Annotated in this window: 53 protein-coding genes and 2 pseudogenes (1 of these 55 cut by a window edge); 28 read left to right on the top strand and 27 right to left on the bottom strand. The window is 71.6% G+C overall.

What is annotated here, in order from left to right; genetic code table 11:
* The 3 genes from ACIQBL_RS18145 to ACIQBL_RS18135 form a co-directional block, all read right to left on the bottom strand.
* Nucleotides 1-929, bottom strand: the 5' portion of a protein-coding gene (locus tag ACIQBL_RS18145) for an MFS transporter (protein WP_401942675.1). It extends 601 nt beyond the left edge of the window; the window shows 929 of its 1530 coding nt (coding positions 1-929); it begins with the start codon at nucleotides 927-929; its stop codon lies beyond the left edge, outside the window.
* A 288-nt stretch (nucleotides 930-1217) separates the two neighbouring features.
* Nucleotides 1218-2363, bottom strand: coding sequence for an RNA polymerase sigma factor (locus ACIQBL_RS18140; protein WP_401942672.1), 1146 nt, complete (start codon nucleotides 2361-2363; stop codon nucleotides 1218-1220).
* Nucleotides 2360-2779, bottom strand: a complete 420-nt coding sequence (locus ACIQBL_RS18135; protein WP_317881836.1) for a YciI family protein — start codon at nucleotides 2777-2779, stop codon at nucleotides 2360-2362. Before ACIQBL_RS18135 ends, ACIQBL_RS18140 begins: the two co-directional genes overlap by 4 nt.
* A gap of 261 nt (nucleotides 2780-3040) precedes the next feature.
* On the opposite strand from ACIQBL_RS18135, the gene ACIQBL_RS18130 reads away from it, so the two are divergent.
* Nucleotides 3041-4270: a glycosyltransferase gene (locus ACIQBL_RS18130; RefSeq protein ID WP_401942670.1), complete on the top strand. Its 1230-nt coding sequence runs from the start codon at nucleotides 3041-3043 to the stop codon at nucleotides 4268-4270.
* Between the two features lie 95 nt (nucleotides 4271-4365).
* A complete protein-coding gene (gene helR, locus ACIQBL_RS18125) occupies nucleotides 4366-6540 on the top strand; it encodes an RNA polymerase recycling motor ATPase HelR (RefSeq protein ID WP_401942668.1) in 2175 nt (724 codons plus the stop codon).
* Between the two features lie 62 nt (nucleotides 6541-6602).
* Here the strand turns inward: helR and ACIQBL_RS18120 are convergent.
* The 4 genes and pseudogenes from ACIQBL_RS18120 to ACIQBL_RS18105 all read right to left on the bottom strand — a co-directional run.
* Nucleotides 6603-6842: pseudogene (locus ACIQBL_RS18120) on the bottom strand (GntR family transcriptional regulator); the annotation flags it as partial.
* Between the two features lie 174 nt (nucleotides 6843-7016).
* Nucleotides 7017-8183, bottom strand: coding sequence for a serine hydrolase domain-containing protein (locus ACIQBL_RS18115; protein WP_401942666.1), 1167 nt, complete (start codon nucleotides 8181-8183; stop codon nucleotides 7017-7019).
* Nucleotides 8184-8282: 99 nt separating this feature from the next.
* A complete protein-coding gene (locus ACIQBL_RS18110; protein ID WP_401942663.1) occupies nucleotides 8283-8687 on the bottom strand; it encodes a nuclear transport factor 2 family protein in 405 nt (134 codons plus the stop codon).
* An 18-nt stretch (nucleotides 8688-8705) separates the two neighbouring features.
* The gene (locus ACIQBL_RS18105) at nucleotides 8706-9674 is read right to left on the bottom strand and encodes an acetylxylan esterase (protein WP_401942661.1); all 969 of its coding nucleotides are present in this window, start codon (nucleotides 9672-9674) and stop codon (nucleotides 8706-8708) included.
* A gap of 103 nt (nucleotides 9675-9777) precedes the next feature.
* Between ACIQBL_RS18105 and ACIQBL_RS18100 the strand changes: the two genes are divergently transcribed.
* A complete protein-coding gene (locus ACIQBL_RS18100) occupies nucleotides 9778-11136 on the top strand; it encodes an 8-oxoguanine deaminase (protein WP_401942658.1) in 1359 nt (452 codons plus the stop codon).
* 195 nt (nucleotides 11137-11331) lie between these two features.
* Here ACIQBL_RS18100 and ACIQBL_RS18095 read toward each other — a convergent pair whose 3' ends face one another.
* The 3 genes from ACIQBL_RS18095 to ACIQBL_RS18085 form a co-directional block, all read right to left on the bottom strand.
* Nucleotides 11332-12003: a hypothetical protein gene (locus ACIQBL_RS18095; RefSeq protein ID WP_401942655.1), complete on the bottom strand. Its 672-nt coding sequence runs from the start codon at nucleotides 12001-12003 to the stop codon at nucleotides 11332-11334.
* A gap of 103 nt (nucleotides 12004-12106) precedes the next feature.
* A complete protein-coding gene (locus ACIQBL_RS18090) occupies nucleotides 12107-12862 on the bottom strand; it encodes a ferredoxin reductase (protein ID WP_401942652.1) in 756 nt (251 codons plus the stop codon).
* Nucleotides 12855-13460, bottom strand: coding sequence for a sulfite oxidase-like oxidoreductase (locus ACIQBL_RS18085; RefSeq protein ID WP_401942650.1), 606 nt, complete (start codon nucleotides 13458-13460; stop codon nucleotides 12855-12857). Before ACIQBL_RS18085 ends, ACIQBL_RS18090 begins: the two co-directional genes overlap by 8 nt.
* Nucleotides 13461-13742: 282 nt before the next feature.
* On the opposite strand from ACIQBL_RS18085, the gene ACIQBL_RS18080 reads away from it, so the two are divergent.
* The gene (locus ACIQBL_RS18080) at nucleotides 13743-14669 is read left to right on the top strand and encodes an NADP-dependent oxidoreductase (RefSeq protein ID WP_401942648.1); all 927 of its coding nucleotides are present in this window, start codon (nucleotides 13743-13745) and stop codon (nucleotides 14667-14669) included.
* Entirely contained in the window at nucleotides 14666-15388 is a 723-nt protein-coding gene (locus tag ACIQBL_RS18075) for a GNAT family N-acetyltransferase (protein WP_401942646.1), read from the top strand. Before ACIQBL_RS18080 ends, ACIQBL_RS18075 begins: the two co-directional genes overlap by 4 nt.
* An 11-nt stretch (nucleotides 15389-15399) precedes the next feature.
* Here ACIQBL_RS18075 and ACIQBL_RS18070 read toward each other — a convergent pair whose 3' ends face one another.
* Nucleotides 15400-15804, bottom strand: a complete 405-nt coding sequence (locus tag ACIQBL_RS18070) for a MarR family winged helix-turn-helix transcriptional regulator (protein WP_401944017.1) — start codon at nucleotides 15802-15804, stop codon at nucleotides 15400-15402.
* 285 nt (nucleotides 15805-16089) lie between these two features.
* On the opposite strand from ACIQBL_RS18070, the gene ACIQBL_RS18065 reads away from it, so the two are divergent.
* Entirely contained in the window at nucleotides 16090-16884 is a 795-nt protein-coding gene (locus ACIQBL_RS18065) for a putative protein N(5)-glutamine methyltransferase (RefSeq protein WP_401942643.1), read from the top strand.
* Here the strand turns inward: ACIQBL_RS18065 and ACIQBL_RS18060 are convergent.
* Nucleotides 16874-17611, bottom strand: coding sequence for a hypothetical protein (locus tag ACIQBL_RS18060; RefSeq protein WP_401942641.1), 738 nt, complete (start codon nucleotides 17609-17611; stop codon nucleotides 16874-16876). The two genes, ACIQBL_RS18065 and ACIQBL_RS18060, sit on opposite strands and share 11 nt — an antisense overlap.
* A 196-nt stretch (nucleotides 17612-17807) precedes the next feature.
* On the opposite strand from ACIQBL_RS18060, the gene ACIQBL_RS18055 reads away from it, so the two are divergent.
* Both ACIQBL_RS18055 and ACIQBL_RS18050 read left to right on the top strand, forming a co-directional pair.
* Nucleotides 17808-19823 carry an FAD-dependent oxidoreductase gene (locus ACIQBL_RS18055; RefSeq protein WP_401942639.1) on the top strand — a complete coding sequence of 672 codons (2016 nt, stop codon included), beginning with the start codon at nucleotides 17808-17810 and terminating at the stop codon, nucleotides 19821-19823.
* Nucleotides 19824-19845: 22 nt separating this feature from the next.
* Nucleotides 19846-20382 (top strand): PadR family transcriptional regulator, encoded by a 537-nt coding sequence (locus ACIQBL_RS18050; RefSeq protein ID WP_401942636.1) that lies wholly within the window; start codon nucleotides 19846-19848, stop codon nucleotides 20380-20382.
* 89 nt (nucleotides 20383-20471) lie between these two features.
* On the opposite strand, the gene ACIQBL_RS18045 is transcribed toward ACIQBL_RS18050, so the two are convergent.
* The 4 genes from ACIQBL_RS18045 to ACIQBL_RS18030 form a co-directional block, all read right to left on the bottom strand.
* Complete coding sequence (locus ACIQBL_RS18045; protein ID WP_401942633.1) at nucleotides 20472-21011, bottom strand: hypothetical protein; 540 nt, start codon at nucleotides 21009-21011, stop codon at nucleotides 20472-20474.
* A 186-nt stretch (nucleotides 21012-21197) separates the two neighbouring features.
* Nucleotides 21198-21374 (bottom strand): hypothetical protein, encoded by a 177-nt coding sequence (locus ACIQBL_RS18040; RefSeq protein WP_401942631.1) that lies wholly within the window; start codon nucleotides 21372-21374, stop codon nucleotides 21198-21200.
* Nucleotides 21375-21489: 115 nt separating this feature from the next.
* Nucleotides 21490-21615 (bottom strand): hypothetical protein, encoded by a 126-nt coding sequence (locus ACIQBL_RS18035; protein ID WP_401942628.1) that lies wholly within the window; start codon nucleotides 21613-21615, stop codon nucleotides 21490-21492.
* Nucleotides 21616-21730: 115 nt separating this feature from the next.
* Entirely contained in the window at nucleotides 21731-22726 is a 996-nt protein-coding gene (locus ACIQBL_RS18030) for a fibronectin type III domain-containing protein (RefSeq protein WP_401942626.1), read from the bottom strand.
* 541 nt (nucleotides 22727-23267) lie between these two features.
* Between ACIQBL_RS18030 and ACIQBL_RS18025 the strand changes: the two genes are divergently transcribed.
* Nucleotides 23268-24011 carry a glycoside hydrolase family 75 protein gene (locus tag ACIQBL_RS18025; protein WP_401942623.1) on the top strand — a complete coding sequence of 248 codons (744 nt, stop codon included), beginning with the start codon at nucleotides 23268-23270 and terminating at the stop codon, nucleotides 24009-24011.
* Between the two features lie 34 nt (nucleotides 24012-24045).
* Here ACIQBL_RS18025 and ACIQBL_RS18020 read toward each other — a convergent pair whose 3' ends face one another.
* Nucleotides 24046-24807 carry an SDR family NAD(P)-dependent oxidoreductase gene (locus ACIQBL_RS18020; RefSeq protein ID WP_401942620.1) on the bottom strand — a complete coding sequence of 254 codons (762 nt, stop codon included), beginning with the start codon at nucleotides 24805-24807 and terminating at the stop codon, nucleotides 24046-24048.
* Between the two features lie 143 nt (nucleotides 24808-24950).
* Here ACIQBL_RS18020 and ACIQBL_RS18015 point away from each other — a divergent pair, with 143 nt between their 5' ends.
* Entirely contained in the window at nucleotides 24951-25589 is a 639-nt protein-coding gene (locus ACIQBL_RS18015) for a TetR/AcrR family transcriptional regulator (protein ID WP_401942617.1), read from the top strand.
* A gap of 358 nt (nucleotides 25590-25947) precedes the next feature.
* Here the strand turns inward: ACIQBL_RS18015 and ACIQBL_RS18010 are convergent, their stop codons facing one another.
* The 4 genes from ACIQBL_RS18010 to ACIQBL_RS17995 form a co-directional block, all read right to left on the bottom strand.
* Nucleotides 25948-26367 carry a PTS-dependent dihydroxyacetone kinase phosphotransferase subunit DhaM gene (locus tag ACIQBL_RS18010; RefSeq protein WP_401942615.1) on the bottom strand — a complete coding sequence of 140 codons (420 nt, stop codon included), beginning with the start codon at nucleotides 26365-26367 and terminating at the stop codon, nucleotides 25948-25950.
* Nucleotides 26360-26968 (bottom strand): dihydroxyacetone kinase subunit DhaL, encoded by a 609-nt coding sequence (gene dhaL, locus ACIQBL_RS18005; RefSeq protein WP_401942612.1) that lies wholly within the window; start codon nucleotides 26966-26968, stop codon nucleotides 26360-26362. The genes ACIQBL_RS18010 and dhaL overlap by 8 nt, the downstream gene beginning before the upstream one ends.
* A 46-nt stretch (nucleotides 26969-27014) precedes the next feature.
* Nucleotides 27015-28007, bottom strand: coding sequence for a dihydroxyacetone kinase subunit DhaK (dhaK, locus tag ACIQBL_RS18000; protein WP_401942609.1), 993 nt, complete (start codon nucleotides 28005-28007; stop codon nucleotides 27015-27017).
* A 252-nt stretch (nucleotides 28008-28259) separates the two neighbouring features.
* The gene (locus ACIQBL_RS17995) at nucleotides 28260-29330 is read right to left on the bottom strand and encodes a hypothetical protein (RefSeq protein WP_401942606.1); all 1071 of its coding nucleotides are present in this window, start codon (nucleotides 29328-29330) and stop codon (nucleotides 28260-28262) included.
* 424 nt (nucleotides 29331-29754) lie between these two features.
* On the opposite strand from ACIQBL_RS17995, the pseudogene ACIQBL_RS17990 reads away from it, so the two are divergent.
* From ACIQBL_RS17990 to ACIQBL_RS17970, 5 genes and pseudogenes are all read left to right on the top strand, one after another.
* Nucleotides 29755-31363: pseudogene (locus ACIQBL_RS17990) on the top strand (acyl-CoA carboxylase subunit beta).
* 66 nt (nucleotides 31364-31429) lie between these two features.
* Nucleotides 31430-33232, top strand: a complete 1803-nt coding sequence (locus ACIQBL_RS17985; RefSeq protein WP_401942603.1) for a fatty acyl-AMP ligase — start codon at nucleotides 31430-31432, stop codon at nucleotides 33230-33232.
* A complete protein-coding gene (locus tag ACIQBL_RS17980; protein ID WP_401942600.1) occupies nucleotides 33229-37296 on the top strand; it encodes a beta-ketoacyl synthase N-terminal-like domain-containing protein in 4068 nt (1355 codons plus the stop codon). The genes ACIQBL_RS17985 and ACIQBL_RS17980 overlap by 4 nt, the downstream gene beginning before the upstream one ends.
* Before the next feature lie 42 nt (nucleotides 37297-37338).
* Entirely contained in the window at nucleotides 37339-38340 is a 1002-nt protein-coding gene (locus ACIQBL_RS17975; protein WP_401942597.1) for an alpha/beta hydrolase, read from the top strand.
* Between the two features lie 131 nt (nucleotides 38341-38471).
* Complete coding sequence (locus ACIQBL_RS17970; protein ID WP_401942595.1) at nucleotides 38472-39731, top strand: PucR family transcriptional regulator; 1260 nt, start codon at nucleotides 38472-38474, stop codon at nucleotides 39729-39731.
* A gap of 87 nt (nucleotides 39732-39818) precedes the next feature.
* Here the strand turns inward: ACIQBL_RS17970 and ACIQBL_RS17965 are convergent, their stop codons facing one another.
* Nucleotides 39819-40520, bottom strand: a complete 702-nt coding sequence (locus ACIQBL_RS17965) for a TetR/AcrR family transcriptional regulator (protein WP_401942592.1) — start codon at nucleotides 40518-40520, stop codon at nucleotides 39819-39821.
* Between the two features lie 304 nt (nucleotides 40521-40824).
* On the opposite strand from ACIQBL_RS17965, the gene ACIQBL_RS17960 reads away from it, so the two are divergent.
* The 9 genes from ACIQBL_RS17960 to ACIQBL_RS17920 all read left to right on the top strand — a co-directional run bounded on the left by ACIQBL_RS17960 (nucleotide 40825) and on the right by ACIQBL_RS17920 (nucleotide 51579).
* The gene (locus tag ACIQBL_RS17960; protein WP_401942589.1) at nucleotides 40825-41490 is read left to right on the top strand and encodes a Tat pathway signal sequence domain protein; all 666 of its coding nucleotides are present in this window, start codon (nucleotides 40825-40827) and stop codon (nucleotides 41488-41490) included.
* Between the two features lie 22 nt (nucleotides 41491-41512).
* Complete coding sequence (locus tag ACIQBL_RS17955) at nucleotides 41513-42376, top strand: dienelactone hydrolase family protein (RefSeq protein WP_401942586.1); 864 nt, start codon at nucleotides 41513-41515, stop codon at nucleotides 42374-42376.
* 210 nt (nucleotides 42377-42586) lie between these two features.
* Nucleotides 42587-43024 (top strand): hypothetical protein, encoded by a 438-nt coding sequence (locus ACIQBL_RS17950; protein ID WP_401942584.1) that lies wholly within the window; start codon nucleotides 42587-42589, stop codon nucleotides 43022-43024.
* A 365-nt stretch (nucleotides 43025-43389) separates the two neighbouring features.
* Entirely contained in the window at nucleotides 43390-44421 is a 1032-nt protein-coding gene (locus ACIQBL_RS17945; RefSeq protein WP_401942582.1) for a LacI family DNA-binding transcriptional regulator, read from the top strand.
* A gap of 314 nt (nucleotides 44422-44735) precedes the next feature.
* A complete protein-coding gene (locus tag ACIQBL_RS17940; RefSeq protein WP_401942579.1) occupies nucleotides 44736-45983 on the top strand; it encodes an extracellular solute-binding protein in 1248 nt (415 codons plus the stop codon).
* A gap of 20 nt (nucleotides 45984-46003) precedes the next feature.
* On the top strand, nucleotides 46004-46981 hold the full coding sequence (locus ACIQBL_RS17935) for a carbohydrate ABC transporter permease (RefSeq protein ID WP_401942576.1): 978 nt from the start codon (nucleotides 46004-46006) through the stop codon (nucleotides 46979-46981).
* Between the two features lie 41 nt (nucleotides 46982-47022).
* Nucleotides 47023-47847, top strand: coding sequence for a carbohydrate ABC transporter permease (locus ACIQBL_RS17930; protein ID WP_401944016.1), 825 nt, complete (start codon nucleotides 47023-47025; stop codon nucleotides 47845-47847).
* A 54-nt stretch (nucleotides 47848-47901) separates the two neighbouring features.
* Nucleotides 47902-49656 (top strand): amylo-alpha-1,6-glucosidase, encoded by a 1755-nt coding sequence (locus ACIQBL_RS17925; protein WP_401942574.1) that lies wholly within the window; start codon nucleotides 47902-47904, stop codon nucleotides 49654-49656.
* Between the two features lie 129 nt (nucleotides 49657-49785).
* Nucleotides 49786-51579 carry an RICIN domain-containing protein gene (locus ACIQBL_RS17920; protein ID WP_401942571.1) on the top strand — a complete coding sequence of 598 codons (1794 nt, stop codon included), beginning with the start codon at nucleotides 49786-49788 and terminating at the stop codon, nucleotides 51577-51579.
* A 63-nt stretch (nucleotides 51580-51642) separates the two neighbouring features.
* On the opposite strand, the gene ACIQBL_RS17915 is transcribed toward ACIQBL_RS17920, so the two are convergent.
* The 4 genes from ACIQBL_RS17915 to ACIQBL_RS17900 all read right to left on the bottom strand — a co-directional run bounded on the left by ACIQBL_RS17915 (nucleotide 51643) and on the right by ACIQBL_RS17900 (nucleotide 54337).
* Complete coding sequence (locus ACIQBL_RS17915; RefSeq protein ID WP_401944015.1) at nucleotides 51643-52002, bottom strand: CocE/NonD family hydrolase C-terminal non-catalytic domain-containing protein; 360 nt, start codon at nucleotides 52000-52002, stop codon at nucleotides 51643-51645.
* 38 nt (nucleotides 52003-52040) lie between these two features.
* Complete coding sequence (locus ACIQBL_RS17910; protein ID WP_401942570.1) at nucleotides 52041-52169, bottom strand: hypothetical protein; 129 nt, start codon at nucleotides 52167-52169, stop codon at nucleotides 52041-52043.
* 733 nt (nucleotides 52170-52902) lie between these two features.
* On the bottom strand, nucleotides 52903-53913 hold the full coding sequence (locus ACIQBL_RS17905; protein ID WP_401942567.1) for a zinc-binding dehydrogenase: 1011 nt from the start codon (nucleotides 53911-53913) through the stop codon (nucleotides 52903-52905).
* Entirely contained in the window at nucleotides 53906-54337 is a 432-nt protein-coding gene (locus ACIQBL_RS17900) for a 4-oxalocrotonate tautomerase family protein (RefSeq protein ID WP_401942565.1), read from the bottom strand. The genes ACIQBL_RS17905 and ACIQBL_RS17900 overlap by 8 nt, the downstream gene beginning before the upstream one ends.
* 104 nt (nucleotides 54338-54441) lie before the next feature.
* On the opposite strand from ACIQBL_RS17900, the gene ACIQBL_RS17895 reads away from it, so the two are divergent.
* Nucleotides 54442-55032 carry a TetR/AcrR family transcriptional regulator gene (locus ACIQBL_RS17895; protein WP_401942563.1) on the top strand — a complete coding sequence of 197 codons (591 nt, stop codon included), beginning with the start codon at nucleotides 54442-54444 and terminating at the stop codon, nucleotides 55030-55032.
* Between the two features lie 22 nt (nucleotides 55033-55054).
* On the opposite strand, the gene ACIQBL_RS17890 is transcribed toward ACIQBL_RS17895, so the two are convergent.
* On the bottom strand, nucleotides 55055-55378 hold the full coding sequence (locus ACIQBL_RS17890) for a hypothetical protein (RefSeq protein WP_401942561.1): 324 nt from the start codon (nucleotides 55376-55378) through the stop codon (nucleotides 55055-55057).
* Nucleotides 55379-55404: 26 nt separating this feature from the next.
* On the opposite strand from ACIQBL_RS17890, the gene ACIQBL_RS17885 reads away from it, so the two are divergent.
* The 3 genes from ACIQBL_RS17885 to ACIQBL_RS17875 all read left to right on the top strand — a co-directional run.
* Nucleotides 55405-55746 (top strand): ArsR/SmtB family transcription factor, encoded by a 342-nt coding sequence (locus ACIQBL_RS17885; protein WP_401942558.1) that lies wholly within the window; start codon nucleotides 55405-55407, stop codon nucleotides 55744-55746.
* A 3-nt stretch (nucleotides 55747-55749) separates the two neighbouring features.
* Nucleotides 55750-56274, top strand: coding sequence for an SRPBCC family protein (locus tag ACIQBL_RS17880; RefSeq protein WP_401942555.1), 525 nt, complete (start codon nucleotides 55750-55752; stop codon nucleotides 56272-56274).
* Nucleotides 56274-56812 (top strand): dihydrofolate reductase family protein (locus ACIQBL_RS17875; RefSeq protein WP_401942552.1); only part of this gene is annotated, 539 nt, incomplete at its 3' end. The genes ACIQBL_RS17880 and ACIQBL_RS17875, both read left to right, overlap by 1 nt.

The raw sequence follows: 56812 nt of genomic DNA, 5'->3' as shown, positions 1-56812 counted from the left end.
AGGATCAGCTGCATATAGAGCGTGAGGAAGTAGAAGAAGGCGAACATGCCGGAGCCGATGAACAGCATGGTGGCGTAACTGCCCCACCGATTACGGTCCTTGAAGAGGCGCAACGGCATCATCGGGTCCGGCGTACGGGCCTGGAGGAACAGGAACGTCGCCAACAGGACGGCCGCGACCGCGAAGCAGCCCAGCGTGAGGCCGTTGGTCCACCCGTGCTCGCCGCCGCGCGTGATGCCGTAGACCAGGGCGATCAGACCGCCGGTCCCGGTGACGGCACCCGGCACGTCCAGGCGGCCGGGGTGGCGCTCCGCCTCGACGAGGCTGCGGGTGCCGGCGAGGACGGCGAGGCCGATGGGGATGTTGACGAAGAACACCCAGCGCCAGTCCAGGACATCGGTGAGCAGACCGCCGAGCAGCAGGCCGACCGTGGCACCGAGACCGCCCATCGCGGCGTACACACCCATCGCCCGGTTGCGGGGCCTGCCCGCCGGGAACGTCGTGGTGACCAGCGCCAGCGCGCTGGGCGCGGCGAGTGCCGCGCCGACGCCCTGGAGGATGCGCGCGCCGATCAACAGGCCCTCGTTCGGGGCGAGTCCACCGAGCAGCGAGGCGAGGGTGAAGACGGCGATACCGACCTGGAACACCCGGCGGCGGCCGAACAGGTCGCCCGCCTTGCCGCCGAGCAGGAGCAGACCGCCGAAGGCCAGCGCGTACGAGTTGACGATCCACGCCAGATCGGCGTCCGAGACGCCCAGGTCGGTCTGGATGGCGGGCAGCGCGATATTCGTGATGGTGGCATCGAGGATGACCATCAACTGGGCCGCCGCGATGACGAACAGGGCGAGACCGAGATGCCGGTCTCCGGGGGCGGAACCGGAATGCTCCGGTGCCGTGGACGTGGCGGTGGCCACGCTCTCAGCAGACATGGTTCAAGAACTCCAGGGAGTGCCGCGAACAGGGAAAGGCGAGAGTGAACGGAATCCGGCGAGAAGCGGAACACTCGCTGTGCAATCCGAGGTCAGGGTGCTGATACGGCACATCGCTCGACCTCGGGACGAGTGCTCACCGTAGCAGCGAATCGCCGTCGGCCGTGACCAGACAACTCCCTTTCCGGTGTTGCCAATATCGCCCTTGACGAACTCTCCCATGGTGTGGGCAAAGGGAATTCGAGACGCCCGGAAATTGCCCATACTTTCCAGGGAAAAGCAAATGGCTCAAGCCGACCGGAGGGTGTTGAGCCGGGCCGCCTGGCGGGTCAGATGGTCGCGCTCGGCGAGATTGGGAGCCTTGTGCGCCGCCTCGGCGTAGAGCCGTGCCGCTGTCGTCAGATCGCCGTCGCGCTCGTGCAGGTACGCCGCCACGGCCGTATGGCGGGGGAGCGAATCGTCCACGGCCGCGAGCGCCGCCAGACCGGCGCGCGGGCCGTCGGCCTCGCCGACCGCCACCGCGCGGTTGAGGCGGACCACCGGACTGTCGGTCAGGCCGGCGAGTTCGTCGTACCACTCGACGATCTGTACCCAGTCCGTCTCCTCGGCGGTGGGCGCGTCCGCGTGCAGCGCCGCGATCGCGGCCTGCGCCTGGAACTCCCCCAACTGGTCCCGTGCGAGAGCGAGTTGGAGGATCGTGACGCCCTCGGCGATCAAGGTGGTGTCCCACCGGCCCCGGTCCTGCTCGGCCAGCGGCACCAGGCTGCCGTCCGGCGCGGTCCTGGCGGCGCGTCGGGCATGGTGGAGCAGCATGAGCGCGAGCAGCCCCGCCACCTCGGGGTGGTCGATCGCGGCGGCGAGCTGCCGGGTGAGCCGGATGGCCTCGGCGGCGAGGTCGACATCGCCGGAGTAGCCCTCGTTGAACACCAGGTAGAGCACGCGCAGCACGGTCGCGACATCGCCGGGCCGGTCGAACCGCACCCCGGAGACGGTGCGCTTGGCCCGGCTGATCCGCTGCGCCATCGTCGCCTCGGGCACCAGATACGCCTGCGCGATCTGGCGCGTGGTGAGCCCGCCCACGGCGCGCAGCGTGAGCGCGACCGCCGACGACGGCGTCAACGACGGGTGGGCACACAGGAAGTAGAGCTGGAGGGTGTCGTCCGTCGCCGACGCGGGCCCGGGAGCCGGCTCCTCGTCCACGAGGTCCTCACGCCTACGGCGGGCGGTCTCCGCCCGTGTCGCGTCGAGGAACCGCCGCCAGGCCACCGTGACCAGCCACCCCTTCGGGTCGCGCGGCGGATCGTCCGGCCAGACCCGCACCGCCTCGACCAGCGCGTCCTGCACGGCGTCCTCGGCCGCCGCGAAGTCCGCTCCGCGGCGGACGAGGATTCCGAGCACACCCGGCGTGAGGCTCCTCAGCAGAACCTCGTTCACTTGAAAGTGCACTCCGTGGTGGTCGAGTGCACACCCAGGAACGGGCGCAGCTCCAGCCACTCGTGGATCGGCCTGCCCCCGGCCCCGGGCGCGGCCGACAGCTCACCGGCCAGCTCCACGGCACGCTCGTAACTGTCGACGTCGATGATCATCCAGCCGGCGATGACGTCCTTGGTCTCGGCGAACGGGCCGTCGGTGACCGGCGGGCGCCCCTCGCCGTCGTAGCGGACGAACGTCCCCTCGGGGGAGAGAGCCTGGCTGTCGACGTACTCGCCGGTCTTCTCCAGCCGGGCCGCGAAATCGTTCATGTACTGCACGTGGGCCGTGATCTCCTCGGGCGCCCACTGGTCCATGGGGACATCGTTCACGGCGGCGGGGGCGCCGCGGTAGTGCTTCAGCAGCAGGTACTTGGCCATGGTCGTTCTCCTCGGTGCCGGCGCGACCCATTGTGGTCGCGTTCACCTCGGGGACGGAGCCGGACGCGGGTTCTCGACATCGGCGGAGGATTTCTTTCGCCACGAGTTCCACGAGCTCTGCGAGGGAGGGCGGAAAGGGAGGCGTACCCACTCCCCTTCCCTTCTTAACGTATAGCGCACCGGGGGGCTTGCGGCAAGGCCCCCGTCGTGCCGCAGAATGTCCGGCCTGAGGGCATGACCTGCGGAAACGGGAGTCGCGGAATGCGTGTGTTGTTGTCGACGTGGGGGTCGCGCGGGGATGTCGAACCGCTGGCGGGACTCGCGGCGCGGTTGCTGGAACTCGGCGCGGAGGTCCGGGTGTGCGCGCCGGCGGACGAGGAGTTCGTGGAGCTGCTGGCCCGGATCGGCGTGCCGCTGGTACCGCTCGGCCCGACGGTGCACTCGGTGGTCACCGGGGCGAGGCCGCCCGGGGCCGCGTTCCGGCTCGCGCCCGAGCTGGTCGCCGCCCGGTACGAGACACTGACGGCGGCGGCCGAGGGGTGCGACGTGCTGCTGGCGACCGGCCTGATGCCGGCGGGCGCCCGCTCTGTGGCCGAGAAACTGGGCATCCGCTACGTGTTCGCGTGCTTCCACACGGTCGGCCTGCCGTCGCGGCACCGCCGTCCGCCGTCACGGCCGGGCACACCGTCCCCGGCGGAGGAGACCGACAACAAGGTGCTGTGGGAGCAGGACGCCCAGCGCGTGAACGCCCTGTACGGCGAGGCCGAGAACACGCACCGGGCGGCGATCGGCCTGCCGCCGGTGGAGAACGTCCGTGACCACGTCTTCACCGAGCGGCCGTGGCTGGCGGCGGACCCGACCCTCGTACCGTGGCAGGACCTGACGGATCTCGACGTCGTGACCACCGGACCGTGGATCCTGCCCGACGAGCGCCCGCTCCCCGACGAGCTGGAGACGTTCCTGAAGGCCGGCGAACCGCCGGTGTACGTCGGCTTCGGCAGCATGGCCCTGCACACCTCACCGGACCTCGCCCGGACCGCCACCGAGGCGATCCGCGCACAGGGCCGCCGGGTCCTCCTCGCCCGGGGCTGGGCGAACCTGGCCGCGATCGACGACCGGGACGACTGCCTCGTCGTCGGCGAGGTCAACCATCAGGCACTCTTCGGCCGGGTCGCCGCCGTCGTGCACCACGGCGGCGCGGGCACCACGACGACCGCCGCACTGGCCGGCGCGCCTCAGCTGGTGGTGCCGCAGATCGTGGACCAGCCATACTGGGCCGCAGGGGTGGCCGAGCTGGGCATCGGCACGGCCCACGACGGTCCGACGCCGACCTACGACTCCCTGTCGGCCGCGCTCACGGTCGTCCTGGCTCCGGAGACCCGGGCACGGGCGCGGGCCGTGGCCGGCACGATCCGCACCGACGGGACGACAGTGGCCGCGAAGATGCTCCTCGACCCGGTCAGCGGGGAAAGGCGGCCCACGCGCGCGTGAACCCGCCGGACCCCGAACACGAGAACCCGTACGCACCGGTCCACACGGCCTGCCGCCCGCACGGCCGTGAGCGACCTCAGATCGGAATTGATGCCGTGAACCCCCTCACCACCAGCGCCTTCGACCTCCCCGACCGCCTCTCCGCCAAGGCCGACCCGACGCTGATCGGGGGCGACGAGCGGCACTTCGCGGCCATCGCGGAGAGCCTCGACCGGTCGATCGCGGAACTGACCGAGCAGCTCGACGCCGAGCGCAGGGCGCCCGGGGGCATCGGCAGGGCGGCGATGGACCGGGACACGGAGATCCACCGGCTGACCACACGGCTGCGCGCACTACGTCGCTTCGGCCTGGACCTGTGTCTGGGCCACATGGTCGGCACCGACACCTCCGAGCCCGTGTACATCGGGCGGCTCGGCCTCACCGACAGCACGGGCCGGCGTCTGCTGCTCGACTGGCGCTCACCGGCGGCCGAGCCGTTCTTCGGGGCCACCCACGCCAACCCGATGGGCCTGGCGAGCCGCCGCAGGTACCGCTGGACCCGGGGCCGGATCAGCGACTACTGGGACGAGGTGTTCACGGCGGACGGGTTCGTCGGCCACGCCGCGCTCGACGACCAGTCCGCCTTCATCGCCAGCCTCGGCGGCAACCGGTCGGGCCGGATGCGCGACGTGCTCGGCACCATCCAGGCCGACCAGGACGCCATCATCCGCGCGGGATCACGCGGCGCCCTCGTCGTCGACGGCGGGCCCGGCACCGGCAAGACCGTCGTCGCCCTGCACCGCTCCGCCTACCTCCTCTACTCCGACCCGCGCCTCGGCCACCGCAGGGGCGGTGTCCTTTTCGTGGGCCCGCACCGGCCCTACCTGGACTACGTCGCCGACGTCCTCCCCAGCCTCGGCGAGGAGGGCGTGCAGACCTGCATCCTGCGGGACCTCGTCACCGAGGGCGCCGCAGCGACCGTCGAGGCCGACCCGGAGGTGGCCCGCCTCAAGTCGTCCGTGGAGCTGGTGCGGGCGATCGAGCCCGCCGTCCGCTTCTACGAGGAGCCGCCCACCCAGGGCATGAACGTCACCACGCACTGGTCCGACATCCGGCTCAGCGCCGAGGACTGGGCCGTCGCGTTCGAGGCGGCCGAACCCGGCACCCCGCACAACGAGGGACGTGAGCAGGTCTGGCAGGAACTGCTCACGATCCTGGTCGACAAGCACGAGGACAGCGCCTCCGCCCCGGACGGCGCGGTCACCCCCGCCCTGCTCCGCAAGTCGCTGCGGCAGAACAGGGAACTGCTCACGGCCTTCAACCGCGCGTGGCCGCTGCTCGAAGCGGCCGACCTCGTCGGCGACCTGTGGACGGTACCGGCCTACCTGCGCAAGTGCGCCCCCTCGCTGAGCCGTGACGACGTCCAGCGGTTGCAGCGCGCGGACGCCCAGGCCTGGACGGTGTCCGACCTGCCGCTGCTCGACGCGGCCAGGCAGCGCCTCGGCGACCCGGAGGCGGCGCGCCGCAAGCGCCGGCAGGAGGCCGCCGTCGCCGCCGAACACGCCCGCAGGACCGACGTCATCGACAGCCTGCTCCAGAACGTCGAGATCGACGAGAGCGAAGGCGCGATGGGCATGCTGCACGGACAGGACGTGCGCGACGCCCTCATCGACGAGGCCGCCCAGCCCGGCATCGAACCCGACCTGCTCGCCGGGCCGTTCGCGCACATCGTCGTGGACGAGGCCCAGGAACTGACCGACGCGGAATGGCAGATGCTGCTCCTGCGCTGCCCGTCCCGCAGCTTCACCATCGTCGGCGACCGCGCCCAGGCCCGGCACGGGTTCACGGAGTCGTGGCAGGAACGGCTGAAGCGGATCGGGCTCGACCGGATCAACCTGGCGTCCCTGACCGTCAATTACCGCACTCCGGAAGAGATCATGGCGGAGGCCGAGCCGGTCATCCGTGCCGTGCTCCCGGACGCCAACGTGCCGACCTCGATCCGCAGCAGCGGCATCCCCGTCGTCCACGGACCCGCCTCGGACCTGGAGTCGGTCCTCGACACCTGGCTCGGCGCGCACGCCGACGGGATCGCCTGCGTCATCGGCGACCCGACGTTCCGGGCGACTTCACGCGTCCGGTCGCTGACTCCCGAGCTGTCCAAGGGACTTGAGTTCGACCTGGTCGTCCTCGTCGACCCGGAGACGTTCGGTGAGGGCATCGAAGGAGCGGTCGACCACTATGTGGCGATGACCCGGGCGACGCAGCGGCTCGTCGTCCTCACGAGCGCGTAACGCCGTTCGGCGCGTGGCGAGTTCGGCATCCGGCCCGCCGCGCGCCGTCGTCCGGCCCGGGTTCAGCCCGCCGAGGGCACCGTGAACTCGTAGATCAGGGCGTCCTGTTGAGCCTCCACGACCAGGTCGGTGATCTCCAGTGGGCGCGCGTACTGGTCGTGGACGCGCCGGGTCACCCGGACCGAGGGCGCGTTCGCGACCTGCGTGATGGCGTCCCGGTGGTGCAGGGTCAGACCGGCCCGGCGCATCCAGTCGTAGGCGCGCCGGAGTTGGGCGGAGGCGGAGCCGTCCGCGCGGTAGCGGATGGGGTGGTGCGGGCCATGCCGCGCCTCCTGTTGGTGACAAGACCGAGGGCGGAACCGGTGACGAAACGTAGCCGTGCGGGCTCGTCGCGCGACCAGATCTGGCATTGGTCTAAACCGCCAGGGAAGGGCGGCAGGGCAGTCAGGCCGAAATCGGCCCGTGGTGATCACCCGTCACAGTGCGCCGTACAGGGCGTCGATGAGCGCCATCTTCCGTGGGTCGTCGGCGATATGGGGCCCCATCCGGTTCATCACATAGCCCAGCGACACACCCGCGTCCGGGTCGGCCAGACCGCAGGAGCCGCCGAAGCCGTCGTGTCCGAAAGCCCTCGGGTCGGGACCGTACGATCCGTTCGCGCCGCTGAGCCACAGGCCGAGAGCGACCTCCGTCTCGTGCGCGAAGCCCGCGCCGAGTACGAGGTCCCGGCAGCTGCCCTGCCCCTCGCGCACCCGCTCGGCCGCCTCGGGGGAGAGGAACCGGTGGCCGTCGTAGGACCCGCGTCCGGCGAACACGCCGTAGAGCGCGGCGATCGCGCGAGCCGTGCCGTGGCCGTTCGCGGCCGGGATCTCCGCGGCGCGCCACTCCGGGGTGTTGGCCTCGGCCGCGCCCGCGATCGGGTTGGTCAGCGCGGCGATGGCCGCCGGCGCCAACTGGCTGAAGATCGCGGCCTGTTCACTGGTCGACGCGGCGGGCGGATGCACCAACTCGGCTGCCCGGTCGGCCTCCTTCTCCGGCAGCCCGACGGTGAAGTCGATGCCGAGCGGGCCGGTGACCTCCCGCTCCAGGAACGCCCCCGGGAGCAACCCCGAGACCCGGCGCACGACTTCGCCGACCAGGAAGCCGTAGGTGAGCGCGTGGTACCCGGACCGCGTCCCCGGCTCCCACCACGGCTCCATCGCCGCGAGCCGCCGGGTGGTCAACTCCCAGTCGTAGAGCTGCGCGAGGGAGTGCGGCTCGCGCAGACCGGCCAGCCCGGCGCGGTGCGACAGCAGGTGTCGTACGAGAACGTTCTCCTTGCCGGCGGCGGCGAACTCCGGCCAGTACGCGGCCACCGGGGCGTCGAGGTCGAGCAGGCCCCGGTCGGCGAGGATGTGGGCGCACAGGGCCACGGGGCCCTTCGTGGTGGACCAGACATTGACCAGCGTGTCCCGTTCCCAGGGGCGGGTCCGGGCCGCGTCGGCCCAGCCGCCCCACAGGTCGACCACGGTCTCGCCGTCCACCGTGACGGTCACCGCGGCGCCCAGCTCGTCGCGGTCCCGGAAGTTCTCCTCGAACGCCGTGCGCACCGCCGTGAAGCGGGGGTCGCAGTGGCCGTCGATGGCTGGCTGGTGCTCGGACATGGTGCCTCCGTGGTCCGCCGTGGGTCCGGGACGCGACGCTGCGACCCGGACCCTCCTGAACATACCGACTGGTCGGACTGGGTGGAAGGTGTCGTATGTTCAATTGAGGAACAGCGTGCCCGAGGGCTCCCGGTGGCCCGGTTCCATGTGCCAGTAGTCGCGGGTCTCCACGGCCGGTCCGGCGCCGTCGAAGCGCGCGAAGACACAGCCGGCGAGTGTCATCGGTTCGCCGTCCTCGACCGACCGCACGCTGAACTCCGCGACGGCGACGCCTTGTTGGCCGACGACCGGCGCCGAGAACCGCACGTCGCTCACCCGCTCCGCCGCGAACGACCACCGCAGATACGCGGCCAACTCGGCCCGCCCCCGGTGCGGTTCGCGGAACGGCATCGAGCGGTGGACGCGGTCCTCGGCGTACAACTCCAGCAGCGCGTCCACATCGCGCTCGGCCCAGGCCCGCGCCCAGACGCGCACGAACCGCTCGGCGGCTTCACCGGTGGCCATGTCCATGAGGGGCGCCTCTCAGACGTACGCCCGCAGCCAGTCCAGCTTGACCGCCTCCTGGTAAGGGCCGCCGCCCTCATGGTCGTTGAAGTCGTACACCTCGATCTTCTTGTCCTCGTGCGCCCAGGCGTTGAACGCGGCGAACACCGTGGAGGGCGGGCAGGTCTGGTCCTCCAGGGCCGTCGAGAAGAGGGCGGGCGCGCGGCCCCGGGACGCGAAGTGGACGCCGTCGAAGTACGAGAGCGTGCGCAGGGCGTCCTCGGTGCGACCGCGGTGGGTCTTGAGGTAGCTGCCGATCTCGCGGTACGGGTGGCGGTCCGTGAGGGTCGCGGCGCGCGGGTAGTCGCACAGGAACGGCACGTCCGGCGCGATCCCGGCCAGGTCGCCGACCAGCCCGCCCACGGCGAGGGTGATGCCGCCGCCCTGGCTCGCGCCGACCGCCACCGTGCGCGCGGGATCGACCAGCGGGTGCGAACGGGCCGCCTCGACGGCCCGCACGCCGTCCGTGAACACCCGGCGGTAGTAGTAGTTCTCGGGGGCGTCGATGCCCCGGGTCATGAAGCCGGGGTACGCGGGCGCGCCGCCCACCGGGTCCGGGGTGCCACCGCCGCCGCCCCACGCGCTGCCCTGACCGCGTGTGTCCATCATGAAGTGCGCGCGGCCCGTCGACGCCCACAGCAGGTTCTCGTGCGGGAGACCCCGCCCGCCGCCGTAACCGACGAACTCCACGACCAGTGGCAGCGGTTGGGCCGCGTCGGCAGGCAGCCGCAGCCAGCCCTTCACCGAGTGACCGCCGAATCCTGCGAACGTCACGTCGTAGACCCGCACCGTGGACAGTCCCGTGTCGACCGGTTCGAAGCGGGCGGCCAGATCGTGCTCGCGGGTCTCCTGGAGGGTCTTGGACCAGAAGGCGTCGAAGTCCTCGGGCTCGGTGGACGCGCTGCGGTACTCGCGGAGTTCGTCGAGCGGAAGGTCGAACAGGGCCATCGGTGACCGCCTTTGCGACGTGTGAGTGCGGATGATCACACCGTACGTGTGACATCGGAGCACTCGCCAGGCTCGTGCGGCACCTCGCGCCTACCATGTCGGCATGTCGTCTGCCGTGGATCTGCTGGTCAAGGACGCCGAACTGCTCGTCGTGGACGGCGGGCGGGAGATCCCGGGCGGCTGGGTCGCCGTCACGGGTGGTCGGGTCACCGCCGTCGGCGCGGGAGGGGCCGAGCCCGAGGCGCGGAGGACCCTCTCCGCAGCCGGGCGGCTCGTCACCCCCGGCCTGATCAACACACATCACCACATCTACCAGAACCTCACCCGCTCCTACGCCCCCGCCGTCAACGGCACCCTCTTCGACTGGCTGACCACGCTCTACCCGCTGTGGGCGAGCCTCGACGAGGAGGCCGCGTACGTGTCCGCGTACGTCGGTATGGCGGAACTCCTCATGGGTGGCTGCACCACATCCTCCGACCACCTCTATGTGCATCCACGCCCCTACCTGGTCGACGCCGAGATCCGTGCCGCCCGCGACATCGGCTTCCGCTTCCACGCGACGCGCGGTTCGATGACCCGCTCCGTCGAGGACGGGGGGCTGCCGCCGAGGAGCGTCACCCAGAGCACCGACGAGGTGCTCGCCGACAGCGAGCGGCTGATCAAGGCCCACCACGACCCGGAACCGGGCGCGCTGATCCGGGTGGCGCTCGCACCCTGCTCGCCGTTCTCGGTCACCAAGGACGTGATGACGGCGACCGCGGAACTCGCCGAGCGGTACGACGTACGGCTGCACACCCACCTCGCCGAGGACCGCGACGAGGACACCTACTGCCTGGAGACCTACGGCTGCCGGCCCGTCGAGTACTTCGAGGACACCGGCTGGATGAGCGACCGCACCTGGGTCGCGCACTGCATTTACCCCAACGACGACGAACTGCGCCGGCTCGCCGCCGCGGGCGTCGGCGTGGCGCACTGCCCCAGCTCCAACATGCTCATCGGGGGCGGCACGGCCCGGGTGAAGGAGATGCGCGAACTCGGCCTGCCCGTCGGCATCGGCTGCGACGGCTCCGCCTCCACCGACCACGCCTCGCTCTGGATGGAGACCCGGGGCGCGTTGCTGCTCGGCCGTTACCGGGGAGGCCCCGGTGCGATGACCGCGCGGGACGCCCTCGACATCGCGACCCGGGGCTCGGCCCGCTGCCTGGGCCGTGCCGACGAACTGGGCCACCTGCGCCCGGGCGCGTGTGCCGACCTGGTCGTCTGGGACCTGCACGAGGTCGCGCTGGCCGGGGCGCTCAGCGATCCCGTCGAGGCGTGGCTGCGGTGCGGGCCCGCGCGGGCGTGGACGACGGTCGTCGGCGGGCGGGTCCTTGTCGAGCGTGGCGAGCCGGTGCTGGCGGCGTTGGGGGATGTGCTGCGGGACCATGGGCGGATTGCCCGGCGGATGCAGCGAGGGGTGTGACGGCCAGGGGGGCTGTGCGGCGTTCGCGGTGGGGGTGTGACGGGGGAGGGTCGGTTATGGGACGTGCCCGGTGGCGGATGCAGGTGTCCGGTACCGGGTGCGCCAGGGTATGGGGCGCTCAACTCCCTTGTGCGGGCCGGGCATGGGGGCATCCGGGTGCGACGATGAGTTCCGGCGCCGGTCGTGGCTCCCGCGTCACGCCCGCCGCCGGGTCCACTCCGGTTCCGTCAGTGCCCAGTCCCGTTCCCACTCGGCCAACCGGTGGCGCAGCGCCACCCGCCGGGTCACCGCGGACGCGAGGAGGGCTAGGCCGACCACGCCGCCCGCGACCCACACGCCGACCGTCAACGTGTGCTGCCAGACGGCCACTTCACCCGCCGGAGGGGGCACGGTGTGCCCCTTCGCGTCGAGCCAGACGTCCACCACGTCACCCCGTGCCGTACCCGCCGGGACCGCGGCCGTGGCCGTACGCGGCCCGTCGCCCGGCTGCGTCCAGCGCACCGTCACCCACACGGAGCGCCGACGGGCGTCCTCCACCGCGGGGAGTCCGGCGGGCGGGTTTCCGACGACCTGGGCGTGGACGCGATGGCGGTCGGCGCGCTGGGTCGCGGTGATCGTGCGGGCCTGGGCGTGGGCCCACAGGCCCGCGGCGGCGCCGGCCAGGGGTGCGCCGACGAACAGGAGGACGGTGACGGCCAGTGCCGTCCACATCTCCACGACGTCCGACCGGCGCCGCAGCGGGTTGTGCCGGCGTCGACTCCGTGCCCGGGTCCGCATACCGACCTCCTCGCCGTCACCGGAGCCGAGGAACCGGAAGACCGGAAGCCCCGGGTGGGGCCGGTCCGCCACTGTCTCGGCGCCGCGCACGCATGCGAGCGTCCACACAGAAGTCGTACCCCCTCCGAGGTACTTCCCTCAACCGGAACCCGGGGGATTCACCACCGGTCCCGGTCGCGACCCCGCACGAACCTCAGCCGAAGCGCTCGATGCGGATGCGGTCCACCGGCTGGCCGGCCTCCACCAGCAGCCGTGAGGCATGCTCGGCGAACCCGTTGGAGCCGCACACATAGGCCTCCCACCCACCCGCAGGCTGCTCGGCCAGGAGCGGCGCCACATGTGCGGCGGCCATGCGGCCCACCGGCACACCCGCCGGCGCGCCGCGCGTGAACACGGCCGTGGTCTCCGCGCCGTACTCCCGCGCGTAGATCAACTCCTCGGGGCTGCGCGCCGACACCACCAGCCGCAGCGGTACGGACAGCCGCCGCGCCCGGTGCTGCCGGATCATCGACATCAGCGGTACGACCCCGGAGCCGGCGCCCAGCAGCAGCGCGGGCCGGTCGCCGGGCCAGGCGAAGAAGCCGCTCAGCGGGCCGCGCACCTCGACCTCGTCACCGGGCTCGGCCACCGTGTGGAACCAGCCGGACACCTCACCGCCCTCGACATGGTCCAGGGTCAGCTCCACATGGCCGGCGTCGTCCGGGTGCGAGGCGATCGAATAGTGGCGCTGCGCCACATAGCCGTCCTCGGCCCGCAGCCGCAGCATCAGGTGCTGGCCCGCCAGATGTCCGGCCCAGCCGGGCACGGCGAAGCGGAACGTCGCGGCGTGCGGGGTCTCCCGGCGGATCTCGGTGAGCGTGGCGGTCTGCCACACGGCGGCGGCCCGGTTGCTCACGGCGATGCGTCCCGGCACCGCGAACCTGGTGGTGGGCGCGAAGGTCTCAGTCACCGGAGTACCGCTGTTCCTCCCAGGGGTTGCCCCGGGCGTGATAGCCGTTCTGCTCCCAGAAGCCCGGCTCGTCGTGGTCGAGGAGACGCAGGCCCGCGATCCACTTGGCGCTCTTCCAGAAGTACAGGTGCGGCACCAGCAGCCGCGCGGGGCCGCCGTGCTCGGCGGGCAGCGGCCTGCCGTCGTACTCCCACGCGATCCAGGCACGTCCGTCGGTCAGGTCGGCGAGCGGGAGGTTCGTGGTGTACCCGGTGTGCGAATAGGCGACCACATGTGTGGCGGACACATGGGGTCGGACCACATTGAAGAACGCGTCCAGTGATACGCCCCCGAACCGCACCCCGAACTTCGACCAACTCGTCACACAGTGGATGTCACCCTCGTAGGCCGATGTCGGCAGTTCGTGGGCCTGCGTCCAGTTCCAGGTGCGCGGCTCGGCCACCAGTCCGTCGACGCGGAAGGTCCAGTCGGCCGGTGCCAGGTCGGGGGTGACCTCGGCGGACAGGACGGGCCAGTCGTCGCCCGCGTCGTACTGGCCGGGCGGCAGTCCGGCGTCGGGGACACGGGGGCGTCCGGTGAAGCCTCGGGTGACGTGCATACGGGTGGAGCCTCCAGGCCGCTGCGGCGCGGGTCCGCCGGGCGAGCGTGATCAGTGGTTTCTGGTTCCAACGGTACGCGTCCACGAGGTATGCCCAGGTCCGAGGGTGACCGCCGATCATTGCGGCCGTATGAACTCTGCGCGCCCGGGGGAATAGCCGCCCGGTGGCCGACCTTGGTCTTCAGTGCGGCTTGACTGCGGACAGCCCGTGGTAGTGCTGGTGTGGTGATCACCGGATCACCACCGGTGATCCGGTGACTGCGAAGGAGAGTGAGGGACCAGATGCCGAAGGCGTACGTCTTCACGCGCTGCGGGGGACCCGAGACCGAGGCGCTCGTCGAGGTGGACCGGCCAGGCCCCGGCCCCGGTGAAGTCCTCGTCGCGGTGCGCGCCGCCGGGGTGAACCCCGTCGACTGGAAGCAGCGCAACGGCTACCGACGGGCCGGCGAGACCGACTCGCGCCCCTTCCCCAGGGTCTTCGGCAACGAGGTCTCCGGGGTCGTGGAGGAGATCGGCGCAGGAGTGGACGGACTCGCCGTCGGCGACGAGGTGTTCGGCAGCGCCGTGGCCGGCGGATACGCCGAGTACGCCCTGCTGCACGCCGCGGTCACCGCGCACAAGCCCGCCGAGCTGTCCTTCCTCGACGCGGCCACCCTGCCCGTCGCCGCCGCGACCGCGTACGACGGCGTCCGCCAGCTCGGCCTGCCGTCCGGCGCGACCGTGCTGGTCACCGGCGCGGGCGGCGGGGTCGGCTCCGCGGCCCTGCAGATCGCCCGCGCCCTCGGACTGCGCGCCGTGGGCGTGGCGAGCGAGGGCAAGAAGGACTTCGTGGAGTCGCTGGGCGCGGTCCACGTCCCCTCCGGACCGGACCTGGCCGCACGGGTACGGGCCGCCGCCCCGGACGGCATCGACGGCGTCTACGACCTGGTCGGCGGCGAAGTCCTCACCGAGGTCGCCACCCTCCTCACCGACCGCGCCGAACTCGTCACCGCCGGAGCCCCCGCCCCCCTGGTCGAGAAACTCGGCGGCGCCCGAGTCGAGCGCGCCCGCACCGCCGCCGTCCTCGACGAGGTCGCGCGGCTCGTGGTGAGCGGCCGACTGGACCCGCACGTGACCCAGACCTTCCCGCTCGACAAGGCCGGTGACGCCCTGCGCACCGTCGAGGACGGCCACGCCCGCGGCAAGATCGTGATCGAGGTCGCCACATGAGCGCCGTGGACGAGCACGTTCTCGACAACCCGGCCCGCGCCGCCCTCACCGGCCCGCACGCCCACTTCGCCGAGCGGCGCGGCCGTATCCTGCGCTACCCGGTCGACGTGACCCCGTGGCTGGCCCTGCCCGACGAGCCCGACGCCGACGACTGGGCGGACGTCGCCGCGCTCTCCGGACCGGGTGCCGAGATCCCGCTCCTCGGCTTCCGGGACCGGGTGCCGGACGACTGGGAGATCACCTTCCACATCGACGGCGTCCAGATGGTCGACGACGGGCTGGCCGCCGCACCTGACCCGGAGGCGGTCCGCCTCGGCCCGGCCGACGTCCCCGAGATGCTCGACCTGGTGGAAAGGACGCAGCCCGGCCCCTTCCTGCCCCGCACCGTCGAACTCGGCACCTACCTGGGCATCCGCCGAAACGGCGCCCTCGTCGCCATGGCCGGCGAGCGGCTCCACCCGCCCGGCTGGACCGAGATCAGCGCCGTCTGCACCGACCCCTCCGCCCGCGGCGAGGGCCTCGCCGGCCGTCTGGTCCTGGCCGTCGCCCACGGCATCCGCGAACGCGGCGAGACCCCGTTCCTGCACACCGGAGCCGGCAACACCAACGCGATACGGCTGTACGAGTCCCTGGGCTTCCGGCTGCGCCTCGACACCGCGTTCCTCGCGGCACGGGCCCCGGAGCACCTGACCCAGACACGGTCCGTCGGGGTGTCGTAGGACCGGACCCCTCAGCCCTCCTCGGCGGGGTCCCCGCCCGACCAGGCGTTGTAGCGCTCCAGATAGCCGGCGAAGCGGGTCAGGTCCTCCTCGGGCCAGTCCGCCAGCCGCTCCCGGAAGGCGGCCTGGCGGTTCTCCGTGACCTGGGCGAGGATCCGCCGGCCGGCGGCGGTGAGGTGCAGTACCTGGACGCGGTGGTCCTCGGGATCGAGGCGGCGCTCGATGAGGTCGGCGCGCTCCAGGGCGGCGACCTGGCGGCTGACCGTGGACTTGTCGAGGGCGTAGTGCGCGGCCAGGTCGGTGGCCCGGCAGCCGTCGCGCTCCTCCAGGTGCCCGAGCAGGGTGTACGACACCAGCGACAGCTCGGGGTGCAGGCGGCCCGCCGAGGCGCGGGCGCGGCGGGCGAAGGCCGTCATCTCGCGCTGGATGGTCTCCACGGCCTGGTCCGCCCGCACCGCAACCTCCCTCGTTGTCCTGGTTGCACAGTACAACTCAGGGAGGAGGCCGGCTCTTCGCGGGCCGTGGGGTTCGGGTACTGTGGCCCTTCGGTCGCGGACGTTCCCGGCCCTGAACTCCCTGGAGGTGAGACCCATTACCGCTGTGTCAGGCCGGGTGCTCTCACCTCAGGACAGCTCGGATCACCGGTAGTAGGTGACCGCGAGAGCACCCTTCGGCTACCTCCCGAAAGGCTCTCGGCTTTCATGCCCTCTCTTTCCCCCGCCTCCGTCGTCGCCGCGCTCCGTGCCGCGGGCTGTGTCTTCGCCGAGGACGAGGCGCGACTGATCCTCACCGCCGCCCGCACCCCGGATGAACTCGCCGCCATGGTGGACCGCCGGGTCGCGGGCCTGCCCCTCGAACACGTCGTCGGCTGGGCCGAGTTCCGCGGCCTGCGCGTCACCGTGGAACCCGGCGTCTTCGTGCCGCGCCGCCGTACCGAGTTCCTCGTCGAGCAGGCCCTCGCGCACGCCCCGGACGCGTCCGTCGTCGTGGACCTGTGCTGCGGTTCCGGCGCGGTCGGCGCGGCCCTGGCCGCCGCCCTCGACGGGGTCGAACTGCACGCCGCCGACATCGACCCCGCCGCCACCCGCTGCGCCCGCCGCAATGTCGCCGCCTTCGGCGGGCACGTGCACACGGGCGACCTGTTCGCCGCGCTGCCCGACGCGGTGCGCGGCCGTGTCGACATCCTCGCGGCCAATGTGCCCTACGTCCCCACCGGCGAGGTCGGTCTGCTGCCCGCGGAGGCCCGCGAGCACGAACCGCTGGTCGCCCTCGACGGCGGCACCGACGGCCTCGACATACTCCGCGCGGTCGCCGCCGGCGCGCCCGACTGGCTAGCCCCCGGCGGCTGCCTGTTCGTCGAGACGAGCGAACGTCAACTCCCGTCAGCGGTCGAGGAGTTCACGCGCGCCGGGCTGGAGACGCGGTCGGCCGCCTCCGAGGAGTCGTACGCGAACGTCGTGATCGGTGTCAGGACGGCGGCGCCGGTCAGGTCGTAGCGCCGCTGCCGGAGGGGCTGGGTGAGGCGTTCGGGCCGCGGTCGCCGTGCCGCCCCCAGGGGCCGTGGCCGCCGCCCGGGAACCCGCTCGGCCGGTCGCCCGGGTTCCTGCGGTCGAAGGTGCCGGTGAACGCCCGGTCGGCCGTCCGGGTGCCGTTGTCGGAGCGGGTGCCGATCAGGGAGGCCGTGTCGCCCTTCTTGAGGGCACCGGAACCCTTCGTCGTGGCGTCGGAGCCCACGGTCCAGGTCCACGAGGTCCCGTCGTCGCTCTTGACGGTGACCTGGTCGCCGGCCACCTTCGTGACCGTTCCGCGCTGCCAGATCCGTACGACCCACGTGCCGGTGGAGTCGTCCTTGACCGTCGCCTCGCCGTGCACGGCCTTGCCGCCGACCCCGAAGCCGAACCACATCCCGCCCCCGTGCCGGAAGCCGGGCCCGCCGGGCGAGGGCGATCCGGACGGCGTTCCCGCGGCGGCGGGCATTGCCTCGCCGCCCGAACGCCCCGACGTCGCCGCGTAGGCGACGGTTCCGCCGAGCGCCAGCACGGCCACGGTGGCCGCGGCGATCACCGCCCGGGCCCGCCGCGACCGCTGCCGCCACAGCCGGTCGAGACCGTGGTCGTGCTCCGTGCCGCCGGGTCCCGTGAGCACTTCCGTTCCGGGTGCGTGGTCGGGCATCGGCGGTATCGCGGCGTTGTCGCCGGCTTCGTGTTCAGGATCGTGCGTCACGGCTCGCTCCCTGGGCCCCGCGCCCGGCATCCCGCCGGCACGCCTGCCTGTGATTCTCCGTGGCGGCCGATAAAGAACCGGTAATGGCTCCCTGTGAATCCCGGGCCCGCGCTCTCATCGGCGATTGTGCAACTAGTTGCACAAACACGTCCCCGTCCTCTACAACAGAGGCACGACACCGCGCACGGAGGGCCCCATGAGCCGTTACCCGCACTTGCTGAACCCGCTCGACCTGGGCTTCACCACGCTGCCCAACCGTGTCCTCATGGGCTCGATGCACGTGGGCCTGGAGGAGGCCGAGCGCGGTTTCGCGCGCATGGCGGAGTTCTACGCGGCACGCGCGCGGGGCGGAGTCGGCCTGATCGTCACCGGCGGCATCGCGCCCAACGAGGCCGGCCGGCCCCACGAGAGCGGCGCCAAGCTGACCACCGACGCCGAGGCCGCGCAGCACACCGAGATCACCGCCGCCGTACACCGCGAGGGCGGCAGGATCGCGATGCAGATCCTGCACTTCGGCCGCTACGCCTACCACCGGGACCTCGTCGCGCCGAGCGCCGTCCAGGCGCCGATCAGCCCCTTCCCGCCCCGCGCGCTCACCGACGCCGAGGTCGAGCAGACCGTCGAGGACTACGCCCGCGCGGCCCGCCTCGCCCGGCAGGCCGGCTACGACGGTGTCGAGATCATGGGTTCCGAGGGTTACCTCATCAACGAGTTCGTCGCCGCGCAGACCAACCACCGCGACGACCGCTGGGGCGGCTCCTACGAGAACCGCATGCGCTTCCCCGTCGAGATCGTGCGCCGGGTGCGCGAGGCGGTCGGCGAGGACTTCATCATCGTCTACCGGCTGTCGATGCTCGACCTCGTGCCGGGCGGCTCCACGCTCGACGAAGTCATCATGCTGGCCAAGGCGGTTGAGGCCGCCGGGGCGACCATCATCAACACCGGCATCGGCTGGCACGAGGCACGCATCCCGACCATCGCGACCTCGGTGCCGCGCGGGGCGTACACCTGGGTGACCAAGAAACTGATGGGCGCCGTCTCGATTCCGCTGGTCACCACCAACCGCATCAACACCCCTGAGCTGGCTGAGCAGTTGCTCGCCGACGGGTACGCCGACATGATCTCGATGGCCCGCCCGATGCTCGCCGACCCGGACTTCGTGGCCAAGGCCGCGGCCGGCCGCTCCGATGCCATCAACACCTGCATCGGCTGCAACCAGGCCTGCCTCGACCACACCTTCAGCGGCAGGATCACCTCCTGCCTGGTCAACCCCCGCGCGTGCCACGAGACCGAACTCGTCCTCGCCCCCACGGGGTTGCGCAAACGCGTCGCGGTGGTGGGTGCGGGTCCGGCAGGTATGGCCTGCGCGGTCTCGGCCGCCGAACGCGGCCACCAGGTCACGCTCTACGACGCCGCGAGCGAGATCGGCGGACAGCTCAACGTCGCCCGACAGGTCCCCGGCAAGCAGGAGTTCGACGAGACGCTGCGCTACTTCCGCACGCGGCTTCAAGAGCACGGCGTGGACGTACGCCTCAACACACCTGTGAACGCAGGTGACGTGGGCGACTACGACGAGGTGGTCGTCGCCACCGGCGTCACCCCGCGCACCCCCGACATCCCGGGCGTCGACCACCCCAGCGTCGTCGGCTACCTCGACGTCCTGCGCGACCGCGTCCCCGTCGGCGACCGCGTCGCGATCCTCGGCGCGGGCGGCATCGGCTTCGACGTCGCCGAGTTCCTCACGGACGGCGGCGACAAGGCGAGCGAGGACCCGGCGACGTACTTCCGCGCCTGGGGCGTCGACATGGACTACGCGGCCCCCGGCGGCCTCGCCGCACCCGAGCGGCCCGCCCCGCCGCGCAGCGTCCACCTCCTCCAGCGCAAGGCGACCAAGGTCGGCGCCGGCCTCGGCAAGACCACCGGCTGGATCCACCGCACCGAACTCAAGCACCGGGGCGTCACCATGGTCCCGGGCGTCCAGTACGACCTGATCGACGACGCCGGACTGCACGTCACCGTAGACGGCCGCTCCACCGTCCTGGAGGTCGACACGGTCGTCCTGTGCACCGGCCAGGACCCGCGCCGCGACCTGTACGACGAGTTGGCCGCCGCCGGACGCCGCGTGCACCTCATCGGCGGCGCCGACGTGGCCGCCGAACTCGACGCCAAGCGTGCCATCAAGCAGGGCACCGAGGTCGCGGCAGCCCTCTGAGGGCCGTCCCTAGGATGACCCCATGTCACTCCCGCACGCGATCCTCACCGCCCTACTGGAGAAGCCGTCCTCGGGTCTCGAACTGACCCGTCGCTTCGACCGGTCGATCGGTTACTTCTGGTCGGCGACGCACCAGCAGATCTATCGCGAGCTGGGAAAACTGGAGGCCGAGGGCCAGATCAGGGCCCTCGCGTCCGAGCAGCCGGCGCGCGGCCGGAAGAAGAGTTACGAGGTCCTGCCGGCAGGCCGCGCCGAACTGGCCCGCTGGACCGCGTCCTCCCAGGCCCCCAAGCCGCTGCGCGACACCATGCTGCTGCGGCTGCGCGCGGCGGCCGTGGTCGGCACGGACGGCATCGAAGCCGACCTGCGCCACCATCTCGCCCTGCACCAGCGGCAGTTGGCCGAGTACGAGGAGATCGAGAAGCGCGACTTCCCGCCCGGCCGGGACAGCCCCCAGGACCGGCTGCGGCATCTCGTGCTGCGTGCGGGCATCGACCTGGAGACCTTCTGGACGCAGTGGCTCACGCACGCGATCGAGGAGTTCGCCGAGTTGCCGTAGGGCATTCGCCGGGTGGCCGTGGGACATGGGGGAGGGGCCGCCGGTGGTCGGGCGGCCCCTCCTGGACGGGGACGGTCGGAGGCGGACGGTCAGAGGCGGTACGGCTTGGCGCGCCTGCGCAGGAACCAGGCCGTCGCGATGACGCCGACTCCCACCAGGCCGCCGCCCGCCGCCAGGGTGAGGGGGCCGTAGTCCTTGGTGGACCCGCCGAGACCACCCATGACGCCACGCGAGGGGGAGGCCGTGACGGTGGGGGTCGTGGTCGTGGACACGATCACGGACTGGGTGCCCGCGGGTGTGCTGGAGCTCTGGCACATGACGATGACGGTGTACGTGCCCGGAGTGACGTTGGTCCAGGCGGTGGACTGGCTGACGGTCGTGCCCGCCAGGGTCGCCTTGCGGCCCTCGGCGAAGCTCCCCTGGCTGCTGGTGAGCAGGGAACCGGTGCCCCAGACGCCGGTGGTCCGGTTCTGGGAGCACGCGCTGGTGGTGACCGAGACCGTGGACCCGGTCGTGCTCACGGAGATCCCCGAAGCCGCGCCGGCGGATCCGGCGGTCAGGGCGAGCGGAAGAGCGACGGCGGCTGTCACGGTCAGGCCGGAGCGGAGTAGTAGCTGAGAAGTGCGCATGGGACTGCCCTCCGGCGGCACGGTTGGCGGAACATCCCTTGCGCCGCCGGGATAGGGAAACGGCCGTGCTGCCTCCAAGGAAGCCAACGCGCCCCCGGCCCGTCCCGCATGCGGACGGCGACCGGGCAGGTGACGGATTCCTTCGTCCGGCTCAGGGCTGAGACACCGTCAGGGTCGCGGACGCACTCACCAGGTGGGCGCCGCCCGGAGCAGCCGCTCCCGTACGAGCGTGACGTGCGGGTTGTCCGACGCGCCGGGGCGCCGGGTGGGATACGAGGTGCTGATCGGCGGGTCCTCGGGCACCGGCAGCGGCGCCGGCGCCCCGGACGCCGGCTCGTCCAGGCACAGACAGCGGGGGAGCACGGTGATCCCGGCACCGTCCAGGCCGCCGCCGGCACCCCGCGCGGATCGGGCACCGTGATCGCGGCCCGCCCGCCGAGCCGGGTACCGAAGACGTGCCGCCAGTGGCGGCGGGCGATCACCAGGTCGAAACGGCCGCCCGCGGCCCGCCGAGCAAGTCGTCCGTCAGCCCCGGGCCGACCAGCAGCCGTACGCCTTCCTCGGTCAGCGGTGCCAGGGCGGGCAGCACCCGGGTGCACAGCACGGCGCACGGCGAGAAACGTCCGCAGGAGGGAGAGGCCCAGTGGCGTAGTGGGTGTGGCGGGCCCCGGCGATCCATGGGAACTCCCATGGCTCATGAGATTCATCCTAGGCAACGGCTATGGCTCGGCGGCGCCCGTCGTCACCGTCCGCTCCGCCGAGAAACCGCCCCACGTACCGTCCGGCAACCGCGCCCTGAGCCGCACCCGGTGGCTGACCCCGGCCTTCCCGCCCGCGTAGAAGCTGTACGTCGCCCGGTCGCGGGGCGCGGTCCCGCCCCAGACCAGCGAGGTGGCCGGCTGTCCGTCGAGGTGGATCTGGTACTCCGTGACCACGCCGTCCGTGCGCGGCGGCACCCAGGACAGGTCGATGTAGTACGCCCCGCCGTCGCCCCGGTGCGTGGCCGCGCGGAAGTCCGTGGGGGCGTTGCCCCGCCCGTCGTCACTGCCCGGCGCGGTGGTCAGCGGGACGGCCCTGCTCGCCGGCGAGAGGTTGTCGGCGGCGTCACGGGCCCGCACGGTGAAGGAGTAGCGCGTACCGGGCCGCAGCCCCGTGACCACGGTCGCCGTCTGGGCCCCGCCCACACTGTGGATCTTGGCCTCGCCCTGATAGATGTCGTACGACACCACACCCCGGTCGTCCGTCGAGGCTCCCCAGGACAACTGGACCGCGCGGCTGCCGATGGCCCTGCCCTGTGGTGCGCGCGGACGGGTGGGTGCCGAGTGGTCGGCCGCGACGGCGACCGGCGTCCGCGCGCGGACCTCCCGGCTGAGCGGTCCCAGGCGGCCGTCGGTGTCCCGGGCCCGCACGGTGAAGACGTACACGGTGGCGGGCCGGAGCCTGGTGACATCCACCATGTGCTCGGAACCCGGTACTTCCTTCACTTTCGTGGTGCCCCGATATATCTCGTAGGTGCCGATGCCCGGGTTCGCCGTCACCGCGTCCCACATGACGTGCACGCTGGTCGCGCTTCCCGCCGCTGCCGTGACTCCGGCCGGGGCGCCGGGGGCGAGGCCGTCGTCCGCTTCGCCGGTGCCGCAGGAGGCGAGCGGCAGGAGTACGGCGCACACCAGGGCGGTGCGGGGGAGGGCGCGGGAGGCACGGACGCGTCGCACGTTGCTGCCTCCCCGGCACTACGTGGGCACCACACTCGCAGAAAAGGTCCGGACCAATATGGCCCGGGTGGTGCGACCACATCAAGAGGGCGCCGTTGCCGACCGGCCGGGAGGGTTACGTATGCTGGTGTTCTCACGGCTGAACTCGCCCCTGGTAGTGGGTAGTTCATGCCGGTGGCGCGGACCGCTGTCGTCGCTGATCCCGCGCCGGCGCGGGCGGCCGGGCGGCCGGAGCCGACACGGGCTCGGGCCCCCGGTCCCCGTCGGGAGTGACGCGGGTTCACGGGCGCGGCATCCGTCCGGAGTGACATGGGCTCGGAGTCGTGGCCTCTCCCGGGAATTCCACGGTTCAGTGGCTCGGGTTCCCGTCACGGGTGACGGGGGCTCGGCGTCCCTCGCCGGTGACACGGGTTCAGGGCATCGGCTCCCGCCGGGAGTTCCGGGTGTGCACCGTCCGGCCCCCTATCAGTGGCCGCGTGAGCGGACCGGTACCAGGGTGGGCTGAGTGTCCGTCAGATCCCCCAGGAGAGGGTCCCCTATCGTGCGTGTCCAGACGCTGACGCTGGCCGCGGCCGGCGCCGCCCTGCTCGCCCCGACCACGCTTCCCGCCGCACCCGTGGCCTTCGCCCGGCCTCAGGCGGGACCGGTGGCGCTGCGCGAGGGCGACGTCGCCGCCGCCGACCTGCTGGCCAAGGTGCGTGACTGCGCCCCCGTCTCGCACGGCCGGTACCGCAGCGACGACGGGGAGCCCGCGACGATCCCGGTCTGCGGCACGAAGGAGGCCGTCTTCTGGAAGGCCGACATGGACATCGACTGCGACGGTCAGGCCGGCGCCCGCTGCAACGGGCGCACCGACCCGCTCTTCTCGTCCATGACGGCGTACCAGCAGTCCGACGGCCGCTATCTGAACGCCGAGCAGCTCCCCTACATCGTGGTCCCCGCCGCGAGCGCCCTCTGGAACCACCGGGACCACCGCATCGGCGGCGGTTCGGTCGCCGCCGTGATCTACGGGGACCGGGTGCAGTACGCCGTCGTAGGAGACGTCGGGCCGCACGACATCATCGGCGAGGCGTCGTACGCGACGGCCAAAGGTCTCGGTATCCGTGCCGATCCGCGGGGCGGTGGAACGGACACCGGAGTCACCTACATCGTGTTCAAGGACGCGCGGGTGAAGCCGATCGAGGACCACGCGGCGGCCGTGGAGACGGGGCAGCGGTTGGCGCGGCTGTTCGTGCGGGGCGCGGACGCGGGCGTGGGCGGCGCGGGCGAGCGGCCGGGGCCGTAGGGCGCGGCCCGTCGAGCCCTACGGCAGGGGATCGTCAGACCGCCGACCAGCCGTCGTCGACGGGCAGGATCGCGCCGTTGATGTTGCTCGCCGCGTCCGAGGCGAGGAACAGGATCGCGGCGGCCTGCTCCTCGGGCTGGGCCAGGCGGCCCACGTTGACGAAGTGCGGGCCGAGCGCCGCAGGACCGAGGGCGGCCCCGTCGGCGTCCACGCTGATGCCGGTCGCCGTGCCGCCCGGGGCGACGGCGTTCGCGCGGATGCCCTGCTTGCGGTACATCACGGCGAGGGACTTGGTCAGGCCCACGATCCCGTGCTTGGACGCCGTGTACGCGGCACCCGCCGCGCTGCCGCGGAAGCCCGCCTCGGAGGCGGTGTTCACGATCACGCCCTTGCCCGCCGCCAGCATGTGCGGCAGCACGGCCCGGGTGAGCAGGAAGGGCGCGGTCAGATTGACCCGGATGACCCGCTCCCACTCCGCGTCGTCCACGTCCGCCAGTGCCGACATGCGGTCCATGATCCCCGCGTTGTTCACCAGCACGTCCACCCCGCCGAACCGCTCCACGGCGGTCGCGGTCACCTCGTCGACGACCGCCTGCTCGCTCAGGTCGCCCGTGACGGCGACGGCGGTGCCGCCCGCCTGCGCGATCTCCTTGACGACCGCCTCGGCGCCGTCGGCGTTGAGGTCGGCCACCACGACCTTGGCGCCCTCGGCGGCGAAGGCCAGCGCGGCGGCACGCCCGATGCCCGAACCGGCTCCGGTGACGATGACGCCGCGTCCGTCGAATCCACTGGCCATGAGGTGCTCCTGTTCGTCGTGCGGGGGCTCCGCGCCCCGTTGTCCCCTCACCATACGACTTAATGTCGTCGAGTGACATAAAGTGGCGGCGGGGTCATGGTGCACAATCCCGGGAGGTCACGACCGCAGCCGGAGGGGAACTGATGACCGCACCCAGCGGGCGCACGGGACGACCGCCTCTCACCGAGGCGCGCAAGGCCGAGATCCGGCTGGAGATTGCCCGGGCCGCGGTGCGGCTGTTCGTCACCCAGGGCGTGGCGGCGACCACCGGCGAGCAGATCGGCCAGACGGTCGGCGTCTCCGCACGCACCGTGTGGCGCTACTTCCCGAGCAAGGAGAGCTGCGTACGGCCGCTGTTCTCGGCCGGTATCGACGTGATCGCCGCCCGGCTGCGGGAGTGGCCTCCCGGCCGTCCCCTCGAAGAACTCTTCGACCCCGGCCTCGCGACCGGCCTCCTCGCCGTCACCGGCCCCGAGGGCGCCACCGGCAGCGCCCTGGTACGCCTCACCCGCACCGAACCGGGCCTGCGCGCCATCTGGCTCCAGACCTACGCCGAGGCGGAACCGGCGTTCGCCCGCGCCCTCGCCGACCGCGCCGGCCTGCCCGCAGGCGGCCTGCGCCCCACGATCCAGGCCGCGATGCTCAACGCGGCGCTGCGCGCGGCGGTCGAACGGTTCGCCTGGCGCGAGGTCGAGACGGACACGGACAGGGTGACGGGGGACGCCGAGGTGGCGGAGACGCTGCGTTCGGCGCTGGCGATCGCGGCGGAAGGGGTGTCGTAGGGGAGGGGTGGTGTCTCGGGGCGGGCGAGGGGCGGATCGCGGGTCGGGCGGGGACACGCGGGGCTGCTACGTGGGCCCATGTCGTCCGGTGTGACCCGCCGGGCGCGCTCCGACGGCGGGCCACACCGGGGTGCGGTTGGCCGGGTGTGCGCACCGGGTGCGGTCGGCCGGGTGGGCTCAGGGGGTCTGCTTCGCCGGTTGCGACCGGTCTACGGCGTCTGCCTGCGCTGTCCGCTCTCCGCCGGGTGGGCTCAGCGGGTCTGCTTCGCCGGTGGCGACCGGCCTACCGCGCCCGCCTGGACCGTCCGCTTTCCGCCACGCGCTCCGCGTCACACCGCCCGCCAGACCGGCGGGTGCCTCACACCTTCCGATAGCTGTACGCCTCCGCAGCCGCCGCCTCCACCGCGTCCAGGTCCGCTCCGGTCGACGCCGTGACGACCGCGGCCACCGCGCCCTCGACGAACGGGGCGTCCACCAGGCGGGTGCCGGCCGGGAGTTCGTCGCCCTCGGCGAGCAGGGCCTTCACGGTGAGGACGGCGCTGCCGAGATCGGTGAGGACGGCGACTCCGGCGCCGCGGTCGACGGACGCCGCGGCGGCGGCGATGAGTTCGGAACTGGTACCGAGCCCGCCGCCCTCGGTACCGCCGGCCGGCGCGAGCGGCACCGCCGCCCCGCCGCCCGCGAGGCCCCGCGCCAACTCGGCCACCGAGGCGGCGACTTCGGCGCTGTGCGACACCAGCACGATCCCCACGAGCTTGTCGACACTGACGTCACTCACCGGTGGCCTCCGCGGTTTCCTGGAGGGCGGCGATCAGCAGCGACGACGAGGTGGCCCCGGGGTCCTGGTGCCCGATGCTCCGCTCTCCGAGATAGCTCGCCCGGCCCTTGCGGGCCTGCAGGGGCGTGGTGGCCACGGCACCTTCCTCGGCGGCGGCCCGTGCCGCCGCGAAGCCGTCCGGGAGCGCGTCGACCGCCGGGACCAGAGCGTCGATCATGGTCTTGTCGCCGGGTACGGCACCGCCGAGGGTCATGACCGCGTCGACTCCGGTGCGCAGCGCTTCGGTGAAATCCTCCTCGCTCACCTCGGCGGCGTCCCCGAGCGCCTTGCCGGTACGGCGCAGCAGCGTGCCGTAGAGCGGACCCGACGCGCCGCCGACCGTCGAGATGAGCGTCCGTCCGGCGAGGGTGAGGACGGCGCCCGGGGTGTCCGGCGCCTCCTTCTCCAGGATGGCCGAAACGGCGGTGAACCCGCGTTGCAGGTTCGCGCCGTGGTCGGCGTCGCCGATGGGTGAGTCGAGGTCGGTGAGTCGTCCCGCCTCGCGGGCGACGGAGGCGGCGGTCGCCGTCATCCAACGGCGGAAGAAGTCGGCGTCGAGCACTGGATCTCCTTGCGTGGTGGGTGAGTTGGCCGGACGTGCCGCCGTGTCACATGCCCCAGCGCAGTCCCGGCGTCCGCACCGGCGCGTCCCACAGCCGCAGCAACTCCTCGTCGATCTGGCACAGGGTGACCGAGGCACCCGCCATGTCGAGGGACGTGACGTAGTTGCCGACCAGTGTGCGGGCGACGGCGACCCCGCGCTCGGTGAGCACCCGGTGCACCTCGGCGTTGAAGCCGTACAGCTCCAGGAGCGGGGTGGCGCCCATGCCGTTCACCAGGACCAGGACCGGGTCGCTCGGGGTCATGTCCTCCAGGATCGCGTGGACGGCGAAGTCGGCGATCTCGCCGGAGGTCATCATCGCCCGCCGCTCCCGGCCGGGCTCGCCGTGGATACCGACGCCCAACTCCAGCTCGCCCGGCGGCAGATCGAAGGTCGGGCTGCCCTTGGCCGGGGTGGTGCAGGCGCTGAGCGCGACGCCGAAGCTGCGCGAGTTCTCGTTGACCTGCCGGGCGAGGGCCGCCACCCGGTCCAGCGGCTGTCCCTCCGCAGCGGCGGCACCGGCGATCTTCTCCACGAAGAGCGTCGCACCCGTGCCGCGCCGCCCCGCGGTGTAGAGGCTGTCGGTGACGGCCACGTCGTCGTTGACCAGCACCTTGGCGGTCTGGATGCCCTCGTCCTCGGCCAGCTCGGCCGCCATGTCGAAGTTGAGCACGTCCCCCGTGTAGTTCTTCACGATGAACAGCACCCCGGCCCCGCTGTCCACGGCAGCCGCCGCCCGCACCATCTGATCGGGCACCGGCGACGTGAACACCTCACCGGGACAGGCCGCCGACAGCATCCCCGGTCCCACGAACCCGCCGTGCAACGGCTCGTGCCCGGACCCCCCACCGGAAATCAGCGCCACCTGCCCGGCCACGGGGGCGTCCCGCCGTACGATCACCCGGTTCTCGACGTCCACGGTCAACTCGGGGTGGGCGGCCGCCATGCCTCGCAGCGCATCCGTGACGACGGTCTCCGCGACGTTGATCAACATCTTCATGGGTACCTCCTGGTGAGACTACTAGGTGGGCACCTGACCTGTGTCTTTGCTGGTCAGAGCAGGTTTCGTCGGTTGTCGATCCTGGCGGTCGTCGGCGGTCCGAAGCGGGCTCCGGCGGTGGGAGTGCCCTTGTGGAAAGTATCGACCTTGCAGCGGTGAAGGTCACGGGCTCGGACGCTTGACGGGCTGCGAGAGAGGTGGTGCGTGGCGACTCGGTGCCACTTCGCCGACGAAGCACGAAGGTCGTCAGAACTAGGGGACGGGGATGAAAGTCCAGCTCATCTGGGCCTGGGTGAGGCCGGTGCTCCAGGAGGTGACCGCGGCGGGCTGCACGGGCGCGGCGGTGTAGCCGTTGAGGTTGAGGTCGTAGTTGCCGGAAGGGCGGAACGCCGTGTAGCCGAGGTCGGTGGTTGTCGGGTTCCACCACTCGTAGGTCTGGAGCGGGTTGGTGTAGAACGGCTGCAGATTGACGGGGGTGGGGTCGTTCAGCGGGCCGCTGCTGTTGATGTCGAGAACCTTGCCGGTGGCGGGGTTGTACAGGTAGGTCACGTTCGACGGGGCTCCGTCCGGCCTGCCCTGCTGCCACATGCAGTACGGGTTGAGGGTCGAACTGAGCAGTTGCAGCTGCACGTTGCTGTCATCCGTGTCGGCGCACAGGGCCATGTCGGGGCGGGGAGAGCCGGCGATCGGCCGTGCGGACTGGTCCACCAGCAGCCCGCGCCACCCGACGGTGAACGGTGCGGGGGTATATGTGGCCGTGGGTGCCGTCGCGACCGGGTCCATCATGGTGAACTGCCAGCTCATGGACCGCCGATCCTGGTCCCACGTGGTGAGCATGAGACCTTTGCCCCCGGTGGAGTCGTAGCCGCTCATGTTGATGTTGAGATCGAGGTTGGTGGTCGGGCGTATCGCCACGCCGCCGTTGCCGGTCTGGCTGCTGAAGTTGAACTGCTGCAGGTTGACCGCGGACGCACCGGAGAGCTGTGGTTTGAGAGTGAAGCCGACGCCGCTGCCGGGGTTGCCGAGCAGGGTGAGGTATTCATCGAGGCCGGTGTTGTACAGGTAGTAGTTGTCTCCCACCGGTTTCAGCAACCACTGGCACTCGGCGCCCATGGTGGGGGTGGGGCGACGGACCAACACGAGGTGCTGACCGTTGGGGGAGCTGAACCCGCACAGCGACCCGCCGCCGGCGGTGAGGACGAGGGTGATCGAGACGGCGTGCGCGGACGCCGCGGCCACCACCACGGTGGCGGCGCTCAGGGCGGCTGCCACCAGGCAGCGCAGGACACGCCCGAGACGGCGGCGGGCAACTAACAGGGACACGTCGGACGCCTTTCGGAGGGGGAGATGGTGCGGTGACAACTCGCTCGGCCGCTGCCTGGGTACGAAGCGGCCCCTTGCCCATGGCCGCAGTGCCTTCGGGCGGTCACCGTCGTGGCGTCGCGCGGCACTGAGATGCTACGGACCCCGACAGGTTATGCGTGACAGGTCCACGTGGATACCGCCTTCGCCGGTGCTGTCCGGGTGCGGATCCAGGGGGAGTCGGGCGTTTCCCGGAAAGGTCGTGCCGCGCCGAGTGGTCGCAGACCCGCCGTCGGGACCGCGGCGGGACCGAGAGACCACGGTCCATTTGTAGTCCGCCGATGAACGCGGCCCCCCGGACCACTCAACAACCTCACATTGGCGGCGGAAAGGAGGACCGCACCGCGCGGAGCTGCCATGCTCGCAACCCCCGAAGGAGGTGGCTGTGACCTCGACCGCGGAAACCCTGGGATCGCCCGTGCCCGTCGCGCGTACAACCGCGGCACGTCTCGCGGACCTCGCCGTCCGACAGCGGCGGGCCCTGGCGGGCGGCTCCGCGTCGGCCGTCGCCCGGCAGGCCGCCCGCGGCCGGCTCACGGCCCGTGAACGCGTCGCCCAGTTGCTGGATCGGGGGTCCTTCGTCGAGACCGGTGCGTTGGTACGCGCCCGCACCGGCACCGATGACGCGGCGTACGGCGACGGGCGTGGTCACCGGCTCGGGCACCGTCGGCGGGCGCCAGGTGTGCCTCTTCGCGCAGGACGCCACCGTCCACGGCGGCAGCATGGGCGAGGCGTTCGGGGAGAAGGTCGTCAGCACGATGGACCTGGCCCTGAAGACCGGGTGCCCCATCATCGGCCTCAACGACTCCGGTGGTGCCCGCATCCAGGAAGGCGTCGTCTCGCTCGCCCTCTACGCGGAACTGGCCCGCCGCAACGTCGAGGCCTCGGGTGTCATCCCGCAGATCTCCGTGATCATGGGCCCGTGCGCGGGCGGCGCCGCCTACTCGCCCGCCATCACCGACTTCACCGTCATGGTCGACAAGACCTCGCACATGTTCGTCACCGGCCCGGACGTCATCGAGGCCGTGACCGGGGAGCGTACGACGGCCGAGGAGCTGGGCGGCGCCCGCGCCAGCAACTCCGGCAACGGCAACGCCCACTTCCTCGCCGAGGACGAGGACGACGCCCTGGACATCGTCCGCGTCCTGCTCGGCTACCTTCCGGCGAACAACCGTGACAGGCCGCCCGAGTACGCCTTCGCGCCGCGCACCCTCGACCCCACCCCCGACGACCTGCGCCTGGACGGTCTCATCCCGGACCGGCCCGAGACCGCGTACGACATGCGCGAGATCCTGCGCACGATCGTCGACGACGGTGAACTGCTTCAGGTGCACGAGCTGTTCGCACCCAACATCCTCTGCGCCCTGGCCCGGGTCGAGGGCCGTTCCGTCGGGGTCGTCGCCAACCAGCCCCTGCACAGTGCCGGCGCGCTCGACATCGACGCCTCCGAGAAGGCCGCGCGGTTCGTGCGGTTCTGCGACGCCTTCGGCATCCCGCTGCTGACCTTCGCCGACGTTCCCGGCTACCTCTCGGGCACGCAGCAGGAGCAGACCGGGATCATCCGGCGCGGCGCCAAGCTGCTGTACGCCTACGCCGAGGCCACCGTCCCCAAGGTCACCGTCGTGGTCCGCAAGGCCTACGGCGGCGGATACGCCGTCATGGGCTCCAAGCACCTGGGCGCCGACGTCAACCTCGCCTGGCCCACCGCCAGGATCGCCGTGATGGGCGCCGAGGGCGCGGTCACCGTCCTGCACCGCCGTGAACTCGCCGCGGCGGCCGCGGTCGGCGAGCAGGCCGCGACGGACCTGAGGGCGAAGCTCGTGGAGGAGTACGAGACCGCCTGGGCCACCCCTTACGCGGCTGCCGCACGCGGCTACATCGACGCGGTCATCGCGCCGAGCGCCACCCGGGCGCACATCACCCGGGCCCTGAACACGCTGCGCACCAAACGTGCCGCCGTCCCCGAGCGGCGGCACGGCAACATCCCGCTGTGAGTGAAGCGAAGCGGTAACCGCATCACCCCGGACGGGGACACCACCTGTGACGTGAGGAGTTCCCCCATGCCCGCGCACGCCCTTCCGCACGCCCCCGGCACATCCTCAGCAGCACCGGACCGCCCGACCACGCTCCCCGCCCACCTCGCGCACTGGGCCCAACACGCCCCCGTCCGCCCCGCGTTCACCTTCGTCGACCACGCTTGCTCCGGGTTACGGGGCAGCCACCGCACCCTCACCTGGCAGCGCGTCGACGTACGGACCCGGGCGGTCGCCGCCCGGCTCGCGGACACCGTGGCTCCCGGCGAACGCGTCGCCGTCCTCTGTCCCCAGGGCACCGAATACGTCATCGGCTTTCTCGCCGCGCTGACCGTCGGCGCCGTCGCCGTACCCATGGTCACCCCCGATCTGCCCGGACACGGCGACCGCCTGGCCGGAGTCCTGGACGACGCGCGGCCCTCGGCCGTCCTCACCACCGCCGCCGCGGCCGAGACCGTAGGCACCTTCCTGGACGCGCACGGCCTGCGCCACCGTCTGATCGTCACCGACTTCGTGCCCGACGACCAGGCCGGGGCATGGCAACCGCCCGCCGTGGGCGAACAGTCGACCGCCTACCTCCAGTACAGCTCCGGATCGACCCGGTTTCCCACCGGGGTCGAGATCTCGCACGCGAACGTCGTCGCCAACGCCCGCCAGGCGCTCACCGCGTACGGCGCCGACGACCGCCGCCTCACCATGGTCGGCTGGCTGCCGCTCTACCACGACATGGGACTGGTGCTCAGCGTCGCCGCTCCCGTCGTACGCGGACTGTCGTCCGTCCTGATGGACCCCCTCGCCTTCCTCCAACGGCCCGCCCGCTGGCTGCAGTTGCTGTCCGAGCACCCCAATGCTCTGAGCGCGGCACCGAACTTCGCGTACGACTACTGCGCGGCCGTCGTCCCCGAGGAGGACAAGGCCGGGCTGCGGCTGGACCGGGTCGCCGCGCTCATCAACGGCAGTGAACCCGTACGGCCCGAGACCGCCGATCGCTTCGGCGCCGCCTTCGCCGGACAGGGCCTTTCGGCCGACGTCCACTGCCCGTCCTACGGGCTCGCCGAAGCCACCGTCTTCGTCAGCGCCCACCGCCCCGGACAACCGTTGCGCCGTTACGTCCTGGACCGCGAAGCCCTGGCGGCCGGCAAGGCGCTGGCCGTTCCCCCCGGTGACCCGGCTGCGGTTCTGCTCGCCGCTTGCGGCGAACCCGTCGGTCAGGCGGTGCGCGTCGTCGACCCCGTCACGGCCACCGTGCTGCCCGCGGGGGAGGTGGGCGAGATCTGGGTGCAGGGACCCAACATCGGGCGTGGCTACCTGGAGCGCGGCCCGCAGACCCGCAAGACCTTCCAGGCCCGACTCGCGCACGCTCCCGGCCACTGGCTGCGCACCGGCGACCTCGGCACCGTCCTCGACGGACAACTCCTGGTCACCGGACGGCTGAAGGACCTGATCATCGTGGACGGCCGCAACCACTACCCGCAGGACATCGAGAACACCGCACAGGCCGCCCACCCGGCCATACGCCCCGACCGGCTCGCCGCCTTCGCCGTGCCCGCCGGACACCTCCCCGGAGGCGGGGCCACCATCGCGGCGGAGGGCGCCGTGATCGTCGCCGAGTACGCCCGCGGTCTGGACGCGCCCGCCCGTGACCCCAAGGAGGTCGCCGCCGCCGTACGCGCCGCCGTCTCCGCCCGCCACGGCCTGCGACTGGCCGACGTGCTGCTCCTGCCACCCGGCACGGTGCCCCGCACCTCCAGCGGCAAGATCTCCCGCACGCTGACCCGCGCCCGCTACCTCGACGGTTCCTACGACCGCCCCGAGCGGGGCACGGAATGAGCCCGGTCACGGCCGGCTCCGCCGAGCTGCGGCGCCTGGTCGTCGAGCGGATCGCCCACTGGTCAGGGGTCCCCGGCGCGGACATCGCCGTGGACCGGCCGCTGGCAGAACTCGGGATGTCCTCCCGCGACGCGGTCGTGATCGCCGCAGAGCTCTCCCACGCACTCGGCCGGGAACTACCACCGACCCTGCTGTGGGAGACGTCCACCGTCGACGGTCTGGTCGCTCTCCTCGGCGAGAGCCTGGAGCCCCTCCCGGAGACCGCGTTCGTCCCCCGGGAGATCGCCGTCGACGACGACGAACCGGTCGCCGTGGTCGGCGTCGGCTGCCGCCTCCCCGGCGGTGTGCGCGGCCCCGGTGACTACTGGCGGCTGCTCGTCGAGGGCGTCGACGCCATAGGCCGGGTACCCGAGGGACGGTGGCGGGACTTCGCCGCCCAGGTCCCGTCGGACACCAACACCTGGGGCGGATACCTCGACGACGCCACCCTCACCGCGTTCGACTCCACCTTCTTCCACATCTCCCCGCGCGAGGCCGACGCGATGGACCCGCAGCAGCGCATGCTGCTGGAGGTCACCCAGGAGGCCCTCGACCACGCGGCCATCCCCGCCGCCTCGCTGGCAGGCACCGCGACCGGCGTCTTCGTCGGCATCTCGGCCCACGACTACGGCCACCTCACCGGCGCCGACCCGGCGACCGTCGACCCCTGGGCGACCACCGGAGCCGCCGGCTCGGTCTCGGCGGGCAGGCTCAGCTACGTGTACGACCTGCGCGGCCCCAGCGTCGCCGTGGACACCGCCTGCTCCTCCTCCCTCGTCGCCGTCCACCAGGCCTGCACCGCGTTGCTCGGCGGCGAATGCGACACGGCGCTCGTCGCCGGGACCAACGTGCTGCTCTCACCCGCCGTCACCGTCGCGTTCGGCCGCGCCGGAGCCCTGGCGCCCGACGGCCGCTGCAAACCCTTCTCCCAGTCCGCCGACGGCATCGGCCGCGCCGAGGGCTGCGCCGCGGTGGTGCTCAAACGGTTCAGCGACGCCCTGCGCGACGACGACCGGGTCCTCGCCGTCATCACGGCCACCACCGTCAACTCCGACGGCCGCTCCAACGGCCTCATGGCACCCAGCCCCACGGCCCAACGCGCGCTCCTCGAAGCGGCCTACGCGCGCGCCGGCCTCGATCCGGCGACCGTGGACTACGTCGAGGCGCACGGCACCGGCACACCCCTCGGCGACCCCATCGAAGCGGGTGTGCTGGCCGACGTCCTGGGCCGGAAACGCCACCCGGACCAGCCCCTGCTGCTCGGCTCGGTCAAGAGCAACCTCGGTCACCTGGAGGCAGCCGCCGGAGTCGCCGGGCTGGTCAAGACCGTCCTCGCGCTCCACCACGGCATCATCCCCGGCTCGTTGCACTGCGACCGGCCGGCCCTCGACGACGAGCGCCTGCGGGTGGTCACCGAACCCGAACCCTGGCCCCGCTACGGCGGTACCGCGACCGCCGGAGTCTCCGCCTTCGGCTTCGGCGGTACCAACGCGCACGCCGTACTGGAGGAGTGGCGGCCCACCCGGCCCGCCGAACGCGCCCTCAACACCCCTGGATCCGCAGGCCTGTTGCAGCTCAGCGACGCCGACCCGGCCCGAGTCCGGGACACCGCCGCCGGGCTCGCCGACTGGCTCGACACACCCGCAGGGAGCGCCGCCCGGCTCCATGACATCGGGCGCACCCTCGCCGGACGCACCGGCCGCGGCCCCGCCCGCGCGGCCGTCGTCGCCCACGACCGCGAGGGCCTCACCACCGCCCTGCGCGCACTTGCGGCCGGCCGCCCCCACCCGCGCGTCAGCACCGGCGACCGGGACCGCCTCGGCCCCGGCCCGGTCTGGGTCTTCTCCGGCTACGGCACCCAGTGGGCCGCGATGGGACGTCAACTCCTCGTCCGCGAGCCCGCGTTCGCCGCCGCCGTGGAGAAACTCGAACCGGTGCTCGCGGCCGCGTGCGGCTTCTCCCTGTACGAACTGCTCGACGACTGCACGGACGACGACCTACGACAGGTGGAGACCACTCAACCCCTCCTCTACGGAACCCAGTTGGCGCTCGCCGAACTCTGGCGCTCCTACGGCGTCGAACCCGCCGCCGTCATCGGGCACTCCATGGGTGAGGTCGCGGCGGCCGTCGTCGCCGGGGCGCTCGACCCCGCCGACGGCGCCCGCGTCATCGCCGTACGGTCCCGGCTGCTCGCCACCCTGCGCGGCGGGGCGATGGCCGTCGTGGACCTCACCGACGACGAACTCGGCAGCCTGGAACGGGAGTTCCCGGGCGTACACCTCGCCGTGGACTCCTCGCCCGCACAGAAGATCGTCACCGGCGAGGCAGCCGCCGTCGAACGGTTCGTCGAGCATCTCGCCGCACAAGGCCGCGAAACCCGCACCATGCCCGTCCGCGGTGCCGGGCACTCGCCCCAGGTCGAACCGCTGCTGCCCGAACTGACCGCCGCCCTGAGCGGGATCGGGGGCCGGAGCGGCGGTACCGTGCGCGTCTACTCCACCGTCCACGACGACCCCGCCCGACCCTGTGTCTTCGACGCCGGGCACTGGGCGGAGAACCTGCGCCGCCCGGTCCGGCTCGCCGGTGCGCTGGCCGCCGCCGCGGCCGACGGGCACACCGCGTTCATCGAGATCTCCCCGCACCCCGTGCTCCTGCACGCCCTCGCGGAGACCCTGCCCGACGCCCTCCACCTGCCCACCCTGCGCAGAGGCAACGACCCCGCCCTCACCTTCCGCCTCCAACTGGCCGCCCTGCACGCCGCGGGCCACCCCCTCCCGGCCCGCCTCCTCCACCCGCACGGCGAGGTCATCGACGTCCCCCTCCCGGCCTGGCGCCACACCCGCCACTGGTGGACGGCCGGGCAACCCCCGCTGGACGGCGGGCGCGTACTCCCCGAACTGCCCGCCGCACCGGTCCCGTTGGCCGTCGAAGGCACTGTCACCGAGCGGCTCATCCGCCATATCGCCGCCGTCGCAGGCCACTTGCCGGAGCGGATCACCCCCGACACCCCACTCACCGACCTGGGCCTCGATTCGCTCATGGCCGTCCGCCTGCGCGCGGCCGTAGAGCGCGAGTTCGGCGCCGCGCCCTCGACGCGCGACCTGATGCAGGCCTCCACCGTCCAGGCCGCCGCCGACGCGATCACCGGCGCCGCGCACCACGCCCAGCCGGAACACCGGCCCCCGCCCGCCGCGATCGTGTCCACCCGGGCCGACCGGCGCATGCCGTACCCCCTGCGCGCGCTGCGCGCGGCCGGCGACCGCCCTCCACTGATCCTGGCCCACGCGGCCGGTGGCACCCCGGACGTCTACCGGCCGCTCGCCGGTCTGTTGGCACCGGACGTGCCGGTGTACGGGCTGGACCGGGTCGAGGAGGCGGACACCGTCGCCGCGAAGGCGAGGCTGTGCGCGGAGGCGATCCGGAAGGCGTGGCCCGACGGCCGCTACTGGATCGGCGGATGGTCGTTCGGCGGGTTCGTCGCCCAGGAGACCGCCCGGCTGCTCGCCGCCGAGTTCGCACCCCCCGAGGCGGTGGTGCTCATCGACGCCGTACGTCCGCTGCCCCGACCGCTCGGACGGACCGCGTGGGACGTGGCACGGGAGCACTTCGAAGGATTCGCCGCGTACGCGTCCCGCACCTACGACGTACAACTCGACCTGCCCTACACGGAGTTGGCCGCCCTCGACGACCGGGGCCGGATCGACCTGGTACTGGAGACGCTCAGCTCGGTCGCCGACATCCCGCCCGCCGCGCTCCGCCACCAGCGCGCCTCCTACCTGGACCTGCGGACCGGTGAGGCGCACACCCCCGGTTCCTACGACGGCCGGGTGATCCTCTACCGCGCCACCGGGCCCGCGCCGCACACGGTGCGCGACCCGGCCTACGAGCGCACGGACGACGCGCTCGGCTGGGACGAGCTGTGCCCGGACCTGGAGATCGTCCGCGTACCCGGACACCACCTGTCCCTCCTCGACCCGCCGCACGCCCAGGCCATCGCCGACCACCTCAACCGGGTGCTCGGCTGAACACCCCGCTCCCCGACATCACTTCACAAGGAGCCGCCCGCCATGTCCGACCGTCCACCCGTTCCCCGCCAAGGTCTGTCCCGTCGTACCGTCGCCAAGGCCGCGGCCTTCGGTGTCGCGGGCGTGTTCACCGGGGCCCGGAGAGCCTCGGCCGCCGACCTCACCGTCACCCAACTGGGGCCCCGTACCTACGACTTGGGCATCCCCTCCACCGCGCTGGGCCGCACCGCGCCCGTACGGGTCATTCTGCCGACCTCGTACGCCGCCCAGCCCAGCCGCACTTGGCCGGTGCTGTACCTGCTGCACGGCGCGCACGACGACTACAACTCCTGGACCCGCGAGACCGACATCGAGGCGTTCACCGCGAACCGGGACCTGATCGTCGCCATGCCGGACGGCGGGCCCACCGGCATCCCCACCCGCTGGCAGACCGGCCTCGACTACGAGACCTTCCAGCTCCAGGAAGTCCCGGCGGTCCTGCGCGCCGGCTACCGGGCCTCCACCGTGCAGGCCGTCGCCGGGGTCTCGACCGGCGGATACGGAGCCATGGCACACGCGGCCCGCCACCCGGGAACGTTCGTGGCCGCGGCGTCGTACAGCGGCATCCCCGACACCACCACGACGACGATGCCCACGATCATCGAGGCGATCGTGGGCCGGGAGAACCTCAACCCCCTGTCGCTGTGGGGCGACCCGACGCTCAACTCCGCCACCTGGCAGGACTTCAACCCCCTGACGCACGCGAGCGCCCTGCGCGGCACCGCGCTCTACGTCTCCGTAGGCAGCGGCAGTCTCAGCGGAGGCATCGGCACCATCATCGCGCTCGCGCAGCTCATCAGTGGTGGCATCGCCTCTCTGCTGCCCGGGGTCCTGGAAAGCCTGGTGGCACCCTCCACCCAGAGCTTCGGCACCGCACTCGGGCAGCTGGGCGTCCCGGCCACCCGGCACCTGTATCAGGGCGGCGGACACCAATGGAGCGACTGGAAGCGGGAGTTCGCCACTTCGTGGCCGGTTCTCGCCGGAGCGCTGGGCCTGCCGGTCTGATCCGGACCTGGTTTGTCGCGCACGGACAAAATCGCAGCACTGCGTTGTAACTCGCGTACAGGCCAACGGAGTTCGGCGGGGGATATCGTCATCGTCCGGACCGCCTTGACCGAGCGGTAGGAGCACGCCGCATGGATCCTTTCGCCGTCGTCCCTCAGCGACTGGCAGAATTTCTGCGCCCCCATCTCGACGACATGGCCGCGGAGGTGGCGCGCGAGGTACAGCTTCAGGTACCCGAGTACGCGAGACCGGCCGACGACGCCTACGTGCGCACGATCAGAGCCGGAGTCCGCCAGGCCCTGAACCTCTTCGTGGACCGCATCGCCGACACCGGCCGCGACGGGAAACACGTCGTTCACACCTACCAGCAGATCGGACGTGGCGAAGCCGGCGAAGGGCGCGGCCTCGAAGTGCTCCAGGCCGCGCTCCGGCTCGGCGGACGGGCCGCCTGGCGGCGGATGATGAAAGCCGCCGAGGAACTGGAGTTGGACTCGAGCGAGGTCGCCGCACTCGCGGACGCGGGCTTCACCCACATGCACGAGATCATGCAGGCGGCCACCGAGGGCCACACCGAGGCTCAGCTGCGCAGCACGGGTGAGTTGCAACGGCGCCGTATGCGCCTGCTGGACCTGCTGTTCGCCGATCCGCCCGCCTCCGCGGAGGCCGTCGCGGAACTCGCCCGCGCCGCGAACTGGCCCCTGCCGCAGCGAGTCGCCGTGATAGCGGTGGGCGGCACCGAGCAGCACCAGGGTGACGAACTGCTGCTGCCCACCGCGGTGTTGGCCGACATGACCGCCCGCCCGGCGCGCCTGGTCATCCCGGACCCGGACGTGCCGGGCTCCTCGCGCGGGCACGCCCTCGCCTCGGCACTGCGAGGCCGGCCCGCCGCGGTCGGGCCGACGGTCCCGCTCTCGCAGACCGCGGACTCGTTACGCCTGGCCGCCCGAGCCCTCTCGCTCATGCGGCGCGGTGTCCTGCCGGGCGAGGGCGTGCTCCGGTGCGCCGACCACCTCACGACACTGATCCTCTACGCGGACGAACCGCTGGTCCGGGCGCTGTCGCACCGGGTCCTGGCACCGCTGGCCGGAATCCCGGCGCCACAGCGCGACAGGCTGGCGGAGACGCTGCTGGCGTGGCTGCAGTGCGAGAGCAGTGTCAACAGCACCGCCCTGCGACTGCACCTCCATCCGCAGACGGTGCGCTATCGCATGCGTCAGCTGGAGAAACTGTTCGGCGACACCCTCCAGGATTCAGAGACCCGTTTCGAACTGGAACTGGCCCTGCGGGCGAATTCCGCCTCCGCAGCGGAACCAACTCGCCCATCGCTCACGGACGAACAAAAACAGGGCTCGACTCTGCTACGTCAAGGTCGGCGCGTGGGAGACAGCTGACCGTACTGCGGTCGTCGATGCAGAAGAAACGGGAGCTGGGGGTCTGGCGCAGGCCGTGCTGAAGCCGGAACGAACGGACCTCTCGGATCAGACGTCCGGGGCCAGGCAGGCCGCGGCGCGTTCCGGACCGACGAAGGGGGCCAGCACGGAGAAGGTCAGACCGGGCAGTAGCTCGGGCAGCTCCGCGGCCCGGCCCGCGGCGATCCGACGGTAGATCGCGGAGTACACCCCACCGACCACAGTGTCGATCAACTCCTCGGTGGGGATGGGTAGTTCCGTCTCCGGCAGGTCGGTGAAGAAGTCCCGGAAGCGGACCAGCAGCTCCTCCCGTGCCTCCCGCCCGGCGGGTCCGACCGCGTCGATCTCCACGATGGCCATGACCGCGAAGGCGGGCGCGTCGGCGAGTATGCCGAGGAGCGCGCCGAGCCCGGCGCGCACCGCGCTCGGCCAGTCCGGGGCCTTGGCGTGGGCTTCCTCCATGGCGCCGATGACCATGGTCGTGCCGTACCGGTGTGCGGCGAGGAAGGCGTCCTCCTTGCCCTTGAAGAGGTCGTAGAAGACCGGCCTGGTGACGCCCGCGGCCTGGCAGATGTCGCTGACCCGGGTGTGGGCGTAGCCGACCTGGGCGACGGTGCGGACGAAGCCGTCGAGCAGCCGGTCGCGCTGGTTGGCGGCGACCACCTCGGGTGAGGTGCGGCGCGGACCCCGGCGCAGCGAGCGCTCCGGGTCGCGGGCCATGCGGGTACCGGGCAGCACGAGCGCGGGCGGCACCGACGGGAGTGTTGCCATACCACGTCCTTCCTCGGGAACTTGCCCGCATTGTATTGACTTGAATACCCGTCAGGTTTACAACTCTCACAGGTTTTCTTCTTGCGCGGACCTGCGGCGGGACGCCGCCGGAGCCGTCAGTGTCACGCACCCGCAAGGCCGCCAACAAGTGCCCTCGCGTCCCCGCCCCCGGGTCGGGGACGTGTACCGGTCCGGTGGTTCCCGCAGTCCGGGAACCGCCCTGCGCGGGTCGCTGCGTTCACCCCTGAGCCGGGGGAGCGACCCGTCCTCGCCACCCACACCCCTGTATGTCAGAGGACCCCGCATGCGCAGAAACACCGCTTCCGCCCTCGCCGCCACCGCTGCCGCCGTCGCGGCCCTGGCGCTCCTCCCCGCCACCACCGCCTCGGCGGACAGCACCGTGCTCACCTACGGCAGCGCCGCCGGCACCGCCGTCCCGGTCGGCGACGTACTCACCGCCTCGCTGGCGAGCGGCACCAATGCCACCCTCGCCACCAGCAGCGGCGGCACGTCCGGCATCACCTGCACCGGTTCCACGCTCTCCGCCACGGTGATGGCGAACCCCGCGGCTCCGGGGACCGCCACCGAGTCCGCGACCGCCCAGACCTTCAGCGGCTGCACCAGCAACGTCCTCGGCGTCACCGGGGTACGCAGCATCACCGTCAACAACCTGCCCTACAGCACCGCCGCCAACTCCGACGGCACCGTCACGGTCACCCCCGCCTCGGGCAGCACGATCCAGACCACGGTGGTGCTCTCCACCCTGCTGGGCTCCATCACCTGCGTCTACCGGGCACCCAGCCTCGCCGCCGTGAGCTCCAACAGCGCCACCAGCCTGACCTTCACCAACCAGGCGTTCACCAAGTTCTCCGGCTCGGTGCTGTGCGCGGGCAACGGCTACTTCACGGCGACCTACGCCCCCGTGGTCGACAGCAGTGTCAGCGGCTCTCCCGCCATCTACACCAACTGACAGTCAGTCCGGGAGGACTCCCGTGAAACCGCTCCGACCCCACGTGCTCCTCGCGATCCTCGCGTTCATCGTCTCGATCGCCTTAGTTGCCCCCGCCCAGGCCGCCGCCGGCAACCCTTACCAGCGCGGCCCGGCCCCGACCTTGGCCGGCATCACCGCCGAGACCGGCCCGTTCACCGTCGCCTCGACCGTCGTCCCCTCGGGCAGCGGCTCGGGCTTCAACGACGGCACCATCTATTTCCCGACCGACACCAGCCAGGGCACCTTCGGCGCCGTCGTCATCATGCCGGGCTTCGTCGCCCCGCAGGCGGAGATCGCCTGGTACGGCCCCCGGCTCGCCTCCCAGGGCTTCGTGGTGATGACCCTGGACAGCAACGCGCTGTGGGACTTCCCGACCGACCGCAGCAACCAACAACTCGCCGCGCTCAGCTACTTGACGACCAGGAGCGCGGTGAAGAACGAGATCGACCCCGCCCGGACGGCCGTGATGGGCTGGTCGATGGGCGGTGGCGGCACGCTGGAGAGTGCGGCGAGCACCCCCTCGCTCAAGGCGGCCATCGCGCTGGCACCCTGGGACATCGTCAACGTCGGCGACCAGATCACGGTCCCCACCATGATCTTCGGTGCCGACGGGGACACCGTCGCCCCGGTCTCCACCTTCACCCTGCCCGCCTACAACGCCCTGACGAACGACCACGACAAGGCGTTCATCGAGCTCAGGAACGCCGACCACTTCACCTTCGCCGGCCCGAACACCACGATCGCCGAGTACAGCATCGTCTGGCTCAAACGCTTCGTCGACAACGACACCCGCTACGACCAGTTCATCTGCCCAACTCCCCACGACCCCAACACCGTTGCCTTCCAGAACACCTGCCCGATGTAACCCCCCCAGGAGCGCGGCAGGCACGGGCCACGACGGCCGCCCGTGCCCGCCGCGCCGCCATGTCCGGAGCGGTTGCCTCTCCGACAGCGGGGTGACCGCGAATTGGTCGATCGTGGTCGGGAACAGCATCCGCTTCGCCGGTCCGCCGTTGACCGAGAGGCCGGTGTGGCGGGTGACCGGGTCGGGGTTGCAGGGAGTGGCCGGTGCCTGTTGGCGTTCGAGCAGCGGATGGTCACCGCGTGCCGCCCGGCCCGCGCGGCGAAGGCGTCGACGGTGAGGGCGTTGGCCTTGCCGTCTCCGATGCCGGTGACCGCCTTCCCGCCCTTGGCGAACGTGTACCTGTCGGTGACGTTGGCGGCCCCGCTCGGCGTGCCGTCCTCGGCCTGGTACGCCTTCGTCGCCGGTGAGCGGCTGGAAGGCGGCCCGGAGCCGGTCCGGCACGAGGCTGTGCGAGGCGCCGGTGACAGTCACCTTGTTGATGCCTCTGGACGGGAACGCCCGTACCACGTCCGTGCCCTTCTTCCCGTGGCCTGCCCCGGCGACGTCGAGCTTCTCGCCGTTGCCGGAGACCTCCGCCCGGCCGCCGCCGAGGTGGTCGAGGGGGAGGGCCGCTTCGCTGTCGGTGGGGGAGTGGACTCGGCCTCGTGAATCGCGGGACCGGTCACGTTCTTGTCGCGCAGCGCCAGGTCGCACCGGCTCCCGTCGTTCTCTTTCGTCTTCGTCGCACTGGGGTCTCCGTGGTTTCCCTGCGGGTGGGGACTATGGGCGAGGATTGTCGAACCGGTTCGACTCACTGGCCGGGAAGCTAGCACCGCGTAAATCCGGCGGCAATACCTCCGACGCCGGGAGTCGTGTCAGCTCACCCTGGATTCCAGGGGTGTTGCGAGAAGATGCGGTGCGAGGTGTTGACAGTCGCCGGGGTTGTTCCTACCTTCACTTCACGCGAACCGGTTCGATGACCGGTGGTCGCCCTTCGCAACATCGAACCGGTTCGATCCATCCAAGGAGTGCCCGTGAACATCGGTGAGATCGCCCGGCGGGCCGGTGTCTCGCGGAGCACCGTGTCCGTCGCGCTGAGCGGCAAGCGTCCGGTGTCGGAGGAGACCCGCCGGAAGATCCAGCGCGTCATCGACGAGCTGGGCTACCGGCCCAACGCCAGTGCGCGTGCCCTGGCCAACGGCCGGACCAACACGATCGGCCTGGTCTTCCCGCCGGCCGGCAACCACTACACCGGTATGCAACTCGACTTCATCGGCAGCGTGGTGGAGGCCGCCGCGGCCCACGACTACGACGTGCTGCTGTCACCCAGCGGCGTCGACAGCGACCGCTCGTTCCAGCGGATGCTGGGGGAGCGGCGGGTCGACGGCGCGATCCTGATGGAGATCAGGCTGGAGGACGACCGGGTCGATCACCTGGCCGCCCTCGGTTTCCCCTCCGTCGCCATCGGCCGCACCGCGCATCCCGAAGGCACCTGGTGGGTCGGCCTGGACCACACCGCGCTGGCGGCGGCGTGCGTGCACCACCTCGCGGACCTCGGTCACCGCAGGGTCGCCTTCGTCAACCGGCCCGAGCAGTTGCTGCGGGCCGGATACGAGTCGGCCCACCACGGCCTCGACGGCTTCACCAAGGCCGCGGCCGAACGCGGGCTGACCGTCCGGACGTACTGCTGCGGGGACGACGCGGCATCCGGCCAGGCGTGCCTGGAACAGATCCTGCACGACGACCCGGCCACCTCGGCCCTGGTCACGCTGAACGAGGCCGCGCTGGGAGGCCTCTACCGCGGGCTCGCCCAGGCCGGCCGCCACGTACCGCGCGACTTCTCCGTCACCGGGGTCGTGGCCGGCCGGTGGGCGGAGACGGTGACCCCGCGGCTCACCGCGGCGGACGTACCGGCGGAGGAGATGGGCCGACACGCCGTCGACCTCCTCGTCGAGCGGATCGACCACCCCGACGCCCCGCCCCGGCACCACCTGCTCGCGCCGCCCATCTCCCTCCGCGCCAGCACGGGTCCCGGCACCGGCCCGCCGTCCACTGAGGCCCACTGACCTCGCCCTTCCTCGCACGGGTCCGGACGCGGCGTGCCGTCCACTGAGGCCCACTCACCTCGCCCCTCCCCACATGGTCCCGGCACCGGCACGCCGCCCGCCGAGCCCGCCGACCTCACTCTTCCCCGCACGGGTCCCGGCGCCGGACGCCCTCCGTCTCGGCCCGCTGCCCCAGCCCCTCCCCGCACCACCTCCTGACCACGGATCACGGGCATTCCTGTCCCCCCTCGTCGCCCCGTGGCTGTTCGGCATGCCCGCTTCCCCCCTCGTCACCCTCCCTCGGCACACCCGTGCCAAAAACGAAGGAACGCGCGATGCACAGCTCCCTCAGACGACTCCGCCTCACCGCCGCGACCGTGACGGTCCTCGCCGTCGCAGGCACCGCCACCGCCTGTTCCTCAGGCGCGGGCAGCACCGGCACCAAGACCGCTGACACCGGTACCTACACGATCTGGGACCCCTACCCGCAGTTCGACAAGACCTCCGCGTGGGCGAAGCTGCTCGGTGCCTGCGGCACCAAGGCCGGGGTGAAGATCAAGCGGACCGCGTTCGACACCAGTGACCTGGCGAACAAGGCGCTCCTGGCCGCCCAGCAGGACAACTCCGCGGACGTCCTCATCGTCGACAGCCCGGTGGTGTCGACCCTGGCCGAGGCCGGCGTCCTCACCACGACCGCGGACAACAAGCTGGACACCTCGAAGGTCAACCCCAACCTCCTCGCCGCCGGACAGGCGGGCGGCAAGACCTACGGCATGCCGATCGGCGCCAACACCCTCGCCCTCTACTACAACAAGGCGGTGCTGAAGCAGGCCGGCGTCGACATCGCCTCGGTCAAGGACTGGAAGTCGCTGACGGCGGCGCTCGCGAAGGTCAAGAAGGCCGGCAAGAAGGGCATCACGTTCTCCGCGATCGGCACGGAGGAGGGCACCTTCCAGTTCCTGCCCTGGTACTGGGGATCGGGCGCCCAACTGACCGCGCTCGACTCCGACAAGGCGGTCTCCGCGCTGACGCTCTGGCAGGACTGGCTGAAGAACGGCTACGCCCCCAACTCGGTTCTCAACAACACCCAGACGACCAGCTGGCAGGAGTTCGCGACCGGCGACTACGCGTTCAGCGAGAACGGCACCTGGCAGCTCGCCAACGCCAAGAAGGCCGGCTTCGCGTACGGGGTCGTCCCCGTTCCCGCCGCCGACGGAGGCAACGCGGCAGCCCCGACCGGCGGCGAGTTCGTCACCGTCCCGGTCCAGGGCAAGACCGCTCGCTACGCCACCTCCCAGAAGATCGTCACCTGCCTGACCAGCACCGACCACCTCCTCGACACCGACACCACGCTGTCGTACGTGGCCCCCACCACCGAGGTCCAGGACAAACAGGTCGCGGCCAACGCCGAGTTGAAGCCCTGGGCCGACGCGGTCAAGGCGGCCAAGGGACGCACCAGCGACGACCTGGGCACCAAGTACCCGAAGATCTCGGAGCAGTTGTGGAAGGCGGTCCAGTCCGCGCTCAGCGGCTCGAAGTCGCCGAAGGACGCGCTGTCCGCCGCCCAGTCGGCCGTCAAGTAACCAGAGACCAGGGTTAGTTGATGAGCCACATGACCCAAGTGCCGCACCGGCGGCCCGTGCACCACCACAGCGGTGCGGCCCCCACCGCACCGCCCCGAACGCGGCGCCGACGTCGGCCCACGTCCCAGCAGTGGGCCGCCTGGGGCTTCCTCACCCCGGTGACCCTCTACCTCGTCCTCTTCTACGCCTATCCCCTCTACCGCAACATCGACCTGAGCCTGCGCGACTACACGGTCCGGTCCTTCGTCCGGGGCGACGCACCCTTCACGGGCCTGGCCAACTACCGCACGGTCATCGACGATCCGACCTTCGCCCCGGCCCTGCTGCACACCGTGGTCTTCACCACTGTGTGTCTGGTCTTCCAGTACGCCATCGGCCTGGCTCTCGCGGTCTTCTTCAACCAGCGCTTCCGGCTCTCCGCGACCCTGCGGGCCCTCTTCCTCGTGCCGTGGCTGCTCCCGCTGATCGTGTCGGCGTCCACCTGGTCGTGGATGCTCAACAGCGACTCCGGTGTCGTCAACGCCGTCCTGCACGCCGTCGGCATCGGACCGGTCAACTGGCTGACCGCGCCGGGCTGGTCGCTGGCCTCGGTGATCATCGCGAACATCTGGATCGGCGTCCCGTTCAACCTGGTGGTCCTGCACAGCGGCCTCCAGTCCATCCCCGCGAGCCTCTACGAGGCCGCCGCCCTCGACGGGGCCAACGCCTGGCAGCGGTTCTGGCGGATCACCTTCCCGCTGCTGCGCCCGGTGTCCGCGATCACCCTCCTCCTCGGCCTCGTCTACACACTCAAGGTCTTCGACATCATCTGGATCATGACCAAGGGCGGCCCGGCCGACTCCTCCACCACCTTCGCCACCTGGTCCTACCAGCTCGGCTTCGGCAACCTGCTGCCGGCCTTCGGCCCCGGAGCGGCCGTAGGAAACCTGCTGGTGGTCGCCGCCCTGGTGTTCGGCCTGGTCTATGTCCGGGTCCAGCGGAAGCAGGCACCGTCATGAACGGCACGGCCATGAACCGCACGGTCATGAACGGCACCGACATGAACCGGCGCACCAGCCGCACGTGGTGGCAGACAGCCATCGGCGTCCTGTTCACCGCGGTGATGCTCTTCCCCGTCTACTGGATGCTCAACGTGTCCTTCACCCGCGACCAGGACATGCGCAAGAGCCCACCGGACCTGATCCCCCTGCACGGCACCCTGGCGGGCTACCGCGCCGTCCTGGACCAGCAGTTGCCCTACCTCGGCACCAGCCTCGTCATCGGCCTGGGCACCGTCGTCCTCACCGTGGCACTGGCCGCACCCGCGGGCTACGCACTCGCCAAACTCCGCCCACGCGGCGGCGGTGTCCTGAGTTTCCTCTTCCTTGTCGCCCAGATGATCCCCGGCATCATCATGGCGATGGGCTTCTACGCCATCTACCTCAGCCTCGGCCTGCTCCAGTCGGTGCCGGGACTGATCGTCGCGGACTCCACGCTGGCCGTGCCGTTCGCTGTGCTGATCTTCACCGCGTTCATGTCCGGCATCCCCGGCGAACTGCTCCAGGCCGCGAAGACGGACGGCGCCGGGCCCGTGCGCACCTTCTGGTCGATCGTGCTGCCCATGAGCCGCAACGCCGTCGTCACGGTGTCGCTGTTCGCGTTCCTGTGGTCCTGGTCCGACTTCGTCTTCGCCGGCACCCTCGCGAACGGCGGCGCGCACGAGCCGATCACCCTCGGCATCTACCACTACATCGGCAACAACAACCAGCAGTGGAACGCCATCATGGCGACCGCCGTCGTGGCCTCGCTGCCCGCCGCGGTGATCCTCGTCCTCGCCCAGCGCTATGTCGCCGCGGGCGTGACGGCCGGCGCCGTCAAGGACTGACGTTCCGTCATCTCTCCGCCGTAGAAACCCTGTTGAGAATCGAGTCACGCCTCCATGACCGTCGCCTGCTCCGGCCCGGCCTTCTCCGTCCACGACATCCCGTTCAGCACGTACGGATCCTGGTTCGGTATCTCTCCCGTGCTCGCGGAGAGGACCCGCGCCGAGGACCTCCATCTCGTCTCGCACCAGAACGGCATGCACGCCGTCCTGAGCCTCGTCCCCCTCGACCCGGTGACAGGGGAGAGGGCCAGGGTTCGCGTGCGGGCGACACCGGCTCTGCTCAGCTGGACCGGTGACGGCGGGCGCGTCGACCTCGCCTACGAGTCGCCGGACACCGTGCGGCTGCGCGGTACCGGGTTCGGGCTGCAAGTCGGTGCGGCGGCGCGGGAGTTGACTCCGTTCAGCGGCACGTACTTCTTCCACGACCCCGTGGCCGACGCGCACGTCTTCACCTCCTACGAGACCGGACGCCGCTACCGGATCACCGTCCTGTCCGGCGCCGTGACCGACATCGCCGGCGCTCAGACGCTGGGCCGGGCCGGTCGCGGTGTCACGATCGGCGCGGGTGCCGACGGTGTCTGGGAGGCCGCCGTGGAAGAACTCGACACGGCGCGACCTCCGTACGCCTCCCCGGCGACCTTCGACGAGGTGGTCACCGCCGTCCGGCGCTCCTTCGATGCCTTCGTCGAGGCGGTGGCGCCCTGGCGTTCGCCGGACACCCCGGCCGCCGAACTCGCCGCGTACGTGGTGTGGTCCGCGACCGTGCGCCCGGCCGGGCTGGTCACCCGGCCCGCCGTGCTGATGTCGAAGCACTGGATGGACAAGGTGTGGAGCTGGGACCACTGCTTCAACGCCCTTGCCCTGGCCGCCGGTTCACCTGGTCTGGCCCTGGACCAGTTCGCGCTGCCCTTCGACCACCAGGACGAGACCGGCGCGCTGCCCGACTCGGTGACCCACTCCGAGATCCTCTACAACTTCGTCAAGCCCCCCGTCCACGGCTGGGCCCTGCGCCACCTGCGCCGAAGGCTGCACGAGCCGCTGGGCGAGGCCGAGTTGGCCGAGGTCTACGACCGGCTGACCCGCTGGACGGAGTTCTGGCTCACGACGCGGCGCGCACCCGGGTCCGCCCTCCCGCACTACCAGCACGGCAACGACAGCGGCTGGGACAACGCCACCACCTTCGACTCCGAACGCGTGATCGTCAGCGCCGACCTGGCCGCCTTTCTCATCCTCCAGCTGCGTGAACTCGCCGTACTGGCAGACGAGTTGGGGCTGGCGGACGACACGCGCAAGTGGACCCGGACGGCGGACGCGACACAGGCCGCGCTGCTCGACGAGCTGTGGACCGGCGACCGGTTCGCCGCCCGCTCGGCACACAGCGGGGCCACCTGGACCAGCTCCAGCCTGCTCGACCTGATGCCCGTCGTGCTCGGCGAGCACCTGCCCGAGCACATCGGTGACGCGCTGGCCGAACGCATCGAGGCCCACCTCACCGCGTACGGCCTCGCCACCGAACTGCCCACCTCACCGCACTACTTGGACGACGGCTACTGGCGCGGACCGATCTGGGCCCCGTCCACCGTCCTGATCGAGGACGGTCTGCGCCGCGCAGGACACGACCGTCTCGCGGACGACATCAGCTCCCGCTTCCGGGCGCTGTGCGAGACCTCGGGTTTCGCGGAGAACTTCGACGCCCTCACCGGCGTGGGCCTGCGCGACCGCGCCTACACCTGGACCGCCAGCAGCTATCTGCTCCTCGCCGAGGCCCACGAGCTGAGGCGCGCCGAGGCCACGGAGGCCGTCGGCTGACAGACCCCCTGGGCGAGCCGCGCCCAGGAAGTTCCCCCTTCGGGAGACCCGCACATGCGCATACCTCGATTCCGTTCCCCAGCCGGACGTACCGGCAGACCAGCCGCTCCGAGAGGCCGCAGGACCGCCGTGGTCGCGGCGCTCCTCGCCTCCTTCGCCGCCCTCACCCTCCCCGCGACCACGGCCCACGCCGCCGACACCTCCGTCACCGTCGACTTCGCCACCGCCGGCGGCGCCCCCACCTACCACGCCTCCGGGATGATCTACGGGATGACCCCGGACGGCTCGCTGCCGCAGGACCACTTCTTCACCGACATCAAGTGGCACTTCATGCGGGCCGGCGGCGCCCAGCTCAACAGCGGCGGCTACGCCACCAGCCTCGCCGACTACCAGACCCGCTGGGCCTCAACTCTGGCCCAGTACAAGCGAACAGCCGCCCTCGGCGGCACCTTCGTCCTCCTCCCGCACGACCTCTGGGGCGCCGACGGCACCACCAGCCAGGGCTGGCCCGGCGACAACGGCGACTGGACGCAGTTCGACGCCTTCGTCACCCAGCTCATCAGTGACGTCAAGGCCAACAACATGACGGTCCAGTGGGACCTGTGGAACGAGCCCGACGGCAGCGGCTTCTGGGGCGCGTCACAGACGCAGTACCTGGCGATGTGGTCGCGGTTCTACGCCAAGGTGCGCGCCGCCTTCCCCGCCCAGCTCATCGTCGGCCCCAGCATCGCGGGCCAGCCGAACTCCTCCAACAGCTGGTGGACGACCTTCCTGACGTACGTCAAGGCGAACAACGTGGCCCCGGACACCTGGAGTTGGCACGACGAGCCCGGCGACCCCGTCACCGATGCCGGGCGTGCCAACTCCACGCTCACCGCGGCGGGGTTGACCAACACGCGGCCTTACCAGATCAACGAGTACGCCACCCTGTCCATGCAGTCCCCGGGCGGCGGCGCCTGGTTCATCGGCCGTCTGGAACGCGCCGGCGCCGACGGCCTGCGCGGCAACTGGGCCTCCGGCACCGGCCTGCACGACAACGAGGCCAACCTGCTGACCAAGAACAGCGCGGGCCAGTACCTGCCGCTCGGCGAGTGGTTCATGTACCGCTACTACGGCTCCCAGACCGGCAACATCGTCAACCTGGTCCCCGGCACCGGCACCGACGGCCTGGCCACCAAGGACAACTCCGCCAAGAACGCGAAGGTGTTGCTCGGCAGCAGCGGCAACACCGGGACGGTCACCGTCGACCTCACCGGGCTCAACACCACGTCCGTCGTGGAGAACAGCCAGGTCCGTGCCGTCGTCCAGCGCGTCCCGTACAACAGCGGGGCCGCCGTGACCGGACCGGAGACCATCGCCGACACCACCCTCACGGTCAGCGGCAACGCCGCCTCCGTGAGCCTCCCGTGGACGAACGCCAAGGACGGCTACACCGTCACCCTGCTGCCCCCGTCCAACACCACCGTCTCCACGGTCGCCGTCAGCCAGAACAGCGGCCAGTGCCTGGACGACACCAACCTCTCCACCGCCAACGGCACGCAGTACCAGCAGTACTACTGCGAGGGCGGCTACCAGCAGATGCTCGACCTCAAGCCGGTCAGCGGCAAGACCAACACCTATACGGTGGTCGACGAGTTGAGCGGCAAGTGCCTCGACGTCTCGGGAGCGTCCACCACCGACGGCGCCGCCGTCATCCAGTACACCTGCAACGGAGCCACCAACCAGCAGTTCACCCTCAACCCCGTCACCGCACTCGGCAACAGCCACGACTACCAACTCGTCGCCGTCCACAGCGGCAAGTGCGTCGACGTCACCGGCGTCTCGACCACCGCCGGCGCGCTGGTCCACCAGTGGACCTGCGATGCCGCGAGCGCACTGAGCACCAAGAAGAACCAGATCTGGCGGCTGCTCGGCAAGAACTGACGGCCGTCACGCGGACGATGGGGAGGGACAGCCCAAGTGCTCCTCCCCATCGAAGGCGCTTCGTCAGCGTCGGGCATTCAGGAGGCCTGCCGGATCGGTAGCACGATCGCGGAAGACCTGCTGGTCGGCCGCGCGGAGGGTGACGGCCGTGGCCCGGGGTTCGCCGGTGCCGGGGTTGCGGTTGCAGCGGGGGAAGGCGCCGCTCGACACCTGGACGCGGATGCGGTGGCCGCGCTTGAACCGGTAGGCCGTAGGCCACAGTCGCACCGTCGCGCACGTCGTCTCGTCGGCGCCGGTGAGGCCGATCAGGCCGTCGCAGACGTTCGTGGAGCGCCCCTTCTCGTCCACGTCGCACAGCCGGACGAAGACATCGGCCTTCGGCAGGCTGGAGCGGAAGCAGATCTCTGCGCTCACCTCGCCGATGACCTCAACGTCGTTGTCCAGGGCGGGAGTTGTGCAGATCAGGACGTCGGACCGGGCCTCCGGTCGTCACGCATGGGCACCTTGAGGTCGCGCTCGGCAGCAAGGTCCCGGGTCTGCGGCGGAGGCAGCTTCTGGAGGTACTGGGTGAGGTGGCTGGTGAGGTTCATGGCGGGGGAGGCCCTGTCGTTCGTGGTGGTTCGGATGGGGCAGGACCGACCGGTCGCTCACCTGGGCGGACGCCGACCAGTGGTCGGTGACATGGGCGGCACGCAACGCGCGTGCGGGAACAGGGCGCGAGCGCGGTCGGGGTCCGGGGACACGAAGACGCAGCCCGCGGTGACCACGGAGACCGGCGGGTCGGTGGTAGCGCACCTGGAGGGAGACCGTCATGCCGGGCAGTCCGGCGGCGGCGCAGGGACCGGCCCACGAGTTCGTCCAGCAGCATGGCGCTCATGCCACCGTGCCCGTAACCGGGCGGACCCTCGTGGGCGATGCCGAGGGCGCAGCGGCCGACGAGGCCAGCGTCGCCCGGAGTCACCTCCATGGGCGGAGCGAGCGGGCTGCCGGCTCCGGTGACGGGGCTGTACACGCGCACCCCTCCGGGGAACCCGTCCACGGCCGGGATCTCCGCTCGTCCGCGTCGGCGGCCCGTCAACTGCCCGGTCAGCCGGCGCACGCCGTCCGTCACGCGGTGCAGGCCTTCGGCCGAGGCCGCGGTGCGTACGGTGGCGTCGACCAGGGCACGCAGTTCGTGGCCGGGACCGGTGATCGCCGCCCGTTGGTCGTCCAGTTCCTCTCCTGTCGTTCGTACGGGGTCGGTGTTCCTCGCGGGCGCTTCAGTAGGTACTGCGTCCATCAGGTTTCTCGGTCGGGGCGTAATGGGTCGTGGTCGCGACGCGGTCAGCCGTCGGCGCGGACGAAGACGGGCTTGAGGTGCTTCTCGGGCAGTTCGCCGGGGAGTTGTTCCCAGTCGAGGACGTGGGAGACGACCCGTGCCGGGACGACCTTGCCCGAGGCGGCCAGTTCGAGGGCGTCGGGGATGTGGTTGCGGACGTTGTCGCGGGCGACGCGCAGGGTGACGCCGGTGAGGTACATGTCGAGCAAGGGCAGCTCGCCGGGGCGGAAGTGGTTGCCCGCGGACTCGCACATACCCTCCGGGGCAAGGGACTTGACGGCCAGGGCGAGCTGCTCGACGCGGCCGGTGGCCTCTACGGCGATGTCGAAGCCGTGCCGGACCGGTTCGAGCACCTCGGCGGTGGCGGCACCGTAACTCCGGGCGATCTCACGGTGTTCGGCGTCCGGGTCGACGTACAGGACGTCGGAGGCGCCGAGCGCGCGGGCGATGTCGCACACGTACAGGCCGATGCTGCCGCGCGCGACGACCAGGACCCTGGCACCGGGTTTCGCCTTGAGATGGGGTGCGACCAGACGCCAGGACAGGGACCAGTTGTCACTGGCCGAGGCCATGGCGACCGGGCTGAGGCCCTCCGGCAGCGGGACGAGCATGGCGTCCGCGTACGGCACCCGGACCAGGTCGGAGAAGAGCCCGCCCCAACTGCCGCCGATCGGCGCGCCGTACATCGCCATGTGCGGTACGGCCGAGCAGTGGGCGGTGAGTCCGGCGCGGCAGGGGTCGCAGGCTCCGCAGTTGATGGACCAGGGGACGACCACCAGATCGCCCGGGGCCACGGCGGTCACGGCGTCGCCGGTCTCGACGACCCGGGCCACGCATTCATGGCCGAGGGCAAACGGCGGGTCAATGAAACCCTGCCCGGCCAGGATCGCGGAGTCCACGTCGCAGGAGGTGGCCGTTACCGGGGCGACGATGGCCTCCTGGTCGGACTGGAGCTTGGGATCGGGCGCCTCGCGCCACTCCACCAAGTGCCGGGCGACGTAGGTCAGTTCACGCATCGGCGCGCTGCCCCTTGGCGAGGGCGACGAGGTCGGCGTAGCGGACGACGGAGCCGCCCGCGCCCCAGGTGCCGTCGGGCTGTTCGTGCACGAGGACCCACACCCGCAGCGCGTCGTCCGGGGTGAGTCCGGCGGCGGCCAGCACGGTCTTCGTCGCGTCCTCGACCAGGCCCGCCCTGCGACGCTCGGACAGCGCGCCCTGCGGAACGGTGACGTCCACGAGGAAGCGGGGCGCGTCGTCCTCGGCGGTGACCTGCGCCCCTTCGGGCAGCTCGACCAGGTAACTCCATGCCTGGGCGCGGAAGAACGCCGTGTCGGGCGCTCCCTCCCAGCGCAGCAGTACGGCGGCCAGGTCGCGCTGGACGGTCCTGCGGCCCTCCTCGGTCAGCGAGGCGGGCGGGACGGTGAGCCGGATCATCGGCATGACGAGGTCTTCCTTTCCGCGGGCACACGGCGTCTATGACGACCGTTATAACCGGAGATCAAGCTAGACTATGACGAGCGTTATATCCAGAGGGGAGTGCGGCCTTGGTCAGATCCAGCGCGCCGTCGCGTGAGCGCATCGTGGCGGGTGCGGCCGACATGATCAGCAGGCGCGGCCTGAGCGCCACGAGCATCCGGGACCTGGCCAAACACGCCAAGGCGCCGCTCGGCTCGACGTACCACTACTTCCCCGAGGGCAAGCGGCAGTTGGTCACCGAGGCGGTGCGGTACGCCGGGGGAGCGGTTTCCCGCATGCTGCGCGCCGAACTGGACGCGGGCCCGGTCGCGGGCGTGCGGGCCTTTCTGGGCCTGTGGCGCGGCATCGTCGTCGAGAGCGATTTCCGTGCCGGTTGTCCGGTGCTGGCCGTCTCCGTCGAGGAACCGCCGCTCGACGAGGCCTCGCCCGCGCTCGCTGCCGCCGCCGAGGCGTTCGAGGGCTGGGAGCGGCTGCTCGCCGGGTCGCTGGGGGAGCACGGGGTGGCCCGCGATCGGGCCGAGGGTCTCGCGGCCCTCATCGTGGCGTCGGTCGAGGGTGCCACGGCCATGTGCCGCGCCAAGCGCAGTGCGCGGCCCCTGGACCAGGTCGCGCAGCAGCTCGAAGCGCTGATCGTCGGCGCGATCGACCGTACGGCTTGACGGTGGCGAGCGGCTTCGGGGCTCAGCCGCCGATCGCCGCGCGGATCGCCTTGGCCCTCTCCTCGGTGAAGACGCCGCTGTCGAGGAGGGGGAGGGCGGGGAATGGCGCAGGACGGACGAGCTGGAGCTGCCTCTGACGTTCCACGTCGCCAGTACGCCTGTCGGCGCACAGCCGATCTCCGCCGCGAGGCGCGCCCCCTGCGCCGTCGTCGAACTCGTGGCCGCGCTCCTGCCCCGCCAGGCGGCGGCTGGGCCCCAGGGCGCCGAGCCGGACGCCGGCACCCGTCCCGCCCGGAAGCCCGGACAGCAGGTCCCATGGACCAGGTTCCCGACCGGGTTGACGCATGCCGATATGGGAATACGATGGCTGTCATGGCACGAGCAGCGACGACGTCGGACGTCTTCAACGCGATAGCGGAGCCGCAGCGCCGGGAGATCCTGGTCCTGCTGCGGGCGGGTGAGCGGCCGGTGACCGAGGTGGCCCGGGAGCTGGGGATGAGCCAGCCGGGGGCGTCCAAGCATCTGCGGGTGCTCCGGGAGGTCGGGCTGGTGCGGGACCGCAAGGCCGGCAAGCAGCGCCTGTACGGCCTGGACGCCCGCGGGCTGCGGCCGGTCCACGAGTGGGCCGGCGGGTTCGAGCGGTTCTGGAACGAGAGCTTCGACCGGCTGGACACCTATGTGCAGGACCTCAAGCAGGCGCGGCAGGAGGAATGACCGATGGCAGAGGCAGCGACAGAGGCAGGGGTAGGTCGGGAAACGCGGGCGGAGCCGGCGGCGGCCGACCGGGAGATCGTGATCTCCCGGGTCGTCGACGCCCCGCGGGAGCTGGTGTTCGAGGCGTTCACCGAGGTCCGGCACCTGTCGCGGTGGTGGGGACCGGAGGGGTTCACCACCACGACGCGGTCCTTCGAGTTCCGTGAGGGCGGAGAGTGGGTCTTCGTGCTGCACGGGCCGGACGGGACCGACTACTCCGAGTGGATCCGCTGGCTGCGGATCGTCCCGCCGGAGCGGATCGAGCTGCTGCACGGTGAGTCCCGCGACGACCCGAACGCCTTCACGTCGGTCCTGACCTTCGCGCCGGACGGCGCCGCGACCCGGATCGTGATGCGCACGGTGTTCCCCACCAGGGAACTGCGCGACGAGGCGGTCGAGAAGTACCACGCGGTCGAGGGAGGCCGGCAGACCCTGGGCAACCTTGCGGCCTACGTAACGGACCTCGCGCGGAAGGGAGTTGAGGGCTGATGGCCGGGAAGGTGTTCTTCAGTGTGTCGATGTCGCTGGACGGCTTCATCGCGCCCGAGCCGGTGCCCGTCGAGGACGAGCTCTTCGCGCCCGAGAGGCGGGACGACCCGGACGTCCGGCGCTGGATGGCGCAGTGGACGGAGCTGCAGCAGTGGGTGTTCCCGCTGCGGTTCTTCCGGGAGAACCTGAAGCTGGGCGAGGGCGGCGAGGAGGGCCTCGACAACGACATCGCGCGGGAGACGTTCGAGCGCACCGGCGCGAGCGTCATGGGCAGGCGCATGTTCGATCTCGGTGAGCGGTCATGGCCGGAGGAAGCGCCCTTCCACACCCCGGTCTTCGTCGTGACGCACACCAGGCGTGACCCGTGGGAGCGGCCCGGCGGCACCACGTTCCACTTCGTCGACGACGGCATCGAGCACGCCCTCGACCAGGCCCGCGGCCCCCCCCGCGCCCCCCCCCGCCGGGTAGCCCGCGGGGGGGCGCCCCGACGGGGGGTACAGAAAGCCCGCCGGGGGGGGGCGGGGTCGGTGGGGGGGGT

Origin of the sequence: Streptomyces sp. NPDC088350, assembly GCF_044753545.1 — a bacterium.
Classification (GTDB): domain Bacteria; phylum Actinomycetota; class Actinomycetes; order Streptomycetales; family Streptomycetaceae; genus Streptomyces.
Note: the sequence above shows the minus strand (reverse complement) of the source record. Positions and strands in the feature narration are given on the sequence as shown.

Coding starts and splice junctions, on each gene's coding strand:
- ACIQBL_RS18135 (WP_317881836.1), bottom strand. CDS start 2,779: ATGGCCAAGTACCTGCTGCTGAAGCACTACCGCGGCGCCCCCGCCGCC.
- ACIQBL_RS18130 (WP_401942670.1), top strand. CDS start 3,041: ATGCGTGTGTTGTTGTCGACGTGGGGGTCGCGCGGGGATGTCGAACCG.
- ACIQBL_RS18115 (WP_401942666.1), bottom strand. CDS start 8,183: ATGTCCGAGCACCAGCCAGCCATCGACGGCCACTGCGACCCCCGCTTC.
- ACIQBL_RS18110 (WP_401942663.1), bottom strand. CDS start 8,687: ATGGCCACCGGTGAAGCCGCCGAGCGGTTCGTGCGCGTCTGGGCGCGG.
- ACIQBL_RS18105 (WP_401942661.1), bottom strand. CDS start 9,674: ATGGCCCTGTTCGACCTTCCGCTCGACGAACTCCGCGAGTACCGCAGC.
- ACIQBL_RS18100 (WP_401942658.1), top strand. CDS start 9,778: ATGTCGTCTGCCGTGGATCTGCTGGTCAAGGACGCCGAACTGCTCGTC.
- ACIQBL_RS18085 (WP_401942650.1), bottom strand. CDS start 13,460: ATGCACGTCACCCGAGGCTTCACCGGACGCCCCCGTGTCCCCGACGCC.
- ACIQBL_RS18080 (WP_401942648.1), top strand. CDS start 13,743: ATGCCGAAGGCGTACGTCTTCACGCGCTGCGGGGGACCCGAGACCGAG.
- ACIQBL_RS18075 (WP_401942646.1), top strand. CDS start 14,666: ATGAGCGCCGTGGACGAGCACGTTCTCGACAACCCGGCCCGCGCCGCC.
- ACIQBL_RS18070 (WP_401944017.1), bottom strand. CDS start 15,804: ATGACGGCCTTCGCCCGCCGCGCCCGCGCCTCGGCGGGCCGCCTGCAC.
- ACIQBL_RS18065 (WP_401942643.1), top strand. CDS start 16,090: ATGCCCTCTCTTTCCCCCGCCTCCGTCGTCGCCGCGCTCCGTGCCGCG.
- ACIQBL_RS18055 (WP_401942639.1), top strand. CDS start 17,808: ATGAGCCGTTACCCGCACTTGCTGAACCCGCTCGACCTGGGCTTCACC.
- ACIQBL_RS18050 (WP_401942636.1), top strand. CDS start 19,846: ATGTCACTCCCGCACGCGATCCTCACCGCCCTACTGGAGAAGCCGTCC.
- ACIQBL_RS18045 (WP_401942633.1), bottom strand. CDS start 21,011: ATGCGCACTTCTCAGCTACTACTCCGCTCCGGCCTGACCGTGACAGCC.
- ACIQBL_RS18020 (WP_401942620.1), bottom strand. CDS start 24,807: ATGGCCAGTGGATTCGACGGACGCGGCGTCATCGTCACCGGAGCCGGT.
- ACIQBL_RS18015 (WP_401942617.1), top strand. CDS start 24,951: ATGACCGCACCCAGCGGGCGCACGGGACGACCGCCTCTCACCGAGGCG.
- dhaK (WP_401942609.1), bottom strand. CDS start 28,007: ATGAAGATGTTGATCAACGTCGCGGAGACCGTCGTCACGGATGCGCTG.
- ACIQBL_RS17985 (WP_401942603.1), top strand. CDS start 31,430: ATGCCCGCGCACGCCCTTCCGCACGCCCCCGGCACATCCTCAGCAGCA.
- ACIQBL_RS17980 (WP_401942600.1), top strand. CDS start 33,229: ATGAGCCCGGTCACGGCCGGCTCCGCCGAGCTGCGGCGCCTGGTCGTC.
- ACIQBL_RS17975 (WP_401942597.1), top strand. CDS start 37,339: ATGTCCGACCGTCCACCCGTTCCCCGCCAAGGTCTGTCCCGTCGTACC.
- ACIQBL_RS17970 (WP_401942595.1), top strand. CDS start 38,472: ATGGATCCTTTCGCCGTCGTCCCTCAGCGACTGGCAGAATTTCTGCGC.
- ACIQBL_RS17965 (WP_401942592.1), bottom strand. CDS start 40,520: ATGGCAACACTCCCGTCGGTGCCGCCCGCGCTCGTGCTGCCCGGTACC.
- ACIQBL_RS17960 (WP_401942589.1), top strand. CDS start 40,825: ATGCGCAGAAACACCGCTTCCGCCCTCGCCGCCACCGCTGCCGCCGTC.
- ACIQBL_RS17940 (WP_401942579.1), top strand. CDS start 44,736: ATGCACAGCTCCCTCAGACGACTCCGCCTCACCGCCGCGACCGTGACG.
- ACIQBL_RS17935 (WP_401942576.1), top strand. CDS start 46,004: ATGAGCCACATGACCCAAGTGCCGCACCGGCGGCCCGTGCACCACCAC.
- ACIQBL_RS17930 (WP_401944016.1), top strand. CDS start 47,023: ATGAACCGGCGCACCAGCCGCACGTGGTGGCAGACAGCCATCGGCGTC.
- ACIQBL_RS17925 (WP_401942574.1), top strand. CDS start 47,902: ATGACCGTCGCCTGCTCCGGCCCGGCCTTCTCCGTCCACGACATCCCG.
- ACIQBL_RS17910 (WP_401942570.1), bottom strand. CDS start 52,169: ATGAACCTCACCAGCCACCTCACCCAGTACCTCCAGAAGCTGCCTCCG.
- ACIQBL_RS17905 (WP_401942567.1), bottom strand. CDS start 53,913: ATGCGTGAACTGACCTACGTCGCCCGGCACTTGGTGGAGTGGCGCGAG.
- ACIQBL_RS17900 (WP_401942565.1), bottom strand. CDS start 54,337: ATGCCGATGATCCGGCTCACCGTCCCGCCCGCCTCGCTGACCGAGGAG.
- ACIQBL_RS17890 (WP_401942561.1), bottom strand. CDS start 55,378: ATGCGTCAACCCGGTCGGGAACCTGGTCCATGGGACCTGCTGTCCGGG.
- ACIQBL_RS17885 (WP_401942558.1), top strand. CDS start 55,405: ATGGCACGAGCAGCGACGACGTCGGACGTCTTCAACGCGATAGCGGAG.
- ACIQBL_RS17880 (WP_401942555.1), top strand. CDS start 55,750: ATGGCAGAGGCAGCGACAGAGGCAGGGGTAGGTCGGGAAACGCGGGCG.